The organism is Streptomyces sp. NPDC007157, from assembly GCF_040634235.1.
Lineage (GTDB): Bacteria > Actinomycetota > Actinomycetes > Streptomycetales > Streptomycetaceae > Streptomyces.
The window spans coordinates 1-57671 of record NZ_JBEYFE010000041.1; the positions used below are offsets into that span (position 1 = coordinate 1).

Consider the following 57671-nt stretch of genomic DNA (forward strand, 5'->3'; position numbering starts at 1 on the left):
CGTAATGTCCGCGACACGGTCCGGTTCGCCGATGCGGTTGTCCGCCTGCACGAGCAGGGTGTGACGAGGTTCGTGGAGGTCGGTCCGGACGCCGCGCTGACCGCCGTAGGACCTGACTGTCTGCCGCAGGACGCGACGGCGGTGTTCGTGCCGTTGCTCCGTCACGATCAGCCGGAATCGGTGACGCTGCCCACCGGGCTGGCCCGCTTCCATGCGCATGGCGGTGGCGTCGACTGGGCGTCGTATCTGCCGGCCGCGGCCCGGGTCGACCTGCCCACCTACGCCTTCCAACGCCGACGCTACTGGCTGGACTCGGCCCCCGGCGGCAACCTCGCCGCTTCGGGGCTGCTCCCGGCCGGCAACCCGCTGCTCGGTGCGGCCACCGCGCTGGCCGGGTCGGACGCATATCTGCTCACCGGCCGGCTCTCGGTGGTGTCCCAGCCCTGGCTGGCCGACCATCGCGTCAACGGCGCGATCGTGCTGCCCGGCGCGGCGTTCGTGGAGCTGGCGGTGCAGGCCGCCGACCGGGTCGGTTGCGACCGGGTCGAGGAACTCGTGCTGCGGGCGCCGCTGGTGCTGACCGACACGGGTGCGGTCCGGCTGCAACTGACCGTCCGCGAGGCCCAGGACTCTGGCAGTCGCGCCGTGGAGATCTACTCTCTGGCCGAGGACGCGTCCGAGGACGAGCCGTGGACGCTGCACGCCACCGGCACCCTCGCCCTCGGACCACTCGAACCCGTCGCCGCCGAAGAGGTCTGGCCGCCGCGGGACGCCACCCCGGTGGCCGTAGCCGCCGCCTACGCCGATCTCGCCGCTCGCGGCCTCGGCTACGGACCGGCGTTCCAGGGGCTGCGCGCGGCCTGGCGGCGGGGCGACGAGGTCCTCGCCGAGGTCGCCCTGTCCGACGAACTCCGCGACCGGTCCCGGGGTTTCGGGCTGCATCCCGCTCTGCTGGACGCTGCTCTGCACGCGCTCGCGCTCACCGACGACACGGGCACCGCGCGGCTGCCGTTCTCCTGGTCCGGCGTCCGGCTGCACGCCGCCGGAGCGGCCGCCGTGCGGGCGCGGCTCGCCCCCACCGGTGCTGGTGCCTTCGCGCTGGACCTGTTCGACGGCGCCGGATCTCCGGTCGCCTCCGTCGAGTCGCTGACTCTGCGGGCCGCCGCCGGAGAGGGGGCGAGCCGGGTGCCCCGGGACTCGCTGTTCCGGCTGGACTGGGACACCGTCCCGGCCCCCGCCGAACCGGCCGGCGGTCGGTGGTCGGCGCTGGGCGCGCTGCCCGAGTCCCTCGCCGCCGACCTGCGGGCCACCGGGGTCGACCTCGCGGGTGACGGGACCGCCGACATCACCGTGCTGGCCGTCCCGACGGGGGAACCCGTCGAGGCGGTCACCGCCACCGTGCTGCGGCAGGTGCAGGACTGGCTGGCCGACAGCGCGGCGCCCGCCCGGCTGCTCGTGGTCACCACCGGCGCGGTCGCCACCGAACCCGCCGACGCCCCGGCCGATCCGGGAGGCGCGGCGGTGTGGGGGCTGCTGCGTGCCGCGCAGGCCGAACAGCCCGAGCGGATCGTGCTGGCCGACCTCGACGACACCGCCGGGTCCCGTCGCGCCCTGCCCGCCGTACCGGCCACCGGCCAGCCCCAACTTGCGCTGCGCGACGGCCTGTTACACGCTCCCCGGCTGGTCAGGCCCGAGCTGGTGCCGCCCGTGGAACCGCACTGGCGGCTGGCCGTAACCCGCCCGGGCACCCTGGACGCCCTCGCGCTGGTGCCCGCCCCGGCCGCGGCGGCCCCCCTACGGCCGGGCCAGGTGCGTATCGCCGTGCGGGCCGCCGGGCTGAACTTCCGAGATGTGCTGATCGCTCTGGGCATGTACCCCGGTGAGGTGGCCCTCGGCGGCGAGGGCGCCGGCGTGGTCACCGAGGTCGCCGACGACGTCACCGACCTGGCCCCGGGTACTCGGGTCACCGGCCTCTTCGGTGACGCGTTCGCCCCGGTCGCGGTGGCCGAGCGGGCGGCCGTGGCACCGATTCCGGACGGCTGGACGTTCGAGCGGGCCGCCGCCATGCCGATCGCCCACCTCACCGCCCGGCTCGGTCTGGTCGAACTCGCCGGACTGCGGGCCGGGGAGGGGGTGCTGATCCACTCCGCGGCCGGCGGTGTCGGCATGGCCGCCGTACAACTGGCCCGGCATCTCGGCGCCGAGGTCTACGGCACCGCGAGCGAGGGCAAGTGGCAGGTGCTGCGCGACCTCGGTCTGGACGACGCGCACATCGCCTCCTCGCGGGACACCGGCTTCGCCGCGCGGTTCGGCACGGTGGACGTCGTACTGAACTCGCTGTCCGGTGAGTTCGTCGACGCCTCGGCGGGACTGCTGCGTCCCGGCGGCCGGTTCCTGGAGATGGGCAAGACCGACCTGCGCGACCCGGCCGACTTCCCGGACATCGACTATCTGCCGTACGACCTGATGCGGTTGCCGCCGCGGGAGATGCAGCGGCTGCTGGTCGCGGTGCTCGAACTGTTCGCCGCGGGGGCGCTGACCGTACCGCCGCCGTCCGTGTGGCCGGTCTCCCGGGCCGTCGACGCGTTCCGGCACCTCAGCCAGGCCCGGCACACCGGCAAACTGGTCCTCACCCTGCCCCGCCGGCCCGACCCGCGGGGCACCGTCCTGATCACCGGCGGCACCGGCACTCTCGGCGGGCTGGTCGCCCGGCATCTGGTGCGCGAGCACGGTGTACGGCACCTGCTGCTGACCGGTCGCCGTGGCAGCGCCCCCGAACTGGAGGCCGAGCTCACCGAACTCGGCGCCGACGTACGCGTGGTGGCCTGCGATGGTGCCGAACGGGACGCGCTGGCAGCGTTGTTGGCGGACATACCTGGCGAACATCCGCTGACCGCCGTGGTGCACGCGGCCGGAGTCTCCGACGACGGGCTGTTCACCGCGCTCACCCCGGAGCGGCTGGCCGCGACGCTGCGGCCCAAGGTGACCGCCGCACGGCACCTGGACGACCTCACCCGCGGCCTGGACCTGGCCGCGTTCGTGCTGTTCTCCTCGGCCACCGGCACCCTCGGCGGCCCCGGCCAGGCCAACTACGCCGCCGCCAACGCCTGCCTGGACGCACTGGCCGGCCGACGGCGCGCCGCCGGGCTGCCCGCCCAGTCGCTGGCCTGGGGGCTCTGGGCCCCGCCGAGCGGCATCACCGGCGAACTCTCGGCCGCGGACCTGGCCCGGATGGCCCGCGCCGGAGTGCAGGCGCTCACCGCCGAGGAGGGGCTGGCGCTGTTCGACACGGCGCTGGCCGTCGACGAACCGGTGCTGCTGCCGGCCAAGGTCCGGTTGCACACCGCCGACGCGGCGCTGCTGCCACCCCTGCTGCGCGGCCTGATACGCGGCCCGCGACGTCGTACCGCCGCGCCGGCCGGGCCCGGTACGGCCACCCGGCCCGACCGGCTCACCGCCGAGGAACTGCTGAGCCTGGTGCGCGCCGAGACCGCCGCGGTCCTCGGCCATGCCGACGCCGACTCCATCGACCCGCAGGCGGAGTTCCGTGCACTCGGCGTGGACTCGCTGTCCGCGGTGGAACTGCGCAACCGGCTCACCGCGGCCACCGGCACCGCCCTGCCCGCGACCCTGGTGTTCGACTACCCGACGCCTGCCGCGGTCGCCGGACACCTGCGCCCGGACGCACCCGAGGACAAGGCCGCGCCGCCTCCGGCCGGCGTCGGCGCCGACACCGACGAGCCCATCGCGATCGTCGGCATGGCCTGCCGCTTCCCGTCGCGGATCCGCTCCCCGGAACAGCTGTGGCGGTTCCTGCTCGACGGCGGTGACGGCATCACCGAGTTCCCGGCCGACCGTGGCTGGGACCTGGACTCGCTGTTCGACGCCGACCCCGACCGGCCGGGCACCTCCTATACCCGCCACGGCGGATTCCTGCGCACCGCCGCCGACTTCGACGCCGACTTCTTCGGCATCAACCCGCGCGAGGCGCTCGCCACCGACCCGCAGCAGCGGCTGCTCCTGGAGACCTCCTGGGAGACCTTCGAACACGCCGGGATCGACCCGGCCGCCGTGCGCGGCAGCCGGACCGGGGTGTACGTGGGCGTGATGCGCCAGGACTACGGCCCGATGCTGCACCACGCCGCCGAGGGCGTGGAGGGCTACCGGCTCACCGGCAGCGCGGCCAGCGTCGCCTCCGGCCGGCTCGCCTACGCGTTCGGCCTGGAGGGCCCCACCCTGACCGTGGACACCGCCTGCTCGTCCTCGCTGGTGGCCCTGCACCTGGCCGCTCAGGCGCTGCGCCGCGGCGAATGCGACCTGGCGCTGGCCGGCGGCGCCACCGTGATGGCGACCCCCGGGCTGTTCGTGGAGTTCTCCCGGCAGCGCGGCCTGGCCGCCGACGGCCGCTGCAAGTCGTTCTCGGCCGACGCAGACGGCACCTCGTGGTCGGAGGGCGCCGGGATGCTGCTCGTCGAGCGGCTCTCCGACGCCCGTGCGGCCGGGCACCCGGTGCTGGCCGTGGTGCGCGGCTCCGCGGTCAACTCCGACGGCGCGTCCAACGGGCTGACCGCCCCCAACGGCCCGTCGCAGCAGCGGGTGATCCGTACCGCGCTGGCCACGGCCGGACTGTCCACCGGGGACGTCGACGCGGTGGAGGCGCACGGCACCGGCACCACCCTGGGCGACCCCATCGAGGCGCAGGCCCTGCTGGCCACCTACGGCCAGGGCCGGGACGGCGAGCCGCTGTGGCTCGGGTCGGTCAAGTCCAACATCGGCCACACCCAGGCCGCCTCCGGTGTCGCCGGGATCATCAAGATGGTCCTGGCTCTGCGGGAAGGGCTGCTGCCCCGCACCCTGCACGTCGGTGTACCCAGCCCGCACGTGGACTGGGCCTCCGGCGCGGTGTCCCTGCTCACCGAGGCACGGCCCTGGCCGGAGACCGGCCGGGCCCGCCGCGCCGCGGTGTCCTCGTTCGGCGTCAGCGGCACCAACGCGCACATCGTCATCGAACAGGCGCCGGCCGAGGCACCGCCGCGGCCGCCGGAGCGCACCCCCCTGCCGCTGCCGGTCGTGCTCTCCGCCCGCACCGGGACGGCCCTGCGCGCACAGGCGGCCCGGCTGCTGACCCACCTCGGCGACCATCCGGATGTCGAACCTGCCGCGTTGGCGCACTCGCTGCTGACCACCCGCGCCCCGCACCCGCACCGGGCGGCGGTGCTGACCGGTCCCCACGCCGGGCATCAACACCCGGGGCCGGCTGATCCCCGCATCGGACTGACCGCCCTCGCCGACGGCACCCCCGACGCCGACGTGGTCACCGGCTTCGCCGCGGACGCCGGGAAACTGGCCTTCCTGTTCCCCGGTCAGGGCTCCCAGCGCCTCGGGGCCGGCCGCGAACTGGCCGCCGGGTTCCCCGCCTACGCCGAGGCGTTCGACGCGGTGTGCGCCGAACTCGACCGGTACCTGCCCCGGCCGCTGCGCGAGGTGCTGTTCGCCGCCGAGGGCAGCCCCGAGGCCGCCCTGCTGGACCGCACCGACTTCACGCAGGCCGCGCTGTTCGCCGTGGAGGTCGCGCTGGTCCGGCTCACGGAGAGCTGGGGGCTGCGCCCCGACCTGGTGGCAGGCCACTCCGTCGGCGAGATCGTCGCCGCGCACATCGCCGGGGCGCTCACCCTCCCCGACGCGGCCAGGTTGGTCACCGCTCGCGGCAGGCTGATGGCGGCGGCCACGACGGGCGGCGCGATGGTCGCCGTCCAGGCCACCGAGGCCGAACTCGCCCCGCTGCTGGCCGAGTACGCCGGGCTGGTACGGCTGGCCGCCGTCAACGGCCCGAGTGCGGTGGTGGTGTCCGGCGACGCCGACGCGGTCGCCGAGATCGGCGGGCACTGGCGTGAACGCGGCCGCCGTACCCGGCAGTTGCGCGTCACCTTGGCCCCGCACTCGCCGCACGTGGACGGCATCCTGGCCGAGTACCGGGAGATCGTCACCGGTATCCCGTTCAGCGCGCCACGGCTGCCGGTCGTGTCCACGGTGACCGGGGCACCGCTGTCCGAGCGGGAGATCACCGACCCGGAGCACTGGGTGGCCAACGTCCGGGACAGCGTGCGGTTCCTGCCCGCGGTACGCGCCCTGGCCGAGGCGGGGGCCACCGCGTTCGTCGAGATCGGCCCGGCCGCCGCGCTGACCGCCATGGCCCGCGACTGCCTGACCGAGACCCGACCCGGCGGCGCGTCCGTCGACGAACCCGCCGCCGGGTCTGCCGACGAGCGCGCCGCAGGGTCCGTCGACGAGCCCGCCGCAGGGTCCGTCGACGAGCCCGCCGCCGGAACGGTCGTGCTGCCCACCCTGCGCGACGGCCGGGACGAGATCCCGGCCCTGCTGGACGCGCTGACCCGGCTGCATGTGCACGGCATCTCCGCCGACTGGGCCGCGGTCACCGAGGACCGCGCGCCGGCGCCGGTTCCGCTGCCCACCTACCCGTTCCAGCACCGCCGGTTCTGGATGACCGGCGAGACGGCCGCGGGTGCCGGCGCGGCCGGTCTCGGCACGATCGGGCACCCGCTGCTCGGAGCGGCCGTCACGCTCGCGGACGGCGCCGGGGTGCTGTTCACCGGGCGGCTCTCCACCACCGCCCAGCCCTGGCTGGCCGACCATGTGGTGGCCGGCCGGATCGTGCTGCCCGGCACCGCGTACGTCGACCTGGTCGCCCGCGCCGGAGACGAGGTCGGCTGCGGCCGGATCACCGAACTCACCCTGGACGCACCACTGGTCCTGCCCGAGCGGGGCAGCGCCGTACTCCAGCTGGTGCTCGGCACGCCCGACGAGCGGGGCCGCCGGACGGCGAACCTGTACTCCCGGGCCGAGGCGGGCACCGCCGACGAGCCGTGGACCCGACACGCCACCGGCACCGTCGAACCGGCAAACGACAGCGCGCCACCGTTGGGCGAGTGGCCCCCGGCCGGGTCCGAGTGGGGCGAGCCCGGCGGGCTGTACGAGCTGCTGGCCGACCGTGGCCTGGCCTACGGACCGGTGTTCCAGGGCCTGCGCCGGGTCTGGCGGCACGGCGAGGAACTGTACGCCGAGGTCGCCCTGCCCGATCCGGCCGAGACCGCCGGCTTCGGGGTGCATCCGGCGCTGCTGGACGCCGCGTTGCACGCGCTGGCCACCGACCCGGAGGCGTCCACGGCCGCCCTGCCGTTCGCCTGGACCGGGGTGACCGTCCGGCAGCCCGGCACCGACACGCTGCGGGTGCGGCTGTCCCCGGCCGACGGCGGCTACGCCATCGCCGCGTACGACGGCTACGGGGCCCCGGTGCTGACCGTGGACAGCCTCGCGCTGCGCCCGATCCCCGCCGGCCTGAGCGCCGCGGACGCCGGGACCGAGGCACTGCACACGGTGGCGTGGACGCCGTTGCGCATCGCAGGGGAGGGTTACTCCCCGACCGAATCGAGCACCGGAACCGAGGGCTACTCGCCCACCGGACCGTCTGCCGAAGTGTCCACCGGACCGTCCGCTGCCACGTCCACCGAACTGTCCGCCGCCCCGTCCACCGAGCCCGCCGCCGGCACCGAGGACCCCGGGCCCGTCCGACTTGGCGCGGACCTCGACCTCGCCGCGGACCTCGACCTCGCCGCGGTGACCGACCCGGGCGAGTGGCTGCTCGCCGCGTCGCCCCGCACCGCGAACGACCCGGCCTGCATCGCCACCGCCACCCACCGCGTCCTGGCCCTGCTGCGCACGTTCCTGACCGAGGAACGGTTCGCCGCCACCACGCTCGCCCTGCGCACCACCGGAGCCGTCGACGGCACCGACCTGGGCGCCGCCGCCGTCTGGGGCCTGGCCCGGTCCGCCCAGTCGGAGAACCCGGGCCGGATCGTGCTCCTCGACAGCGACGGCAGCCTGCCCGACCCCGTCGCCCTGGCCACCGGTGAGCCCCAACTGGCCGTGCGGGACGGCGTGGTGCGCGTACCCCGGCTGGTCCGCGCCGACGCCGGCGAGCCCGTCGTATGGCACCCGGAGGGCACGGTGCTGATCACCGGCGGCACCGGCGCCCTCGGCTCGGTGCTGGCCCGGCACCTGGCCGCCGAGCACGGCGTACGGCACCTGTTGCTCACCGGCCGCCGTGGCCCCGACGCCCCGGGCGCCGCCCGACTGGCCGCCGATCTCGCCGAACTCGGCGCCACCGCCCAGGTGGTGGCCTGCGACGTCGCCGACCGGGCCGCGCTGGCCGCGCTGCTGGCCGGTATCCCCGACGCGCACCCGCTGACCGCCGTCGTGCACGCCGCCGGCGTACTGGACGACGGCATGCTCGCCGCGCAGACCCCGGAGCGCATCGACCGGGTGCTGCGGCCCAAGGCGGTCGCCGCACTGCACCTGGACGAGCTGACCCGCGGCCTGGACCTGGCCGCGTTCGTGCTGTTCTCCTCGGCCGCCGGGATCCTGGGCAGCCCCGGGCAGAGCAACTACGCCGCCGCCAACGCCGTTTTGGACGGCCTCGCCGCCCGCCGCCGCGCGGCCGGCCTGCCCGCGGTGTCGCTGGCCTGGGGCCTGTGGGCCGGCGGCATGGGCGACACGGCGGACGGTACCGCCCGGCAGCGCATCGAACGCCTCGGCGTGGTGCCGCTCGAACCGGCCGAGGGTATGCGGCTGTTCGACGCCGCCGTACCCGGCGAGAACGCCCTGGCCGTTCCCGTCCGGCTGAACCTGGCCGCGCTCCGCGAGCAGGCCCGCACCGTCGCGCCGGCCCCGGTGCTGCGCGGCCTGGTCCGGGTCCCGGCCCGCCGCACCACCGGAACCGGCGCGCTCCGGGCGGCGTTCGCCGGGCTCGACGAGGCCGCCCGCGGCCGGCTGGTGCACGACACCGTCCGCACCGCGGTCGCCGCCACCCTCGGCCACGGCAACGCGGCCGAACTGGGCGACCGGCGCGCCTTCACCGACCTCGGCTTCGACTCGCTGACCTCGGTGGAACTGCGCAACCGGCTCGCGGCCGGCACCGGCCTCGCGCTGCCAGCCACCCTTGCCTTCGACCACCCGAGCATCGCGGCCACCGCCGCCTACCTGCTGCGCAGGCTCACCGCGGCCGCCGCCCCGGCACCCGCCGCACCCCGCCGCACCGGACCTGCAGACGAACCGATCGCCATCATCGGCATGGCCTGCCGCTACCCCGGCGGAGTGCGCTCCCCGGAGGACCTGTGGCGACTGGTGAGCGCGGACGGCGACGGCATCTCGCCGTTCCCCGCCGACCGCGGCTGGAACACCGAACAGCTCTACGACCCCGACCCCGACCGCGCCGGGCGCACGTATCTCACCAAGGGCGGATTCCTGCACGACGCGGCCGAGTTCGACGCCGGCCTGTTCGGGATCTCACCGCGCGAGGCGCTCGCCATGGACCCCCAGCAGCGGCTGCTCCTGGAGACCTCCTGGGAGGCACTGGAACGCACCGGCATCGACCCGATGTCCCTCCGGGACACCGACACCGGTGTGTTCGTCGGCGTCATGTACCACGACTACGCCACCCGGCTTCCCAGCACCCCGCAGGACGTCGAGGGCTACCTCGGCGCGGGCACCGCGGGCAGTGTCGCCTCCGGCCGGGTCGCCTACACCTTCGGCCTGCAGGGCCCCGCGGTCACCGTCGACACCGCCTGCTCCTCCTCGCTGGTCACCCTGCACCTGGCGGCGCAGGCGCTGCGCGCGGGGGAGTGCTCGCTGGCGCTGGCCGGGGGCGCGACCGTGATGTCCACCCCCGGCACCTTCATCGAGTTCTCCCGGCAGCGCGGACTGGCCGCCGACGGCCGGGTGAAGGCGTTCTCCGCCGACGCGGACGGCACCGTCTGGTCCGAGGGCGTCGGCCTGCTGGTGGTGGAGCGGCTGTCCGACGCGCGCCGCAACGGCCATCGCGTCCTCGGTGTGCTGCGCGGCTCGGCGGTCAACCAGGACGGCGCGTCCAACGGGCTCACCGCCCCCAACGGCCCGTCCCAGGAGCGGGTCATCCGTACCGCGCTCGCCGCGGCCCGGCTGTCCCCCGCGGACGTGGACCTGGTCGAGGCGCACGGCACCGGTACCGCCCTGGGGGATCCGATCGAGGCCCAGGCGCTGCTGGAGACCTACGGCGCCGACCGCCGACAGCCCCTGTGGCTCGGGTCGGTGAAGTCGAACATCGGGCACACCCAGGCCGCCGCCGGGGTCGCCGGTGTGATCAAGGTCGTACAGGCGATGCGCCACGGAGTGCTGCCGCGCACCCTGCACGTCGGCGAACCGACCTCGCACGTGGACTGGTCGGCCGGTGCGGTACGGCTGCTCACCGAGGCGCGGCCGTGGCCGGAACGGGAGGGGCCGCGGCGGGCGGCGGTGTCCTCGTTCGGGATCAGCGGCACCAACGCCCACGTGATCATCGAACAGGGCCCGGAGGTTCCGGTCCCGCGGCCGGCGCCCCGGCGGGTGGTGCCGGTGCCGTTGTCCGGCGACACCGAGGCCGCGCTGCGTGCCCAGGCCGGCCGGTTGCGCACCTGGCTGACCTCCGAACCGGACGCCGGAGTCGGCGAGTTGGCTGCCGCCCTGACCACCGGGCGCTCCGCGCTGACCCGTCGCGCCGTGGTGGTCGCGGCCGACCGCGAGGACCTCCTCACCGGACTGACCGCACTGGCCGCCGGGGACACCGCACCGCACATCGCCACCGGAACGGCCGGGGCCACCGGCCGGACGGTGTTCGTGTTTCCGGGGCAGGGGGCGCAGTGGGCGGGGATGGCGGTGGAACTGCTGGATTCCTCGCCGGTGTTCGCGGAGCGGGTGGCTGAGTGTGCTTCGGCGCTAGGTGAGTTCGTGGACTGGTCGCTGTTGGGTGTGCTGCGGGGTGAGGCGGGTCAGCCGTCCCTGGAGCGGGTGGATGTGGTGCAGCCGGTGTCGTTCGCGGTGATGGTGTCGCTCGCCGCGTTGTGGCGGTCGTTCGGGGTGGAGCCGGACGCGGTGGTGGGGCATTCGCAGGGGGAGATCGCCGCCGCGTGCGTGGCGGGGGCCCTGTCCCTGCGCGACGCCGCGCTGGTGGTCTGCGTGCGGAGCGGGCTGATCGCCGAGGAACTGGCCGGACACGGCGCGATGGCGTCCGTGACGCTGCCCGCCGACGAGGTGACCGCCCTGCTGCCGCCCGGTGTGACGGTCGCCGCGGTCAACGGTTCCGCCTCCACGGTCGTCTCCGGCGACCCGGCGGCCCTGGACCGGCTGCTGGCCGACTGCGAGGAGCGGGGCACCCGCGCCCGTCGTATCGCGGTGGACTACGCCTCCCACTCCCCGCAGGTCGAACGGATCGAGACACGACTGGTCGAGGCGCTCGCGGAGGTGCGCCCGCGGGCGGCCGACGTGCCGATGTTCTCCACGGTCACCGCCGACTGGGCCGACCCGACCACGCTGGACGCGGCGTACTGGTACCGCAACCTCCGGCAGACCGTTCATTTCGAAGCAGCCGTGCGCGCCTTGGCCGAGCAGGGGCACCGTGGATTCGTCGAGGTCGGCCCGCACCCCGTGCTGACGCCCGGCATCGACCAGACGCTGGACGAGGTGACCGTCGTGGGCTCGCTGCGCCGCGACGAGGGCGGCCTCGACCGGTTCCTGCTCTCCGTGGCCGAGGCACAGGTCGCCGGGCTCCCGGTGCGGCTGGCCGCCGCCTTCGACGGCACCTGGGCCGCCCCGCCGGACCTGCCCACCTACGCCTTCCAACGACAGCGCTACTGGCTGGCCGCCCCGGAGCACACCGGCACCGACGCGGCGGACGGCACATTCTGGGCGGCCGTCGACCCGGCCGACCCCAAGGCACTGGCCGACCTGCTCGGCGTGCCGGCCGAACCGCTCGCCGAGGTCCTGCCCGCACTGGCCGCCTGGCGCGCCGCACAGGAGACGACCGCCACCACCGACAGCCGGCGCTACACCGTGGGCTGGCGGCCCGTCGAGGCCACCGACGCGGTGCTGAGCGGCACCTGGCTGGTGGTGGGCCCGGACGACGTGCCGAACCTGGCCGAGGAGTGCGCCGCCGCGCTCACCCGCGCCGGGGCCGAGGCCCGCGTGGTCGGCCCGGACAGCGTGGCGGCCGAGGCCGGTACCGCGTCCGGGGTGGTCTCGCTGCTGGGCCTGGCCGAGGGCACGCACCCGGACCACCCCGCTCTGCCCGCCGGACTCGCCGCCACCCTCTACCTGGTGCGCGCCCTGGCCGACACCGGCACCGCGCTGTGGCTGGTCACCTCCGGCGCGGTCGCCGCCACCCCGGCCGACCGGCTGCTCCACCCCGAGCAGGCCATGCTCTGGGGCCTGGGCCGCACCCTCGCGCTGGAGCAGCCGAAGCTGTTCGGCGGCATCGTCGACCTGCCCGAGGATCCGGGCCGGGGACTCGACCGGCTGGCCGCGCTGCTGACCGGCACCGAGGACCAGGCCGCCCTGCGCGACACCGGGCTGCTGGTGCCGCGCCTCGCGCACGCCCCGCTGGGCGGGCGCACCCCGGCCCGGCCGTGGCAGCCCACCGGGACCGTGCTGGTCACCGACGGCCTCGGCCCGATGGGGCTGCCGGTGGCCCGCTGGCTGGCCGCCAACGGCGCACAGGCGCTGGTCCTCACCACCGACGACCCGGCCGCCACCGCACCGGACGACCTCGGCGTCCCGGTCACCGTCAGCACCTGCGACCCGGCCGACGAGACCGCGCTCGCCGAACTGCTCGCCGCCGTCCCCGCGGACACACCGCTGACCGCCGTGGTGCACACCGCGGGCACCCTGCGCTCCGGCCCGTTGGCCGGCACGGACCTCGCCGAGGTCGCCGCCACCCTCGACGCCAAGGTCCGCGGCGCGGCCAACCTGCACCGGCTCACCGGTGAGTTGGACGCCTTCGTGCTCTTCTCCTCCGTCGCGGCCACCTGGGGCGGCAGCGAACAGGGCGCCTTCGCCGCGGCCAACGCCTACCTCGACGCCCTCGCGCAGCACCGGCAGGCCCGCGGGCTGCCCGCCACCGCCGTCGCCTGGGGCCCGTGGGAAGGCGCCGGGTTCGGGGCGGCGGACGCCGGCACCGAGGCCCGGCGCCGGGAGGAACTGCGCCGCCGGGGCGTGCTGGCGCTGCCCCCGCAGGAGGCGCTCGCGGCGCTGGCCGACGCGGTGCGGCACGCCGACACCACCGTGACCGTCGCCGACGTGGACTGGGCCGGTTTCGCACCCGCGTTCACCGCCGCCCGGCCCAGCCCGCTGCTGGGCGACCTGCCCGAGGTACGGGACGCGCTCACCACCGTGACCGGTGAACCGGACGCCGCCGAGTCCCGGCTCGCCGACCGGCTGGCCACGCTGCCCGAGGCGGACCAGCAGCGCGAACTCGTCGAGCTGGTACGACGGGAGGTGGCCGTCGTCCTCGGGCACGGCGACCCGGACGCGCTCCCCACCGGGCGGCCGTTCACCGACCTCGGCTTCGACTCGCTGGCCGCGGTCAACCTGCGCAACCGGCTCGGCGCGGCCACCGGCGTACGACTGTCGGCAAGCGCCGTGTTCGACCATCCGACCCCCGCCGGACTCGCCGACCACCTGCGCCGGCAGCTGGTGGTGCCGGCCGCGACCGCCGTCGGCTCGCTGGACGAGGAACTCGACCGGCTGGCCGGAGTGCTGGCCGAGGTGTCCGGCGAGGACGACCGGCGGCGGGCGCTGACCCGGCTGCAAGGCCTGGTCGGCCGGCTGACCCCGCGCGCCGACGGTGGCCGCGAGTCGGTCACCGAACAGCTCGGGGCCGCCAGCGACGAAGAGATCTTCCGGTTCATCGACTCGGAGTTGAGCTGATCATGAGTGATGTCGACCGTCTCCGCGACTACCTGCGCAAGGTCACCGTCGACCTGCACGAGACCCGGCAGCGGTTGCGGGACTACGAGCAGCGCGACACCGAGCCGGTGGCCGTCGTCGGCATGGCCTGCCGCTTCCCCGGCGGCATCGCCTCGCCGGAGGACCTGTGGGAGGTGGTGGCCGCCGGACGGGACGTGATGGCGGCCTTCCCCACCGACCGGGGCTGGCCCCTGGACCGCCTCTTCGACCCCGACCCGGACCGGCCCGGCACCACCTACGTCAAGGAGGGCGGGTTCCTGTACGACGTGGCCGACTTCGATGCCACGTTCTTCGGGATCTCGCCGCGCGAGGCCCTCGCCATGGACCCGCAGCAGCGGCTGCTCCTGGAGACCTCCTGGGAGGCGCTGGAGCGGGCCGGCATCGACCCGCTGTCGCTGCGCGGCAGCCGGACCGGCGTGTTCGTCGGCAGCGGCGCCCAGGACTACGGGATGCTCGCCGCGCAGGCCGCCGAGGACCTGGAGGGGTACCTGCTGACCGGCAACGCGATCAGCGTGCTCTCCGGACGGCTGTCGTACACCCTCGGCCTGGAGGGCCCCGCGCTGTCCGTGGACACCGCCTGCTCGGCCTCCCTGGTCGCCCTGCACCTGGCCCGCCAGTCGCTGGCCCGCGGTGAGTGCTCGCTGGCGCTGGCCGGCGGCGCGTCGGTGCTGTCCACCCCGGCCGGTTTCGTGGAACTGTCCCGGCAGCGCGGCCTGGCCCCGGACGGCCGCGCCAAGGCGTTCGCCCAGGCCGCCGACGGCACCGCCTGGGCCGAGGGCGCCGGGATCCTGGTGCTGGAACGGCTCGCCGACGCGCGCCGCAACGGGCACCGCGTGCTCGCCGTGGTGCGCGGCTCGGCCGTCAACCAGGACGGCGCCTCCAACGGACTGACCGCACCCAACGGGCCCTCCCAGGAACGGGTCATCCGCGCCGCGCTCGCCGACGCGGGCCTGGCCGCCGCCGACATCGACGCCGTCGAGGCCCACGGCACCGGGACCGCGCTGGGCGACCCGATCGAGGCCAACGCGCTGCTCGCCACCTACGGCCGCAACCGCCCCGCCGACCGGCCGCTGTGGCTGGGCTCGCTCAAGTCCAACCTGGGCCACGCCGGAGCGGCCGCCGGGGTCGGCGGCATCATCAAGACGGTGATGGCGCTGCGCGGCAACCGCCTGCCGCGCACGCTGCACGTGGACGCGCCCACCTCCGAGGCGGACTTCGCCTCCGGCGCGGTCGCGCTGCTCACCGAGGAGCAGCCCTGGCCGGAGACCGGCCGACCGCGCCGCGCCGGCGTCTCCGCGTTCGGCATCAGCGGCACCAACGCACACGTACTGCTGGAACAGGCCGACGAGTTCGAGGCGCCGGAGCCGGACCGCGAGAACCCCACCGACGACCGCGGCACAGCGACTGCCACACCACTTCCGCGCCCGGCCGCCACCCCGGTTCCGCTCCCCGTCTCCGCCCGCACCCGCGAGGCCCTGCACGCCCAGGCCGAACGCCTGCTGCCCCTGGTACGCGGCGGTACCCCGCTGCCCGACCTCGCGGCGGCCCTGCTGCACTCCCGTGCCGCCCTCGAACACCGTGCCGTGGTCGTCGCCGCCGACCCGGACACCGCCGCCGAAGGCCTGGCCGCTCTCGCCGCGGGCCGGTCGCACGACACCCTGGTCAGCGCCACCGCCGCACCGGGCGACCGGGTGGTGTTCGTGTTCCCCGGCCAGGGCTCCCAGTGGGTCGGCATGGCCGCCGAACTCCTCGACTCCGCACCGGTGTTCGCCGCGCACCTCGCCGAGTGCGACGTCGCGGCCCGCGCCTTCGTGGACTGGTCCCTCACCGACGTGCTGCGCGGGGCGCCCGGCGCGCCCGACATGGAGCGCATCGAGATCCTGCAACCGGTGCTGTTCGCGGTGATGGTGTCGCTGGCCGAACTGTGGCGCTCCTACGGCCTCACCCCGGCCGCGGTGGTCGGCAGCAGCCAGGGCGAGATCGCCGCCGCCTACACGGCCGGGGCGCTGTCCCTGCACGACGCGCTGAAGATCGTGGTGCTGCGCAGCCAGTTGTTCGCCGACGAACTGCGCGGCAACGGCGCGGTGGTATCCGTGGCCGCGCCCGAGGAGCAGGTCAGCGCCCGGCTGGCCGCCCAGGGCGACGCGCTGCACATCGGCGGGGTCAACGGCCCGAACGCGGTCACCGTGGTCGGCGAGCCGGCCGGCCTCGATCGGTTCGTCGCCGAGGCCACCGCCGACGGGCTGCGCGCCCGGCTGGTCGCCTCCACCGTCGCCTCGCACTGCGACCAGGTGGACCCGCTGCACGACCGCATCGTGGACATGTTCGCGGACGTACGGCCCACCGCCACCGAGGTGCCGTTCTGCTCCACCGTCACCGGCGCCTTCACCGACACCGGCACCCTGGGGGCGGAGTACTGGTTCGACAACGCCCGCCGGCCGGTGGCCTTCGACCCGGCCGTGCGCACCCTGCTGGCCGCCGGGTTCCGGTTCTTCGTCGAGGTCAGCCCACACCCGGTACTGGTCACCGCCGTCCAGGAGATCGCCGAGGACGCCGGCGCAGATGTCGCCGCGGTCGGTTCGCTGCGCCGCGACCAGGGCGGCCTGGACCGCTTCCTGCGCTCGGTGGCCGACGCGCACACCCGCGGCGCCCCGGTCGACCTCGGTGCCGCCCTGGCCGGCCGGGACACCGCCTGGGTGGACCTGCCCACCTACCCCTTCCAGCGGCAGCGCTACTGGCCGGAGCCCGACCCCGCCGCCGGCGCGGCGACCTCCGATGCGATGGAGCCCGGTTTCTGGGAAGCGGTCGAGAACGCCGACCTGGCCGGCCTCAGCGACGCCCTGGAACTGGACACCGCACCGCTGGCCGCCGTACTGCCCGCGCTGTCGGCATGGCGGCGGCAGCGCCGGGAGCGGTCCGTCGTGGACTCCTGGCGCCACACCCTGGACTGGCGGCCGGTGCCCGACCCCTCGAGCGCCCGGCTCTCCGGGGACTGGCTGATCGCCGTACCCCCGGGGCACACCGGTCCGCAGGCCGACGCGCTGGCCCGGCACGGCGCCCGGGTGATCCGGGTCGAGGTCGCCGCCGGTCCGCCGGACCCGGAAGCGCTGCGCACCGCGCTGGCCGACGCGCAACCCGCCGGAGTACTCGCCCTGTTGGCCTGGCCGGCCGCCGTGTCCCTGGTCCGCGCCCTCGTCGAAGCGGGCGTGGCGGCCCCGCTGTGGTTCACCACCACGGAAGCGGTGGCCCTGGACGCCGAGCCGGACGGCGACCCGGACCGGGCCGGGCTTTGGGGCCTCGCCCCGACCATCTCCCTGGAACACCCCGCTCTCGCCGGCGGCATCGTCGATCTGCCCGCCCAGGCCGACGAACGGGCGCTGACCCGCTGGTGCGCGGCGCTGTCCGGGCGGACCGGCGAGGAACAACTGGCCGTCCGCCCGGCCGGGTTGTTCGCCCGCCGCCTGGTGCGCAGTCCGCTGACCGCCCCGACCGGCGCCGTCTGGCGGCCCACCGGCACCACCCTGGTCACCGGCGCGGACACCGCCGTCGGCGCTGCCACGGCCCGCTGGCTGGCCGCCGCGGGTGCCCCCGCGCTGCTGCTGACCGCCGACCCCGACACCACCGTGGCCGCGGATGTCGTCACCGAACTGCGCGACCTGGGCGCCGAAGTGCACGTCGTGGCCTGTGATCTGACGGATCGTGAGGCCGTCGCCGAACTGCTCGCCGGGCAGCCGGTCAGCGCCGTGCTGCACACCGCCGTACCGCTGACCGAGGCGCCGCTGACCGCCCTCGATGGCACCGACGCGCCGCACCCCGGGGTCACCGCCGCCCGGCACCTGCACGACCTGACCCGCGACATCCCGCTCACCGCGTTCGTGCTGTTCTCCTCCGTGTCCGGCACCTTCGGCGGCGTCGGCCAGGCCGGCTACGCCGCGGCCGCCGCCGCACTGGACGCGCTGGCCGAACACCGTGCCGCCGCCGGACTGCCCGCCCTCTCGGTGGCCTGGGCGCCCTGGGACGACCCGGCCGACACCACCGGGGTGGCGGCCACCCGCCGGGAACGGCTGGCCGGCCGGGGCATCGCGGTCCTCGACGAGCACCGGGCCCTGGCCGCACTCGGCGGCGCGCTCACCGCCGGGGACACCCGGCTGCTGCTCGCCGACGTGGACTGGCCGCGGTTCCGGGCCGCGTACACCTTCACCGGACCGCGCCCGCTCATCGCCGACTTCACCCCCGACCGCGGCCGCCGCGAGCCCACCGGCCCGGACACCCCGGACGCCGGCCGGCTGGCCGCCCTGCCCGCCGCCGAGCGGTACGGCGCGCTGCTGGCCGCGATCGCCGGACAGGCCGCCGCCGTCCTGGGCTTCGCCGACGGCTCCGCCATCGACCCGGCCCGCCGCTTCCTCGAACACGGCTTTGACTCGCTGACCACCCTGGAGCTGCGCAACCGGCTGTCGGCGGCCACCGGCTTACGGCTCACCGCGGCCACCCTGTTCGAACACGACACCCCCGAGGCGCTCGCCCGGCACCTGCGGGGCGAACTCGGCCCGGACCCGGCCGCCACCCCCGAGGCCGGGGCGTTCACGGGCCTGTGGCGGGCGGCGACCGAAGCCGGGAAGACCGGCGAGTTCGTCGAACTGCTCGGCGCCGCAGCCAAGTTGCGCTCCACCTTCGGCTCCGCCGACGAGGCCGGCCCGCTGCCCGGACCGGTGGAGCTGACCGCCCACGACGAGGGCCCGCTCCTGGTCTGCCTGCCCACCGTGCTGGCCACCTCGGGCCCGCACCAGTACGCCCGGTTCGCCGCCGGACTGCGCGGCCGACGCGCGGTGTCGGCACTCGCCCTGCCCGGCTACCTCGACGGCGAACCGCTGCCCGCCGACCGGCGCGCCGCGATCCAGGCCGTCACCCGGCAGGTGGCGGCGGCGGCGGGGGAGCGGCCGGTGCTGCTGGTCGGCTACTCCTCGGGCGGTCTGCTCGCCGACGGCGTCGCCGCCGAGCTGGCCGCGCGGGGCCGGCCGGCCGCCGGGCTGGTCCTCGTCGACACCTTCGTCTTCGGCCCCGAACTCCCCACCGAAGGAGCGGCCCTGTTCGAGCTGATGTTCGCGAGGCTGGCCGAGAGCGGCGCGGTCACCGACGCCCGGCTCACCGCCATGGGCGGTTACCTGCGGCTGCTCACCGACTGGGAGCCCGCCGACTCCGGCACGCCGGTCCTGGTGGCCCGCGCCACCGAGCCGCTCACCGGGTTCGACCGCCCGCCCGCCTCCTGGGCGTACCCGCACGACGTGGTGGAGCTGGCCGGCGACCACTTCACCCTCCTCGAAGAGCACGCCGACCGTACTGCCCAGGCGGTGCACGAGTGGCTGGAGAAGCAGTGACACAACGACGTACCACCGTTCTGGTCGTCGGCGCGGGCCCGTGCGGCCTGGCCATGGCCGCACAGCTCAGCCGCCTCGGCGTGGCGGTCACCGTGGTCGACGCGGCCGACCACCCGCACACCGGCTCCCGGGCGATCCTGCTGTGGCCGCCGGTACGGGAAGTCCTCGGCGAACTGGGCCTCGCCGAACGGGCCGCCCGCGACAGCGTCCAGCCCGCCGCGCTCCACTACCACCTGGGCTCGGGCGGCAGCGTGCGCGTGCCGCTCAGCGAGACCAACGCCCCGCTGGTGCTGCCCCAGGAGCGCACCGGCCGGCTGCTCGCGGAGGCCCTGTCCGACCAGGGCGTCGACGTCGAGTGGGGCACCCGGGTCACCAAGGTCGCCCCGGACGCGCACACGGTCACCGTCACCGCGAGCCGCGCCGACGGCTCCACCACCGAGATCGAGGCCGACTGGGTGGTGGGCGCGGACGGGCTGCACAGCCAGGTCCGCGCGCAGCTGGGCATCGACTTCTCCGGGGCCCGGTTCCCGGCCACCTTCCTGCTCGCCGAGGGACGCATCGCCGGCGAGCACGGCACCGGCGGGATCAGCGCCGAGGAGATCCACTACTTCCTCGCCGACACCGGGGTCGCGCTGATCGCCCCGCTGCCCGGCGGCGAGTTCCGTATCTCCGGCGCGGTCCCGGACGGCACCGAGGCCACCGCCGAGCAGGCCCAGGCACTGCTGGACGATCGCGGCCCCGGCGGGCTCCGCTTCACCGAGGTACGCACCGTGACCCTGTTCGCCAGCGACGAGCGGGTGGCCGGCGCGCTGCGCTCCGGCCGCTGCTTCCTCGTCGGCGACGCCGCCCATGTGCACAGCCCGATCGGCGGCCAGGGCCTCAACCTCGGCATCCCCGACACCCGCAACCTGGCCTGGAAGCTCGCCGGCGTGGTGCACGGCCGGCTGCACGAGTCGGTCCTGGACACCTACGACCCCGAGCGCCGGGCCGCGATCGAGCAGACCCTCCAGGCCACCGGCCGGATGGCGCGGCAGGCCGTGGTCGGCCCGCTGGCCCGTCAGATCCGCAACCTCACCTGGCGGTTGCTCGACGCCACCGGCGTACTGGCCCGCGGCTACGCCCCGATGCTGGCCGGCTGGCGCAGCCACTACCCGGACGTCCTCTTCGGCGGCACGGAACGCGCCCGGCCGCGCCCCGGCACCCGGGACCCCCGGTGGATCCCCAAGCCGGCCGACGAACTGGCCGGCCGGTTCCAGCTGATCACCTACGGCGGCAAGGACACCCGACTGGCCACCGAGGCCGCGGAGTTGGCCGACCGGCTGCCCGAACTGGTCGCGCACTTCCCGCTGGACGGCCCCACCGAGAAGTACGTGCTGCTGCGCCCGGACGGCTATGTGGCCGCCGCCGGCCCCGCCGACCGGTTCCCCGACGCCGCCGCGAAGCTCGCCGCACTGGCCCCCACCCCGCCGTCCCCGGCCGAGCCTGCCCGGTGACGGCCGAGCAACCACGAGTCGAGTCCCCACGAGTCGAGTCCCCACGAGTCGAGCAACCACGAGTCGAGCAACCACGAGTCGAGCACCCCACGATGAGAGGACATGACATGCCCAACCCCGACGGCGCGCCGGCCACCGGCTGTCCCGTGCACGCCGACGCCACGGCGGCGGCCCCCCGCCCCTGGGCGCCCGGGCTGCCCGAACCCGGCCCGGTGGAGCAGCTGTTGCTGCCCGACGGCAACCCGGTCTGGATGATCACCCGTTACGACGACGCGCTCGCCGCACTCAACAACCGCAAGCTGAGCAAGCACTTCGACAACGCGCTGCCCGAGCTGTGGCCCTCCGTGGGCTACGACGGCCGCAAGTCCATCCTCAACCAGCACATGAACCTCGCCGACCCGCCCGAGCACACCCGGCTGCGCAGACTGGTCTCCAAGGCGTTCACGCCGCGCCGGGTCGCCGACCTCGGCGAGCGGATCCAGCAGATCACCGACGAACTGCTCGACGCGGTCGCCGAGGCCGGCACCGCGGACCTGAAGGCCTCGTTCATCTCGCCGCTGATCTCCACGGTGCTCTACGAGATGCTCGGCGTGCCGCTCGCCGACGTCGAGGAGTTCGAACGCAACACCTACATCTTCGTCGGCCTCGGCAACTCCTCCAGCCCCGAGGAGGTCGTCGCCTCGGTCGGCTGGTTCGAGGAGTACCTGACCAAGCTGACCGCGCAGCGCCGTGCCGACCCCGGCCCCGACCTCATCTCCGGTCTGGTGCAGGCCAACGAGGACGGCGACGCCCTCGCCGACCTGGAGATCCGCTCCACGGTCATGCTGCTGCTCCTGGCCGGCGCCGAGACCACCATCAACCTGCTCTCCAACGGCGTCCTCGCACTGCTGCGCAACCCGGAGCAGCTGGCCGAGCTCAAGGACGACCCCGAGGGGCTCGCCCCTGCCATCGAGGAACTGCTGCGGCTGACCAGCCCGGTGTTCACCGTGGTGTACCGCTTCGCCACGGAGGACATGGAGCTGGGCGGCGCACAGGTCAAGGCGGGCGAGCACGTGATGATCTCGCTGGCCGCGGCCAACCACGATCCGGGCCAGTTCAGCGACCCGGAGTCGCTGGACATCCACCGCGACGCCTCCAAGCACCTGGCGCTCGGCCACGGCACCCACTTCTGCATCGGCGCCCCCCTGGCCAGGCTCAAGGCCCGGATCGCGCTGCGCACCCTGTTCGACCGGTTCGACGACCTCCGACTCGCCGTTCCCGACGAGAAGCTGACCTGGACGCCCAGCCTGGTGGCCAACAGCCTGGACCACCTGCCGGTGACGTTCACCGCGGCCACCCCGGCCGCCACGGGCTGACCTCTCCCGCGTATCCCTTGCCCCTCTCCGTACCGAGACTCTTTTCCGCGCGGTGACGGCCGTCCCCGCGCGGGGTTGGGACGAAAGCGATGACCGAGGCACCGATGCTCGACCCGGGCTTCATTGCCCAGCTGCTGCCCTTCGACCCCTTCGACCCGGCCTTCCTGGCCGACCCCTACCCGATCTACGCGCAGATCCGGGAGAAGGGCCCGGTGACCCGCACCCCGCTGGGGCTGTGGGCGGTGACCGGACATGAGGCCTGCTCGGCGGTACTGCGCGACCAGCGCTTCGGCTGGGGCGACGGCGCCACCGTCGCCGACCACTTCCGCACCGAGGCCGACGGCACGGTGGTGCGGCCGTTCATCTTCTCCGACCCGCCCGAGCACACCCGGATCCGCGCCCTGGTCGGGAAGGCGTTCGCGGCCCGCCAGGTGGACCGGATGCGCAGCACCGCCGAACAGGTCGTGCGCGAGCTGATCGAGACCGCGCGCGCCGAGGCCGGCGACGGCCCGATCGACCTGATGAGCGCGGTGGCGCACCCGCTGCCCGGCCGGATGCAGAACGCGCTCCTGGACGTCCCGGCCGAGCACGCGGCCCGTTTCGACGAGTTGTCCGGCGACATCGCCCGCGGCCTGGACCCGAGCTTCCTGCTCGGGCCCGAGGAGATCGCCAAACGCGACAACGCCCGCGCCGAGCTGTACCGGTACATCGGCGAACTGGCCGAGGAGCGCCGGGCGAAGCCGGGCACCGACCTGATCAGCGAACTGGTCGCCGTCGAGGAGGGCGGCGACACGCTGACCCCGGAGGAGCTGGAGGTCACCTGCACCCTGCTGCTCTCCGCGGGGTACGCCACCACCGTGAACCTGATCGGCAACGGCATGTTGGCGCTGCTGGGCCGCCCCGACCAGCGGGACTGGCTGCGCGCCCGTCCCGGCCAGGTGCCCGCCGCGGTCGAGGAGATGCTGCGCTTCGACACGCCGGTGCAGATGATCTCCCGGGTCGCCCTGGCCGAGGCCGAGATCGCCGGGCACACCGTACAGCCGGGCGAGCAGGTCATGCTGATGATCGGCGCCGCCAGCCACGATCCGGACGTGTACGACGACCCCGACGAGCTGAGGCTGGACCGGCCCGCCGGCCGCAACCTGGGCTTCGGCCTCGGTATCCACTTCTGCGTCGGCGCCCCGCTGGCCCGGCTCACCGCGCAGGCCGCGGTGTCCGCCCTGGCCGCCCTCGACCTGGAGCCGGTCACCGACAGCCCGGCCCGGGTGCCCAACATCATCATGCGCGGCCTGGCCGAACTGCCCGTCCGGGTCACCGGCTGACCCGCAGGACACCGGGCGGATGCCCACCGGAGGCCTCCGGTGGGCACGCACGGCGTCCCGCCCCCGACCACCCGCCGACGGCCTCACCGCACACGGAGACTACGGGGATGACCGACACCCTGACCGCACCGGAACTCTGGATCCGCCGCTACCGGCCGGCGACCCGGCACACCGACCTGTCGCTGATCTGCTTCCCGCACGCGGGTGGCTCCGCCAGCTACTTCCGGCCGCTCGCCGACGCGCTGGCCCCCGCCGCCGACGTCCTGTCCGTACAGTACCCGGGCCGCCAGGACCGGCGCGCCGAACCGCCCCGCACGTCGATCCACCGACTGGCCGACGAGATCCTCACCGTGCTGGAGTCCCTGGCGCCGCGCCGGCTGGTGCTGTTCGGGCACAGCATGGGCGCCTGCGTGGCGTTCGAGGTGGCCCGCCGGATCGAGCGGCGCTCCTCGCTCGACCTGCTGGGGCTCGTCGCGTCCGGCCGCACCGCCCCGCCCAAGGTGCACGACCGCGGGGTCCGTTCGATGGACGACGCCGGTGTCGTCGCCGAGATCCGCCGTCTCAACGGCACCGACGAGCGACTGCTCCTCGACGCGGACGTCATCCAGATGATCATGCCGGCCGTCCGCGGTGACTACACGGCGGTGGAGACCTACCGGTACCTGCCGGGGCCACGGCTGCGCTGCCCGATCAGTGTGCTCGTCGGCGACGACGACCCGCAGGTCACCCTCGCCGAGGCCGAGGAGTGGCGCGATCACACCGAGGGCGCCTTCATCCTGCGCGACTTCCCCGGAGGCCACTTCTACCTGGCCGAGCAGCAGGCCGGGGTGGTCCGGGCGCTGACCGAGGACCTGGCGGCCTTCGGCACGGGTCCGGGACGCGGCGCCTGACCGAACCGTCCCCGAGCACGCCCCCCGACCGAAGGAAGCCTGTGGTGATGACCGACCTGGCCGCCGCGATCGAGTCCCCCGACGCGCTGTCACGTGACTTCGCGTCCCTGCCGGTACCGGAGTCCTACCGGGCCGCCGTGCTGCGCAAGGACGAGCAGCACATGTTCGACGGTGTCCCGGTCGGCGACCGCGAACCCGCCAAGGCCCTGCACATCGCCGACGTACCGACACCGGAGCCCGGCCCCGGCGAGGCCCTGATCGCCGTGATGGCGAGTTCCGTCAACTACAACACGGTGTGGAGCGCGCTGTTCTCGCCCGTGCCGACCTTCGCCTTCCTCGAACGCTACGCCCGCACCGGCGGCCCGGCCGCCCGGCACGATCTGCCCTACCACGTGATCGGCTCCGACCTGTCCGGTGTGGTCCTGCGCACCGGGCCCGGGGTGCGCCGCTGGCGGCCCGGTGACCGGGTGGTCGCGCACTGCCTGTCCGTCGAACTGGAGGACGCGGCCGGCCACGACGACACCATGCTCGACCCGGAGCAGCGGATCTGGGGCTTCGAGACCAACTACGGCGGGCTGGCCGAGCTGGCGCTGGTGAAGGCCAACCAGCTGATGCCCAAGGCCGGGCACCTGACCTGGGAGGAGGCCGCGGCCCCCGGCCTGGTCAACTCCACCGCCTACCGTCAGCTCGTCTCGCGCAACGGCGCCGCCATGAAGGTCGGCGACACCGTGCTGATCTGGGGCGCGGGCGGCGGCCTCGGCTCGTACGCCACCCAGTACGCGCTGGCGGGCGGCGCGACACCGATCTGCGTGGTCTCCAGCGAGCAGAAGGCGGAGATCTGCCGGGCGATGGGCGTCGACGCGATCATCGACCGCGGCGCGGAGAACTACCGGTTCTGGCGCGACGAGGAGACCCAGGACCAGCGGGAGTGGAAGCGGTTCGGCAAGCGCATCCGTGAACTGACCGGCGGCGACGACGTGGACATCGTCTTCGAGCACCCGGGCCGGGAGACCTTCGGCGCGTCCGTCTACGTGGCCCGCAGGGGCGGCACGATCGTCACCTGCGCCTCCACCTCCGGCTACCGGCACGAGTTCGACAACCGCTACCTCTGGATGCACCTCAAGCGGATCATCGGTTCCCACTTCGCCAACTACCGGGAGGCCTGGGAGGCCAACCGGCTCGTCGTCAAGGGCCGCATCCACCCCACCCTCTCGCGCACCTACCCGCTGACCGACACCGGCCGGGCCGTCACCGATGTCCACCGCAACCACCACCACGGGAAGGTCGGTGTGTTGTGCCTGGCCCCGCGGGAGGGCCTCGGCGTCACCGACCCCGAACTGCGGAAACGACACGAGCCGGCCATCAACCGCTTCCGCACGGCGTGAGCGCGGACCGGCCGGGAGGCGCGCGTCCCGGATCCCGCCGAAAGGACGCTCACCGATGTTTGGTCTGAACCATTGACATGTCCACGGACCAGGGCCTTCAATGCGGCACGTCTACGTATGTCTTCCGGCGTTCACGTATGAGGAAGGTCCTGGCATGATCACCCCCCACCCGAACATGGCCTGGCCCCGCACCCTGTTGAGACTCCTCGCCCTGGTCGCCGTGGTGCTCGGCGTCCAGGCCGCACCCGCAGGCACCGCCCGGGCCGCCGCGCCCGTCAATGTGATCGCCTTCTACGACGGCACATACGACGCGGCGCACATCAGCTTCGACCACGAGGCCAGCACCTGGTTCCCGCAGGCCGGCGCCCAGAACGGCTTCACCTACACCCAGACCACGGACTGGAGCCGGCTCAACACCGCGACGCTCGCCAACTACCAGGTGGTCATGTTCCTCGACGACTACCCGCACACCGCCTCGCAGCAGTCCGCCTTCCAGAACTACGTGGCGGGCGGCGGCGGATTCATCGGCTTCCACGTCTCGGCGTACAACGACAACACCAGCGACTGGCCCTGGTACCACAACACGTTCCTCGGTACCGGCACCTTCAAGACCAACAGCTGGGGCCCGACCGCGGAGACCCTCCAGATCGACGACCCCACCCACCCCGCGACCGCGAACCTCCCGGCCACCATCACGTCCTCGGTCAGCGAGTGGTACAGCTGGCAGAACGACCTGCGGCAGAACCCCGCCATCGACATCCTCGCCTCGATGGCCCCGTCCACCTTCCCGGTCGGCACCGACCCCAACCAGACCTGGTACAGCGGCTATTACCCGATCGTCTGGTCCAACCGCAACTACAAGATGGTCTACAACAACTTCGGCCACAACGCGATGGACTACGCGACCAACACCACCCTGTCCTCGACGTTCGGGAGCGCCCAGCAGAACCAGCTCCTGCTCCAGGAGATCAAGTGGGCGTCCGGCCAGTCCGGTCCGGTCACCCCGCCCACGAACACCACCGGTCCGATCCACGGCTACGGCGGCAAGTGCGTGGACGTGGCAGGCGCCGCCACCGCCAACGGCACCGCCGTACAGCTCTACGACTGCAACGGCACCAGCGCGCAGAACTGGACGGTCTCCACGGCCGGGACTGTGAGCTCGCTCGGCAAGTGCATGGACGTGACCGGGGCTTCCACCGCCAACGGCGCCAAGGTGCAGCTCTACGACTGCAACGGCACCGGCTCCCAGGTGTGGCAGCCCGGCGCGAACGGCTCCCTGGTCAACCCGCAGTCGGGCAAGTGCCTCGACGCGACCGGCCCCAGCTCGGCCAACGGCACCCGACTTCAGATCTGGTCGTGCTCGGGTTCCGCCAACCAGAGCTGGACGCTGCCGTCCTGAACCGCCTGCCCGTGCGAGGCCGGCAGGCCGGCCTCGCACGGGATCAGGGCGTCAGAACAGCGTGCGCACGGGCGTCCCGGCGCTCCAGGCCGCGATGTCCTCGACCGCGTCCCGGTAGAACACCTCGTACAGATCCCGGCTGACATAGCCGATGTGGGGAGTGACCACGGCGTTCGGCAGGGTGCGCAGCGGGTGGCCGGCGGGCAGGGGTTCTTGGTCGAAGACGTCCAGCGCCGCCGACGCGATCCGCTTCCCGGTCAACGCGTCGATCAGTGCCGCCTCGTCCACCAGGGGCCCGCGCGAGGTGTTCACCAGGATCGCCGTCGGTTTCATGAGGCCCAGTTCGCGCTCACCGACCAGGCCCCGGCTGCGCTCGCTGAGTACCAGATGAATGCTCAGCACATCGGAGCGGGCGAACAGTTCGTCCATCGAGACGTACTCCGCTCCCTTCGCCTGCGCGTCGGCGGGCGTCAGGTTCCGGCTCCAGGCGATGGTCCGCATACCGAAGGCGCGCCCGATCTCCGCGACCTCGGTCCCGAGCCGGCCGAGGCCGAGGATCCCGAGGGTGGCGCCCCTGAGGCTCGTCCCCAGACCCTCCTGCCAGCCGCCCCGGCGTACGGAGTCCACCTGCTGCGGGACCATACGGGCCGCGGAGAGGATGAGCGCCCAGGTGAGTTCGACCGTCGGGTATCCGAAATAGCCTGTACCGCAGACGGTGATCCCCGCCCGGCGTGCCGCGTCCAGATCGATCGCCGCGTTGACCGGCCCGGTGGTCACGAGCAGCTTCAGGTGCGGCAGTCTGCCGAGCGTCGAGGCCGGAAAGCGGGTCCGTTCCCGCATGGCGACCACCACCTCGTACTCGGCGAGCGCCGCCACGACCGCCTCCTCGTCCTCGAAGGCATCCCCGAAGACGTGCACGTCGGCCCCCAGCGAATCCCAGTCGGCCAGGCTCAGGGCCACGCCTTGGTAGTCGTCCAGGATCGCGATCCGCATACGGATTCCTCTCGTTCTCGGCTGCCGGGCGGCGTGTCCTGAACGAGGGTACGGGGGTGAACCGCCGGGACGCATGCGGCACGTGGGCTCCGTGACCGAAATGGTCGGCACCCGCGTGCGGATTTTTGCGCACACCGTGAAAAGACCTGTCAAGCGCGATGTTCCTCACATGAGAAGGCGGCTCCGGGGCGGCCGTATACGGCAGATTTGCGGTGGTAACCTTGAATGAGTGAGCAATCGACTCCGCGTCAAAGGCACCTGCCGGCACCGCCTTCGCGATGTCTCCGTGGAATTGCCCAGGAGGTCGCTCGTCGTATTCACGGGAGTTTCCGGTCCGGCGGGTAAGTCGAGCCTGGCGTTCGACACCGTATTCACGGAAAGGCGGCGGAAATCTGTGGAATCGCTGTCCGCATACGCACGGCAATTCCTCGGACAGCTCGACAAGCCCGACACCGACACCATCGAGGGACTGTCCCCGGCGATCGCCGTCGGACCACCGCGCCGCACTCTCCAGGTGCTCGACGAACCCACCACCGGTCCGCACTCCGCCGACGGGGAACGCCTGCCGGCCGCCCTGCATCGACTCGCCGACGGCGGGAACACGTTCGTTGTCACCGAGCACCACCTCGACCTCGTCAAGACGGCCGACTCTCCGGGCGACATCGGCTCGGACGGGGGCCGCCGGGGCGGACAGGTGATCGCCGCGGGCACCCCGGAACAGATCGCGGTCCACCCGGGATCGCGCACCGGCAGGTATCTCGGTGCGCTGCTGGAGGAGACGATATGAGCCTCGCCCCGAGCGAAGCCGTCGAAGCCATGACGGCGCGGGCGCTGTCCCCGTTCGACGACGAGACCGACGGCCCCCCACCACGGCTCCCGGCGGAGGGCGGCAGCACCGACCCCGTGAAGGACTACCTGCGCGTCATCGCCCGGGTCCGGCTGCTCACCGCGGAGCAGGAGGTGGACCTCGCCAAGCGCGTCGAGGCCGGCCTGTACGCGCAACGGCTCCTGGCGGAGGGCGGGAACCGGCATCCACGGGAGGAGCTGCTCCTGCTCGCCGAGGACGGCCACCGGGCCAAGGCCCACCTCACCGAGGCCAACCTCCGCCTGGTCGTGTCGGTCGCCAAGCGCTTCACCGGCCGGGGCCTGGACTTCCTCGACCTCGTCCAGGAAGGCAACGCCGGTCTCATCCGCGCGGTGGAGAAGTTCGACTACGCCAAGGGCTTCAAGTTCTCCACGTACGCGACCTGGTGGATCAAACAGGCGGTCACCCGCGCCCTGGCCGACCAGAGCCGCACCATACGGATCCCGGTCCACACCGTGGAGATCATCAACCGGGTGGCCCGGGCGCGCCGGGAACTCATCCAGGAGACAGGCGTCCTGCCGACCCCGCAGGACGTCGCCGCGAAAGCCGAGATCTCGGTCGAACGACTCGTCGAACTCGACGCCTACACCAGGGAACCCGTCTCCCTGCACGCCACGCTGAGCGAGGAGGGCGACGGCGAGTTCGGCGACCTCATCGAGGACACCGACGCGCCCGCGCCCTGGGAGGCGGTCACCCACCACCTCCTCCAGGAGACCATCCGCGACCTGCTCACCGACATGACCGCCCGCGAGTCCGGGATCATCGCGCTCCGTTACGGACTCACCGACGGCCGCCCCCGCACCCTGGAGGAGATCGGCGTCGTCTACGGCGTGACCCGCGAACGCATCCGGCAGATCGAGGCCAGGACGATGACCAAGCTCCGTCACCCCTCCCGCTCCCAGGTACTGCGCGACTACCTCGACGACACCTGACCCGGCGGCCGGCCCGTCCGCCGCTTCTCGGGCGACAGCGAGCCGGGCCATCCGAACGGCCAGGGCCTCGACGGCAAGTGGTTCGCGGTCGGGCCCACCGGGAAGGCCACCCAGTGGCGGGCAGCCGCGTACGTCGACCGTTAGAGGCCGCGCCACACGTTGTCGAAGGCCGCGTCCTCGATCTCCCGCCGCTGGCGGACGGCGGCCAGCTCCGTGACGGCACCGTCCACGGCGGCGACCACCGTCACGGTCGCGTCGGAGACGGTGCTCGCGAGGTCCTTGGGCGTCTCGTCCTGGATGCCGACGGCGGCCGCGAAGGCGGCGAGCACCGGTTCACCCGACGTCCAGCGGTCACGCGCCCGGGCATGCTCGGGCGAGTCGGCGGGCGCCGTCCGCCCGGTCGGCAGCGGCAGCCAGCGCCGCCGCTGCCGGGTGACCGTCCCGTCCTCCTCCAGTTCGGCGAGATAGGCGGCGGACAGGCCACGCCCCCGGCGCCACAGCCAGTCCTCGACCGACTCGTACGGTGCCTCGCGTTTCAGCGCCGCCGCCGCCTCGTCGAGGAGCCGGTCGCCCGTCCCGCCCTGGGAAGCGGGCACGACGATCTCGTCGTCGAGGGTGACCGCCCCGGCGCCGAGGAGATCGACCAGTTCGGCTCCCGCGAGCGCCAGCGAGAGGTCGCCCTGCTCGACGGACCGGCCTGCGGCGTCGTACACGGTGACGATGAACAGGTCCCGGGGTGTGGTCATGTCGGACTCCCCAACAGAGATGGCGACAGAGGCATCTGAGGCAATGGTGGCGCGGAAGAACACGATGCCCGGTGCGGGCGCCACGCAGTCTCTCGCGCTCGGCCCGCACAGGTCACTCGTTCTGCCCAGGCAAGGCGTGCGATACGCCGCTTCCCGCGCCGTACCACCACGATGTGCCGCACGGCGCCGACGCGCAGCGCGGGACGAGCACGCGACCGGGGGAGCCACGGTCCGCACGGGCGGGGACGGTGGTCCGCATCGTCGGAATGCGGCGGTCCGTACGGGCGGGGCGGTGGTCCGCGCGGCCGGGGTGCGATGGGTCGGCACCGTCGGCGTGTGGCGGTCCGCACCGCCAGGGGCGGCGATCCACAGCGCCGGTGGCGTGCCGGCATGCGCGGTAGGCTGCTTGGCGATCAGAGGGGTGACAGTGGCCGGAGGTGGGTGGACATGACAGCGGAGGCCGAGCCGTCGTCCGCCGTCGGCGCGGGCGGCCGGGACAGCCGGCTGGGCCCGCTGATCATCACCCTCTTCGGGCTGTACGCGCGCGGTGAGCACAACTGGCTCTCCGTGGCCTCGGTGATACGCCTCATGGCCGACCTCGGTGTCGAGGGTCAGGCCGTCCGGTCGGCGGTCTCCCGGCTGAAGCGGCGCGGGGTGCTGCGGAGCGAGCGCCACGAGGGGGCCGCCGGATACGCGGTCGCCGACACCGCGCTGGAGGTGCTGGCGGAGGGCGACATACGCATCTTCGAGCGGAACCGGGCCGCGGCCGACGACGGGTGGCTCGTCGTCGTCTTCTCGGTGCCCGAGTCCGAGCGCGACAAGCGGCACGCCCTGCGCACGGCCCTGACCCGGCTGGGCTTCGGCACCGCCGCCCCCGGCGTGTGGGTGGCCCCCGGCATCCTCGCCGACGAGACCCGCCGCACCCTGCAACGCCTCGAACTGACCCCGTACGTCGACATCTTCACCGGCGACCACTTCGCCTTCGGCGATCTGTCGGCGAAGGTCCGTGAGTGGTGGGACCTCGACGAGCTCACCGCGCTCTACGCGGACTTCCTCGCACGGTACGCGCCGGTGCGCGAGCGCGCCGCCGCGGGCGGGACAGCGCCGCAGGAGGCGTTCGGGATCTATCTGCCGATGCTCACCGAATGGCGCCGGCTCCCGTACCGCGACCCCGGCCTGCCGCTCTCCCTGCTGCCGCGGGGCTGGCGCGGCGAGACCGCCGGCGCGCTCTTCGAAGAACTCGACAGGACGCTCCGGGCGCCCGCCCGCGAACACGCCCTGGCGGTCATCCACACTGCCTAGGCCTACGGCCTGATCAGCCGTTCCTCCGGGATCACGGCCACCCCGAGGATCTCGATCATCGCCTCCGGCTGCCAGAGCGCGGTGCAGCCGATGCCCGCCATCGCCGGATACACGGGCCCCGCGAGCTCCCGCCACACCTTGCCGATCTCCTTGCCGTGGGCCTGGTAGTCGGGGATGTCGGTGAGATAGATCGTCACGCTCACCAGGTCCGCCGGCTCGCCGCCCGCCGCCCGCAGCGTGGTGAGCACATTGCCGAACGCCTGGCGGAACTGCTCGACGATGCCACCCGGGACGATCTTCATGTCGGCGTCGAGCGCGGTCTGGCCGCCCAGGTGGAGCGTGTTCCCCGCGAGCGTTCCGTGCGAGTAGCCGCTCGGGGCGGGCAGTTCGGGCGGGTTCACGGCGACGGGAGTCATGAGGCCTCCGGTTCGGTGGTGTCCGGCTCCGGCCGCACGGCCGGTCGTATTGACAATAAATGACGACCGTGAAAGATACGAGATATCGCGCCGTCCTCTTCCGCACCCGACAAGCCGAAGCACCCGACAAGCCGACGCCTCCGACGCGCCGACGCCTCCGACGCGCCGACGACCCCGACGCCTCCGACGCGCCGACGACCCCGACAGGCCGACGATCCCGGCAAGCCCACGGAAACGGAGCTGTTCCATGGAGCCCGACCTCAGCAAGTACCGACTCGAAGGCGACAGCGAGATGTACCGGCTGCCCAGCGGTATCGTCGCGCCCGTCGTCACCCGGGCCGGTCAGGAGGACGTGAACACCGCCGACTCGGGCGGCGCCGTCCGGGTGTCGGGTGTCAGCGCCCAGCACACCCCGGCCCGCCGCCTCTGGTACGGCAAGGTCAGCAACGAGCCCGGCTACCGCTCGGTCACCCACCACCACGGCGAGGCCGAGACCGGCGGATACGTCCTCTCGGGCCGGGCCCGGATCTACTTCGGCGAGAAGTTCGAGGACTACGTCGACATGACGGAGGGCGACTGGGTCTTCGTCCCGCCCTTCATGCCGCACGTCGAGTGCAACCTGTCCCGGAGCAAGCCGCTGGTGTGGATGACCACCCGGACCCCGGAGAACATCGTGGTGAACCTGCCCGACGTGGCCGACACCGACCTGCGCGACTGGCTGAACCGATGACCGCCGCCCCGACCTCCGCGATCGTCACCGCGGCCCTCACCCTCAAGGCCGCCACGCCCGAGCACTTCGACCTCGCCTTCACCGCGACCACCCAGCCCTGCCCCTGGCCGAAGGCCTACGGCGGCGACCTCGTCGCCCAGGCCGCCGCGGCCGCGATGCGCTCGGTGACCGACGGCAAGTCGCTGCACTCGATGCACAGTTACTTCCTGCGCCCGGCCGACATCGGCGCCGAGGTCCGCTACGAGGTGGAGGTGGTGCGAGACGGCCGCGGCTACAGCACCCGCCAGGTACGCGGCTACCAGAACGGCAAGGTGCTCTACGTCTGCCTCGCCAACTTCGCGGCGGGGGAGCCGGGCGGCTCCTTCCAGGCCGAGTTCGCCGGAGAGATCCCCGGCCCCGAGACCCTGCCCAGCTCGGCCGAGTACCTCGCCGAGCGCACCGGCGGCACCATGACCGCCGAGTCCAAGGCCTACTGGCGCGGCGGCCGCGGCTTCGACATGCGCCACGTCCCCGGCCCCGTCTACCTCACCGTCGAGGGCGAGCGGCTGCCCCACCAGGCGGTCTGGCTACGGCCGTTCGACGCGCTGCGCCCCGTGGAGGGCCTCACCGACGCCCAGCGCGACCTCGCCGCCCTCGCCTACGTCTGCGACTACACGATCCTCGAACCCGTCCTGCGGGTCCTCGGCCTGGCCTGGGCCGACCCCGGCCTGGTCACCGCCAGCCTCGACCACGCCATGTGGTTCCACCGTCCCGCACCGGTGGGCGACTGGCTGCTCTACGCCCAGGAAGCGGTGGCCGCCGACGCGGGCCGCGGCCTCGGCACCGGACGCTTCTTCACCCGCGACCACCGTCACCTGGCCACAGTCGTCCAGGAGGGCATGATCCGCCCCGCCTGACCGCCCGCCGCATTCCACCGGCGGGCTCCCGGAAGGAACCCCACGTTGGCTGTTCCGCTCTCACCGACCTCGCACCTGGACACCTTCGCCCGGGACCATCTCCCGCCCGCCGAACTGTGGCCCACGATCGAGTTCAGCACGCCCGAACTGAGCTATCCGGCCCGCCTGAACGCGGCCACCGAGCTCATCGACAGGGCCGTCGAACGCCACGGTCCCGACCGCCCGGCCCTGCGCACCCCCGCCGGGGAGCTGTGGACGTACGGCGAACTACGCACCCGCGCCAACCAGGTCGCCCAGGTCCTCACCGAGGACCTCGGCCTGGTACCCGGCCGGCGCGTCCTGCTGCGCGCGCCCAACACCCCCTGGACGGTGGCCTGCTGGCTCGGCGTCCTGAAGGCCGGCGGGGTCGTGGTCACCACGATGGCCGCCCTGCGCGCCCGCGAGATCACCCCGATCGCCGACCGCACCGAGCCCGCCGTCGCCCTGGTGGACCACCGCTTCACCGACGAGCTCCACACCGTCCTGCCCGCCCTGACACTGGTCGAGTACGGCGGACCCGGCCCCGACGACCTGGTGGCCCGGTGCGCCGCCAAGTCCGGCGAGTTCAGGGACGTGGAGACGGCCGCCGACGACGTGGCGCTGCTCGGCCCCACCTCAGGAAGCACCGGCGTCCCCAAGATCACGATGCATTTCCACCGGGACATCCTGTCCATCGACAACACCTTCGGCCGCCACCTGCTGGGGCTGCGCGAGGACGACCTGGTCGCCTGCACCGCGCCGTTCGCCTTCACCTTCGGCCTCGGCATGCTGGTCGTCTTCCCGCTGCGGGCTGGCGCCTGCGCCCTGCTGACCGAGACGGCGACCCCGGCCCAGCTCGCCGACCTCGTCGAGAAACACGGCGTCACCGTCCTCGCGACCGCGCCCACCGCCTACAAGGCGATCGTCCGCGAAGGCAGGGAAGGGCAGCTGGGCAGCGTCCGGGTCGGGGTGTCGGCGGGCGAGCACATACCGCTCACCACCTGGCAGGAACTGCGGGACCGGATCGGGCTGAAGGTGATCGACGGCATCGGCGCGACCGAGTTGCTGCACATCTTCATCTCCGCCGCCGGCGACGACATCCGGCCCGGCGCCACCGGGCGTCCCGTGCCCGGTTACCGCGCCACGATCCTCGGTCTCGACGGCGAGGAGCTCGGCCCGGGTGAGCCGGGACGGCTCGGCGTCATCGGCCCGGTCGGCTGCCGCTATCTCGACGACAGGCGCCAGCAGGACTACGTCGTCAACGGCTGGAACGTCACCGGCGACATCTTCCACCGCGACGAGGACGGCTACTTCCACTACCACGCCCGCAGCGACAACATGATCGTCTCCTCCGGGTACAACATCGGCGGCCCCGAGGTGGAGGCCGCCATCGACACCCACCCGGACGTCGTCGAGTCGGCGGTCGTGGCGCGCCCCGATCCCGAACGCGGCTCGGTCGTCTGCGCCTTCGTGGTCCTGCGCGAGGGTGTCACCGGGGACCCGGCGAAGGCCAAGGAGATCCAGAACCACGTCAAACAGGTCCTGTCGCCCTACAAGTACCCGCGTGACGTCCGCTTCCACGACGCCCTGCCGCGCAACACCAGCGGAAAACTCCAGCGGTTCGCGCTCCGCAAGATCATCGAAGCCGAACAGACCGCTGAGCGGTGAGAGGAACTCCCTTGAAGATCGCGATCATCGGCGGTGGCCCGGGAGGGCTCTACCTCGCGGCGCTGCTGAAGCAGCTGGACCCCGCCCACGAGATCACCGTGTGGGAGCGCAACGCCCCCGACGACACCTTCGGCTTCGGCGTGGTGTTCTCCGACGAGACACTCGGCGGCATCGAGAACGCCGACACCGTCTTCTCCGAGGCCATGGCCCGCCGCTTCGCCCGCTGGACGGACATCGACATCCACTACCGGGGCGAGAGCCACACCGTCGGCGGCCAGGGCTTCGCCGCCATGAGCCGCAAGGAACTGCTGCACCTCCTCCAGGAGCGCTGCCGGGAGCTGGGCGTCATCCTGCACTTCTCGACCCCGGCACCCGAGGTGGCCGAGCTGCGCGCCTCGCACGACCTCGTCGTCGGCGCGGACGGCGTCAACTCGGCCGTCCGGGCGGCCCACGCGGACGCCTTCCGCCCCTCCCTGGACCGGCGGCGCAGCAAGTACATGTGGCTGGGCACGGACCGGGTCTTCGAGGCCTTCCAGTTCTTCGTCAAGGACACCGAGTGGGGGGTCGTGCAGGTGCACGGCTACCCCTACTCCGACACCGGCTCGACCTTCATCGTGGAGATGCACGAGGACGTCTGGCGCCGGGCCGGCTTCGACGTCACGGCGGACACCGTGTTCGCGCCGGGTGTCTCCGACGAGCAGGCCGTGGCCCGGATCCGGGGGCTGTTCGCCGAGGAACTCGGCGGCCACCAGGTGTTCGCCAACAACTCCAAGTGGCTGAACTTCACCACCGTCCGCAACGAGAACTGGCACCACGGCAACCTCGTCCTCATCGGCGACGCCGCCCACACCGCCCACTTCTCCATCGGCTCCGGCACCAAGCTGGCCATGGAGGACGCCCTCGCCCTGGCCGCCTGTCTGCACGAACACCCCGACACGGAAGGTGCGTTGACCGCCTACGAGAGCGAGCGCCGCCCGGTGGTGGAGTCCACCCAGCGGGCCGCGCAGGCATCCCTGGAGTGGTTCGAGAACATCGGCATGTACGCCGGTCAGGAACCCACCCAGTTCTGCTTCAACCTCCTGACCCGTTCGCGCCGTATCACCTACGACAACCTGCGCACCCGGGACCGGGAGTTCGCCGACCGCGTCGACGCCGCGTTCGCCTCGGCGCAGGGGCTGAACACCGAGGCGCCCGCGATGTTCCAGCCGTTCCGCATCGGGCGTCTGGAACTGAAGAACCGGGTGGTCGTCTCCCCGATGGACATGTACTCCGCCGTCGACGGCGTGCCCGGTGACTTCCATCTGGTCCATCTGGGTTCGAAGGCGATGGGCGGGGCGGGTCTGGTGATGACGGAGATGGTGTGCGTCTCGCCCGAGGGCCGTATCACCCCCGGCTGCACCGGCCTGTGGAACGACGAACAGCTCCGCTCCTGGCAGCGGATCGTCTCGTTCGTCCACGACCGCAGCACCGCCCGCATCGGCCTCCAGCTCGGCCACTCCGGCCGCAAGGGCTCGACCCGTCTCATGTGGGAGGGCATGGACGAACCGCTTCCCGACGGCAACTGGGAGGTCGTGGGCCCGTCCGGGCTGCCGTACGGCCCTGGATCGCCCGTCCCCCGTGAGCTCACCCGCACCGAACTCGACTTCATCACCGCCGAGTTCGTCGAGGCGGCCCGCCGCGGCGCCGAGGCCGGCTTCGACCTCCTCGAACTCCACTGCGCCCATGGCTACCTGCTCTCCTCCTTCCTGTCGCCCCTGGCGAACCAGCGCACCGACGAGTACGGCGGCTCGCTGGAGAACCGGCTGCGCTACCCCCTGGAGGTCTTCGACGCGGTCCGCGCCGTCTGGCCCGCCGAGCGGCCGATGACCGTACGGATCTCCGCCACCGACTGGGCCCCCGACGGCAACACCGAGCACGACGCCGTGGAGATCGCCCGCGCCTTCGTCGCGCACGGCGCGGCCGCCATCGACGTCTCCACCGGCCAGGTCACCAAGGACGAGCGCCCCGCCTACGGCCGCTCCTACCAGACCCCCTTCGCCGACCGGATCCGCCACGAGGTGGCCGCCGGGAGCGGCGCGGCCGTGATCGCGGTCGGCGCCATCGCCTCCTACGACGACGTGAACTCGATCCTGCTGGCGGGCCGCGCCGACCTGTGCGCCGTAGGGCGCACCCATCTGTACGACCCGCACTGGACCCTGCACGCGGCCGCCGACCAGGACTACCGGGGCCCGGCCGCCGACTGGCCCGTCCAGTTCGGGGCCGGCCGCCGCAAGCCGCCCAGCGCACGCACCGACGCCGTTCGCCCCCGCCTGTCCCTGCTGCGGGCGGACTCAGTGGGGGAGAGCGTTCACCTGCGGTGGAAGCCGCTGGGGGAGGAACTGCCGGTGGTGGGGTGACGTCAGGTGGTGCCGGCGGATCAGCCCGTTGCCGTTGCCGTTGCCGTTGCCGTTGGGCGTGCGGATGACGGATCGGAGATGTTCTCCCGGCGGGCTGTACGCGAGCTGTGCGGGCGGCTCCTCCCCGACACCCCTCTCCGACACCCCATCTCCGACACCCCTCCGGACCCCTCTGAACCCCTTCGGGCCCCCTCGGTGATCATGGCGGATCGCTCGGTTTTCTCCCTCCGAATGGCCCCGGAGGCGTGACGCCACCCATAGGAGCCAGATCACATCCTATCGGAGGTAGTAGACGGAAAACGCCCTGAACACCGTGCAAGCCTCATCAAAAGGTGCATTTCGCCGGTTTATACGAAGTTACGTAGTACGTCACATCATTGCGTCCTACTCCGGGGACCGCTAACCATTGCTGTCGTCGCCGGGAGACGGGCGATGGACCGAGCGGATCCCCGCCGGGTCCACCCACTCCCGCCGGTTGTACGGGGCTCCGCCCCACGCCGCCGCACACAGCGGCCGGCGCCGACGCCGTCCCCACCGGAGATTCGTTCACATGACCATGACCACTCGCACCCGCATTGCTCGCCTCCGCACCATCGGCCTCACCGGCCTCGCCACCACCGGTGCCGCGGCGGCAGCCCTCACCCTCATGCCGACGACCGCGCAGGCCGCCGAAGCGACGCAGGCGCACACCTCCACCGCGGTCACGGCCTCCAGCAACAACAGCCAGAAGTCCGGCTACTCGAACAGCCTCGACGGCTGGATCAAGCAGTCCCTCCAGATCATGAAGTCCAAGGGCATTCCGGGCAGCTACGACGGCCTCAAGCGCAACATCATGCGCGAGTCCGGCGGCAACCCCTCCGCCCAGAACAACTGGGACGTCAACGCGCAGAAGGGCACCCCTTCCAAGGGCCTGCTCCAGGTGATCGACCCCACCTTCAACGCGTACCACGTCAACGGCACCGCGCGCAGCGTCACCGACCCGGTGGCCAACATCACCGCGGCCGCCAACTACGCCGCCCACCGCTACGGCTCGATCGACAACGTCAACTCCGCGTACTGAGCGCGGATGACTCACCGGGCCGATGCCGGCCCGGCGTGCCGCAGCAGGAACGCGTCGGCAAGGGCGTCGGTGAACTCCTCCCGCCGCCACGGCTCGTTCCCGCAGGGCACGCTCGCCCCGGCGCCGTGGCGCCAGGCGACGCGACCTGAACTCCCAGTCCCGCAGGCCGGCGGCGAAGCCCCCCGGGGACTGGGGTGGGGTGAGATCCTCGTCCGCGTCCTGGAGGAAGGCCGGCTGTGACGCCTCCCGGCTAGAAGGGCTCGCGGTGCTCGTGCGCCGCCTGCTCCAGGGCCGCGGCCTCCGCCTCGGCGATGCGGGTCTCCGCCTCGACGTCGATCGAGCGAGTCAGCCACCAGTACAGCAGCGCCGAGACCGGCAGCCCGACGAACAGCGAGATGTCGGCGCCGTCTAGGGCCTTGGCGGCGGGGCCGACGAAGAGCGTGCCGACGGAGAAGAACGGGATCATGACCGCGAACCCGACGAGGTAGGAGATGATCCCCTGCCATCCCCAACGGCCGTAGATGCCGTTCGGCTTGAAGATCTCGGCGATCGCGTAGTGGCCGCGGCGCACCACGTAGTAGTCCATCAGGTTGACCGAGGTCCACGGGATGAACAGGTAGAGCACCAGCAGCAGGAAGTTGTTGAAGTTCGTCAGGAAGTTCGAGGTCGCCGCCAGCGCGCCGATCAGGGAGAGCGCCGCGGTCACACCGATGGTGATCAGACGCACGCCCAGCGTCGGCCGCACCCGCTTGAACGAGTCGATGGCGCTGATCAGCGTCAGTGAACCGCCGTACATGTTCAGCGCGGTGACGGAGATCAGGCCCAGGGCGGCGAACAGCAGAACGATCGCGCCGAAGCCGTCGAAGACCTTGTCGCCGGCGGCGTTGATCGAGGGGATCGTGTCGAAGCTGTCGCCCGCCCAGGCGGCCAGCAGCGTCCCGAGCACCATCAGCCAGATACCGCCGAGCGCCGAACCGAAGTACGTCCAGTAGAACGTCTTGCGGACCGTCACGTCCGGCGGCAGGTAGCGCGAGTAGTCCGAGACGTAGATGGCCCAGCTGATCTGGTATCCGGCGACCACGCCGAACTGGGCCAGGAACGGCGTCCACTTGAAGGCGCCGAGGTCGAACGAGCCGGCCGGGTAGTGCAGGGTGACCAGGACACCGACGGTGAAGATCCCGAAGATGACGAGGAAGGCGTAGGTCAGGAACCGCTCGGCCTTGTGGATGATGTCGTAGCCCACCAGCGCGATGACGAACGCGACCACGGTGACCACGATCACCCACAGCTTCACGCCGCCGTGGATGGTGGAGTCCAGCGCCTCACCGGCCAGGCTGGTGTTGAACACGTTGAACCCCGCGTACTGCACATACGCGAACAGCCACACCAGCAGCGCCCCGACATATCCGAACTGGGGCCGCGACTGGATCATCTGCGGCAGTCCCAGCTGCGGCCCCTGAGCCGAGTGGAAGGCCATGAAGAAGGTGCCGATCACGGTGCCCGCGACGATCGCCAGCAGCGACCAGATCAGATTGCCGCCCTCCGTGATGCTGATCAGCCCCACGGCCAGGGTGGCGATCTGCGCGTTCGACATGAACCACAGCGGACCCAGATGCCACAGCTTGCCGTGCCGCTCGTCCAGCGGCACGTAGTCGATGGACCGGACCTCCAGACCACTCACCCGCGGTTCCGCCGATGTGCTCATGGCACCTCCCAGGGGTCGGTCCGTCACTCTGGTCACATTCTTCCCCCGGAAAGGCCCGGATGAGGCCTACGGAATCCGTGTTCCGTCTCCCGGAACACCTGCCTCCCTGCGGCCCTGTTGCTCTGCTCACAATTTGCCCGGAACCGCCCTTTTCGTGGCGGTGGTCACGTCGCCGACCGGGCATTTTGTCTATGTTCGCAGTTCTGTGTCCCTCCGACCTGAACTGCCGAGGCCCCGCATGCTCAACCGCCCCCTCGCCGTCGTGGCCACGGTGGTGACCCTTCTGGCCGGCGCCGCACCGGCGGCCCTGGCGGCAGGTGCCGCCCCCAGCTCCAGCTCCACGTTCCGTACGGCCGTACAGGCACCGGCCGAGGCGCGCGTGACCGCCGCCGTCCTCGACCTGGACGGCAGCGGCCGGGAACCCGTGGTCTACGGCGACGACACGCCGTACGACACGGCGAGCATCGTCAAGGTCGACATTCTCGCCTCGCTGCTGCTCCATGCGCGTGACCACCGGCGCGCCCTCACCGCGCGGGAGAGCGCGCTGGCGGACGTGATGATCCGGGACAGCGACAACGACGCGGCCAACGCCCTGTGGCACTCCATCGGCGGCGCCCCCGGCCTGGCGTCGGCGAACAAGCGGCTGGGACTGACCTCGACCACGCCCGGTACCGCGGGCCGCTGGGGGCTCACCCGGACCACGGCAGGCGACCAGATACGACTGCTGCGCGCGGTCTTCGGCTCCGGCCCGACCCCGCTCGACACGGCCTCCCGAGGACGTATCGGCACCCTGATGACCGAGATCGCCGCCGACCAGTCCTGGGGCGTCTCGGCCGCCGCCGACTCCGGGTGGGCGCTGAAGAACGGCTGGCTCATGCGCACCACCACCGACCTGTGGGACATCAACAGCGTCGGACGTGTCACGGCCGGCGGTCACCACTACCTCGTCGCGGTCCTCTCCAACGGCAACGCGTCCATGCCGGACGGCGTGAAACTGGTCGAACGAGCCGCCCGTACGGCCGTCACCACGACGGCGGCACCTTGACCCCCTTGGCCCAGCACACCCCGCCCGCCGCCCGAATCGCCCCTAACGTGCACTAGAGGTGCCCTTACGCGCACCCGAGGTGACGGAGGCCGGCAACGGGAGGCGCGGTGGCGGGTGCGGGCGGGCCGGCGGCCGGGCGGGGCCCGGCGCGCCGAGCGCGGGGCGCGGGGCAGGGCACCCGGTCCGCCCGCCCGGTGTGGATCCCCAAGCGCGCCCGGGATCCGCGTGCCTCCGCCTCCGTCAGCGCGGTCGTCGTCCCCGCCCTGCGGATCGCCGCCGCCTACGCCTGGCGGCTCATCGTGCTCGGCATCGTCGTCTACGGCGTCTTCATCGTCCTGGGCCGCTTCCAGCTGATCGCCGTCGCCCTGTTCCTGGGCCTGGTCGTCACCTCGGTGCTGCGCCCGTTCACCGACCTGCTGAGCCGACTGCTCCCCAGGCCCCTGTCCGTGGCCGTGAGCCTGGTCGGCAGCATCTGTGTGTTCTTGGGGCTGCTGGCCCTGGTGGGCAACGCGGTCGCCCAGGAGTCGGCGACGCTGGCCGACGAGTTCCGCGGCGGCATCCACCGCATCGAGGTCTGGCTCCAGCGTCCGCCCTTCCGGCTCGGCCCCGGCGCCCTGTCGCATCTCCAGCAGCAGATCGTGAACTACATCCAGGCCAACCGCTCCAACCTGGCCAGCAGGGCGCTCAGCGGCCTGGGCACCCTCGTCGAAGTGGTCGCCGGGGGCGCGCTCGCGCTCTTCTCCTCCGTCTTCTTCATCAATTCCGGCGAACGGCTGTGGGCCTGGACCAGTCGCGAGCTCCTGCCCGTAGGCGCCCGGAGCGCATGGGACCGGGCGGGGCGCGCCGCCTGGCGGACGTTCGCCGGGTACACCCGGGGCATCATCATCGTGGCCGCCGTCAACGCCGTACTCGTCGGCATCGCCCTGCTGGTGCTGCGGGTGCCGCTCGCGCTGCCGCTGACCCTGCTTGAGTTCTTCGCCGCGTTCGTCCCGCTGGTCGGCTCACCGATCGCCCTGGGCGTGGCCACCGTGGTGGCGCTGGCCGGGCGCGGGCCGCTCACCGCCGTCGGCGTCCTCGTGCTCATCGTCGTCATCGGCCAACTGGAGGGACATGTACTGCACCCCCTGGTGATGAGCTGGGCGGTGCGCCTGCACCCCCTCGTCGTCGCCGTCTCCGTCATCGCGGGCAGCATCGTCGCGGGGGTGATCGGCGCCGTCGTGGCCGTGCCGTTCGTCTCCGTGGTCTGGGCGGTGGTGCGGGCCCTGCGGCCCGCACCACCGCCCTGACCCCGCTTCCGGGGCTCAGCCGTCCTTGGCGGGGCGGCGGGTGCGCCTGGGGGCCCGGCGGGACCTTCCGGACGGGGCGGGCGGGGCGGGCGCCCCGGACGGCGCGGCGGGGGAGGGCGCCGGGATGCCGTCGCCCCACGCCTCGTGGGCGCCGAACGGGTCGGCGGACCCCTCCGCGAGCAGCGCCTCGATGTCGAGGTCGGGCCTGGCGCGCGTCCTGACCGCGGCCAGGGCCAGCGTGTCGGCGTCGGACTGCGCGCCGTCCCGCCACAGGACCGTGCCCGGCAGCATCACCAGCGAGGTCGTACCGGACTCCCCGGCGGACGGCCGCAGCTGGACGCGGACGCCGTGCCGGTCGGCCAGCCTGCCGACCACGAACAGGCCCATGTGCTGGTAGACGCCGGCGTCGGCGGTCGGCGGGTTCGCCAGCTTGTGGTTGATCAGTGCGAAGTCCTCGGACATCAGACCGATGCCCTGGTCATGGATCTCGATCATGATCTGGGTGTCGGGCAGCCGGGTCGCCGTGACCCGGACCGTCGAGCGCGGCGAGGAGAACGCGGTGGCGTTCTCCAGCAATTCGGCCAGCAGATGCACCAGGTCGGTGACGGCACGGCCGTGGATCTCGGTCTCCGGGACGCCCGACAGCTCGATCCGCTCGTACTGCTCCACCTCGGAGGCCGCCGCCCGGATGACGTCCACCAGGGGGAGCGGGTGGTCCCACTGCTGGGTGGGCCGCTCACCGCCGAGCACCAGGAGGTTCTCGCCGTTGCGCCGCACCCGCGTGGCCAGGTGGTCCAGCTTGAACAGGTTCGCCAGCTGCTCGGGGTCGGCCTCGTGCCCCTCCAGTTCGGTGATCAGGGCCAGCTGGCGCTCGACCAGCGACTGGTTGCGGCTCGAGAGGTTGGTGAAGACCGTGTTGATGTTGCCCCGCAGCAGGGCCTGTTCGGCGGCGAGCCGGACCGCCTCCCGGTGCACATGGTCGAAGGCCCGGGCCACCTCGCCGATCTCGTCCGTGGTGGTGATCGGGATCGGCGTGACCCTGGTGTCCACCTGGCCGGGCACGGCCTGGGACAGCTGGGCGATCACCGCCGGCAGCCGCTGCTCGGCGATCTCCATCGCCGAGGCGCTCAGCCGGCGCATGCCCCGGCTCATCGAACGGGCCACCCAGGCCGCGAGCAGCAGCGCCGCGAGGACGGCGCCGAGCGCGAGCGAGCCGTTGGTGATCGCGTTCCGCTTCGCCTCGGCGGCGACGCTCCGGGCATCGGCGAGCGCCGTGTCGGTGAGGTGGACCTCGATGCCCCGGCAGGCGTCGAAGGCCAGAGTGGACGCGGCGAAGAACGACTCGGGTGTGATGCCCTCGGCGGCCAGCTCCTCGGTCGGCTTCCCGCCGGCGATCTCGCTGATCATCTTCGCGAGCTTCGGCGGCGCCACGAACGTCCGCCCGGCCGCCTTGGCCTCCTCGGCCGCCTTCGCGGTCTGGTCAGCGCCCTTCTTCTCGGCGTCCGCGAAGGCGGCCCGCAGCCTGGTCATGTCCTGCGCGGTGCCGGCGCCCGCGTACTCCTGGAGCGCCACCTGCTCCAGGTAGGCGTACGAGCTGAACGAGCCCAGCTGGGTCGGCAGTTCGCCCTCCCCGAGGGCGGTGCGGTCCTCGACCAGCAGATGCGTGCCGATGGAACGGATCAGGGACTCGGCCGCCTGGGTCAGCGAGATGGCGTAGAGGGTGCGGCCGAAGCTGGCCTGGTTGTTGCTCCCGAAACCCAGTTCGTTGGAGAGCTCCATCAGCGGGTGCTGGACGGCGTGATAGCTCTCCTCGGTCTGCACCCCCGTCAGCCGGGCGGTGAACGCGTCGGCCCGCACCGCGGCCAACTGCTTCTCGCCCGCCCGGACCAGCTCGATCCGCCTGTTGAGGCCCGCGGTCCTGGGCGCGCGGGCCACCGCCCGGTCGAACGCCTCGGCGTCCGCGTCGGTCACCTTGCGCGCCGCCGCCACCGCCGGGGCGTTCCGCTCGCCCTCCAGCAGCGGGATGACAGACACGTCCCGTTCGTTGATCGCGTCACTGGCGTAGGCGTTCGCCGTCCGCACCAACTCCGCCACGCGCACCGCGTCGTCGGCGTCCCGCAGGGTGTCGACCGAGTTCTTCACCCGGACACCGCCGAGACCGAGAGCGACCAGGACAGGGATGAGCAGAATGGCCTGGAGGCGTCTGGCGACGCGCCAGTTGCCGGTCAGAGGTCTGGACTTGGGCAAGGTCGTTCCACTTCACAACGGGGAGGGTGCGCAGGGCCGTTCACAGCCCGACGTTCTGTGGCCAAGTTCTAACACCCAGCGATCGGCTGTGACGGGTGTTTCTGTGAAGCGGTTTCCAGCGAAGTGGCACAAAGCTCAATCAAAACCATCCGTGGTCAACGCACGGACCACCGGGCGCCTCCACCACACGCCGGTTGCCCTCCGGTGGAACGAACAGTGAGCGCTTGCCCCCGGCGAAAGCGCGGCGGGGATGATGCCGCGGACGGCGGTCCGTGCGTGCCGCTCCGGCTTCACGGGTTCCTCCTGGCGGACCGCCCGGGCAGCGGTACAGCTGCGGTCCGGGCCCTGATCGCCCCCGCGCACGCCACGCCCGGCACCGCCGCGACGCCTGAGACGGACTCCCGGATGCGACCCCCGATCCTCGATGTTCGAAAATCGGAGCTTCACGTTCGGCAAGGAGCACGATGACCACCCTCGACACGGCCTCGGCTGCGGTGCGCACCGCACTGCTGGAGGACTTCTCCCTGGAGATGACCGGCAAGGACGTCCCCGGGCTGGAGGAGGCCCGCGACACCATCCCGCAGGGCACCCGCATCAACGTCACCTTCCTCGGCAACGAGGACCTGCGGATGCGGCTGGACGCGGCGCGCGCGGTCAGGCGACTCGGCTTCGTGCCCGTGCCGCACTTCTCCGCCCGGCGGCTCGGCTCCCGCGCCGACTTCGAGCAGTTCCTCACCGGCCTGCGCACCGACGGCACATGCGACAACGTCTTCGCCGTCGGCGGCGACCCGGCCCGCCCCGAGGGCCCCTACACCGACTCGCTGTCGCTGATCGAGTCCGGCCTGCTCCAGGAGTACGGCGTACGGCACGTCGGCATCAGCGGCTACCCGGAGGGCCACCCCGCCATACCCGGTGACGTCCTGTGGTCCGCGCTGCGCGACAAGAGTGCCGCGCTCGCCGCGCGGGGCCTGGACGGCGGCGTCATCACCCAGTTCGGCTTCGACGTCGATCCCGTCCTCGCCTGGGTCGAGCGGGTCCGGGACGAGGGCATCGCGCTCCCGGTCCGCATCGGCGTCCCCGGCCCGGCCGGCGTGCGCCGCCTGATGGCCTACGCGGCCCGGTTCGGCGTCGGCACCAGCACCGCCATCGCCAAGAAGTACGGCTTCTCGCTCACCAACCTGATGGGCACCGCGGGCCCGGACAGATTCCTGCACGCCCTGGCCGAGGGCTACGACCCGGACCGGCACGGCGAGGTGAAGATCCACTTCTATACGTTCGGCGGGCTGCGGGCCACCTCCGAGTGGATCACCCGGTTCCGGAAGGACCACCACGTATGAGCCTCGGCCGAGGAGCGGGGCGGTCCCCAAAGGACAGACAGCCGAACCGGCCGCCGGGTCCGCCCCGGACGTAAGGCCTCCTGAAGCCGATCCGCCTCGTACGGCCGGCCGGCGAACCGTTCGTGCGTCCGCCGGCCGGGCGCGGTCAGCGCTTGGTGTAGATGAAGCCGACCTTGTCGAGCTCGTCACCGGAGCGGCCGTGGAAGCCGGCGATCTGCCAGCCCGACGGCGCGGTGCGGGTCACGCAGTCCGAGGTCGTCGTACCGCCGGCGAGGGCGTTGCCCAGGTTGGTGGTGAACCTGGCGTAGAAGATGCGGGTGGTGTTGTTGTACTTGCCCTCGCACACGTACGCCGTGGTCACGTACTCGCCGCTGCCCAGCGTCAGCGAGGACGCCGTGCCGCCGGTGCCGCCGTGGGTCAGGCTGGTGCCGTTGGCCAGGGTGATGCCGACCTGGTCGACGCGGGAGCCGGAACGCAACGATATGCCGGTGGCGCGGGCGGCGGCCGGGACGCTCGGAAGGTCCTGGTAGTAGTCGCCGTGCGGACCGCCGAACTGGTCGCTGAGCTGGAAGTCCGGGTTCTGCGACCAGGAGAAGCCGACCGTGATCGGGTCGTGGTCGGAGAGCATCAGGCCGTCGTCGTTGAGGAACTTGGCGTGCTCGTTGTTGTACGAGGTCGCGTTCAGCGTGACCAGCTTGCTGCTGCGGTAGAGGACCTTGTCGACGACCTCGCAGGTGTTGGGCACGGTGGCCCCGGTCTGGTCGCAGAGCAGGGTGTCGCTGCCCTTGGCGGGCGCGCTGCCGCCACGGATCAGCTGGACCCAGGCGTCGGTCAGCCCGTTGTCGGAGGCGAACTCCGCGATGGTGTCGGCGGTGCGGGTGTAACGGGTGTTGGTGTCACCCATGACCACGACGGCGTTCCCGGCCGAGTGGGTGCTGATGAACGACGTCAGCTGGCTGAGGTTGTCGGCCCGGGAGGCCTCGTCGCCGTCGTTCGTACCCGCGTTGGTGTGCAGGTTGTAGAAGTCGACGTAGACGCCCTCGGCGAGCCGCTCGCGCATGAAGGTGAAGCCCTTGGGGGTCAGGCAGTCACCCGAGTCGAGCTGGCAGGAGTTCCAGCCGACGCGTTCGAAGTCGTCGCCGTCCCAGGCGTAGTCGGAGACGGTGTTGAGCCCGCTGCCGATACCCGCGCCGCCGCTGGTCGCGGTGCGGTACGGGTGGGTGTCCGTGGAGTACAGGTACGCGTGGTAGTTGAAGTCCTCCTGGACGTTGACGATGTCGTACGGCGCGATCCGCCGGCCGATCTCGGTGGTGCTGGTGTCGCGCGGTGTGGATGCGCTCGACAGCGACTCCGGAAGCCCGGCGACGTTGTACGTGAGCACGCTGAACGAGCCCGAGCCGGCCGCCGCGGCCGGAGTGGCCGTCGCCGTGAGCCCGCCGAGGGCGGCGACCGCGGCCGCCAGGCAGGCAACGAGTCTGCGCATGGGGGTGTCTCCTACGGGGAGGGGTGCGCTGGGAGGATGTGTGCATGCCAAAAGGCAAGCCAAAACGTAGTGGCAAACGCTTTCTCCGGACCACTGTCGCGGCCGACCAATCGAGGAATTCCCCGTGACGACCAGAAGATCGTCTCCTGGCGGCGGTTCGATCGGCCGCTGACTGTTACTCACTTTCGGGTGAGCGGGCCCAGTTCGCTGGGCCGCCCGTGGGGTCACGGAGATGCCCTGGGCCCAGCGTTTGCACGGCTCCTGGGCTCCAGGGCGGAGCAAATCGGTTCATTCACTTGATAAATGGACGTTACAGTCGAGAGTCATAGCAAAGTGATAGATCGGTAATGGGCATGGTGTGTGACCCACACCTCCCGCCGCCCCGCTGCAATGTGTGACTGCGCGGCCGCCCGGCCGTCGCACCGCACCACACACCCCCTCGCGGACCGCGGCTTCGCGCCGCCCGCGCAGGGGTGTGCCAACCCCGTAAAGGGGGACCTCGTGTCCGTTTCCGTCTTCGCGACCGCGCGTCGTGTCGGTTCCGTCACCGCCGTCGCGGCCGCTCTGGTGGGCGCCGTGACCCTGCCCGCCGCGGCCGCCACCTCGCACCCCGCGAACCCGTCCCGCGACGCCATCGTCATCAGCGCCGTACAGCACGACCTGCAGGGCCGCGCGGTCTTCTCCGGCCGGGCCCTGAACCGCGAGTGGGTGGACGTCACCAACACCGCCCGCCGGGACGTGAACCTGAGCGGCTGGACACTGTCGGACGCCGACGGCCACAGCTACACCTTCCGTCACTACCGGCTGGCCGGCCGTACCACGGTCCGGGTCCACACCGGGCAGGGCCGGGACACCGCGAAGGACCTGTACCAGGACCGCCGCAAGTCCGTGTTGAACCACGACGCCGACACCGTCACCCTGCGCAACGACCACGGGCGCTTTGTCGACTCCGCCTCCTGGGGTCTGCACCACCGCCGTGACGGCGGCGACCGGCACGCGGGCGGCGGCCGGCACGTCGGCGGCGACCGGCACGTCGGCGGCGACCGGCACGACGGCGGTCACCGGCACTGACAGCTCGACGGCCGCTGCCGGGTCCCGAACCGGGGCCCGGCAGCGGCCGTTTCGCGGTGTCTTCAGCCGACGACGGGACCGTGCACGGTGGAGGTGAAGACGGTCTCGCCGCCCTGCCGGCCGACGACCCGCACGGTCACCGTGCCGTCGCCCCCGGGGGTCACCTCGGTCACGTCCACCCAACAGGGACTGTCGAGTTCGACGTAGCGGTCGAAGGTCGTGGACGTGCTCGCCGGGATCAGCGCACGCGGCGCCAGGCGGGCGCAGGCGGCCTGGCGGGCCCCCTCCAGCAGGACCATGCCGGGCAGATGGTCACCGCCGTGGTCGAACAGGATCGGATGGGCCAGGTCCGGGGTGAGCAGCCACCGGCCGGGCGCGTCCGTGGGGGTCAGCACCACGTCGGCGGGGGAGGTGCGGCCCACCGCGGACGGCGGCATCGGGTCGGCCGCGACCGCCGGGTCCGCGGAAGTCGCCTGCTTTCCGGGCCGGCTGGCCCGCAGACGCGCGTAGACGGACGGCGTGACGACCGAGTACAGCCCTTCTCCGTGCGCCACGGGCCGGCCGTCCCGGCGCAGCGCGAACCCTATGCCCATCCGGCGCGCGGACGCCCTGCCGTGCGGGGCGGTGTCCGGGCACGTCACCTCGAGCTCGAAGTCGGTCGGCTGGGAGGCGATGCGCAGTTGCTCCAGATCGGTGTGACAGCTGAGCGACCACAGCACGAAGTGATGCCCGAGCGGTACCCCGTGTTCGGCGTGCGTCACGAACATGCCGGCCTGCCGAAACGTCTCCGCGGCCTGCAGCGGGTCGTGGCTCGAACCGTCCGCGCTGTTGAAGAAGGTGTGGGCGCGCGGCCACTGTCCGGTGAGGGAGAACCGCAGCCCGTCGTCCTGCGCGGTACAGCCGGTGAGGAACACCTCGGCCAGGGACGCCCGGTGGACGTACTCCTTCGGCACCGTGGTGGTCAGCCGGGGCAGTACGGGCAGACCCACTCCGATCTCACTGGTGGACAGGCTCATCGACAACCCCCCGTCGGAAAGCTCTTCGTTGGCTTGAAGCTCTGTTCGACGCCTATAAGATACGGACCTACCGGTTTTCTCGGGTCGGCCACAAGGTAAAGGATTCGCCAAGCGTGGTTGGACTCGATCCATGCATGACTCCGCTCGGTGGTGGTTTGGCCAAGTATTTTCGCCCTCAATCAAGTCGAAGGCACGGCGAAAAACGGACTAACTGGCAGATGTCGGCGGCCGGTTATCGGTGGGTGACGGCTCTGGCTCACCTACGTCAAAACCTGTGCAGCGGTCTCTTTCGGCCATCTCCGCGAGGGAGTTCGCCGCCCGCCGGCCCACCCTCGCCGCACCCGGCTCCGACCACCACTGCATGATGTTCGAACGGCCTGCGAGAGGGAGATCCGATGGAACCACTGCGCACCCTGCGCCTCGCCGCCGTCAACATCGACGGCGTCCTGCTCAACGACAGCTTCAGTCCCGTCCTGCACCGCCTCGTCCTCAAGTACGGCGGCGCGTACACCCGGGAGCTGGAGCAGCGGCTCTTCTCGCAGTCCCGCCTCGCCGCCGCCCGGGTGCTGCTGGAGGAGACCGGTGCCGAGGTGAGCGAACAGGACGCCATCGCCGACTACTTCGCCGAACGCGAGCGCTATCTGCGCGTCCATCCCGTCCACCCCCTCGACGGCGCCGAGGAGCTCCTGCGCCGGCTGCGCGCCGCGGGCCTGGACGTCGTCTGCTACGGCGGTCTCGACGAGGACCACTTCCGCCGCCATCTCGGCGCATGGGAGCACCTGTTCACGACTCCGCACTACATCTGCACCAACGACTTCCGCCCCGGCATCCGCGAGATAGCCGAGGACCACTTCGGCTTGGAGCGCCACCAGGTCCTCTTCATCGACGACGTGGCCCGCTTCGCCGGTCACGCCAAGGAGCTGGACGTGCCGTTCGTCGGCCACCCCAGCACCTTCGAGCACGGCTTCCAGCGCGAGCTGATGCGCGAACTCGGCGTCCGGCACCTGGTCGGCAGCCTCGCCGAGATCGACGAACAGCGCCTGCGCACCCTCGACCGGGAGGCCGGGCTCGACACCTTCTGGCATGATGCCCACACCCTCTCCACCGCCCCCGAGGTGACCAAGTGACCGCAGCGGAAGGCGCCGCGCTGGCGGGCCGGGTCGCCCTCATCACCGGCGCCAGCAGCGGTATCGGCGCGGCCGCCGCCCGGGTGTTCGCCCGGCAGGGCGCCACCGTCGTCCTGACCGCCCGCCGCGAGGACAAGCTCCGCGACCTCGCCGACGAACTGCGCGCCGAGGGTGCCGAGGCGAGCCACCGCACCCTGGACGTGCGCGACGGAGAAGAGGTGCGCCGGACCGTCGAGTTCGCCGTGGGCCGCTACGGCCGTCTCGACGCCGCCTTCAACAACGCCGGGGTCGCGCTGCCGAAGACCCCGATGCACCTCATCGACGACGCCGACTACGAGCGGGTCACCGAGACCAACGTGCGCGGCGTGTGGAACTGCCTGCGCCACGAGATCACGGCCATGCTGGAGACCGGCGGTGGCTCGATCGTCAACACCAGCAGCGTGGGCGGCCTGGTCGCCTCCTCGACGGCCGCGCCCTACATCGCCTCCAAGCACGCGGTGATCGGACTGACCAAGGCCGCCGCCGTCGAGTACGCCCCGCACCACATCCGTGTGAACGCCATCGCCCCGGGCCTGACCCGCTCCGAGATGATCGACGACTGGTTCGCCAAGTCGCCCGAGAACGAGGCGCGTGCCTACCGCTCGGCCCCGCAGGCCCGCGCCGCCGACCCCGAGGAGGTCGCGGAGGCCGCCGCCTGGCTGTGCAGTGACAGGGCGAGCTTCGTCACGGGTGCCACACTTACCGTGGACGGTGGGCGCACCGCCTGGTGAACTGCCCGACAGGGCCCGCGCCGACGCCCCGGCGCCGACGCGGGACCGGCCGGGAATCGGCCCTGTGCGGCCGAAATACCGACCCCCGATTGGGGTAAGGTACGTCACGTCCGGTTTTGTTTTGACCGAGGAGGGGTCCCCATGGCGCGTCAGGAGCGTGCGATTCGGACCCGCCGTGCTGTTGTCGAGGCCGCCGCCGCGGTCTTCGCCGAGCGCGGATACACGGCGGCGACGATCGCCGAGATCCTCGAGCGGGCCGGAGTGACCAAGGGGGCCCTGTACTTCCACTTCGACTCCAAGGAAGCCCTCGCGCGAGGCGTGATCAACGCCCAGATCAGCGACGACTACTGGGTACCGCGCGAGCTGAAGCTCCAGGAGTGGGTGGACATCGGCATGACGCTGGCCCACCGCATCCCCAAGGAGGTCATCCTGCTCGCCGGTATACGGCTGTCGGCGGACCTGCAGGGGCGTTCACTGTTCGGCAGTGCCTGGCCCGCGTGGACCGAGGTGGTGACCGAGAAGCTGGTGGAGGCCAAGGAACGCGGCGAGGTGCTGCCGCACGTCACGCCCCAGGAGACCGCGGAGTGCTTCCTCGGGGCCTGGATCGGAACCCAGTTCATGTCCGAAGTGGTCTCCGACTGGACGGATCTCAACGACCGTATCTCCGTCCTCTACAACCACGTACTGCCGGCGATAGCCACACCCGCGGCCCTGATCCGGCTGGACACCGCCCCCGACCGGGGCGCCCGGGTCGTCGAGGAAGTCGAGCGTCGGCGGCAGGAATCGCTGGTGGCGACCGAGGCCTGACCCGCCTCGGACCAAACCACCCGCCTGGTTCGTTGTCCAGGGGGTCACGGTCTCCCGATGATGCGGGGGGCCATCAGGGTCCTCTGCCCACACTCCGAACTCTGGCAAACCTACCGATCGTGCTGTTTGCTAGGGTTCTCGAATCGGAATGTTGCAGGCCCAGGGGGAATCGGACCGTCCAATTCCGGATTCGCCCGATCAACAGGGGGATCGCGATGGTCAAGCAGCTCCGGGCGGCCCGAACCCGCCAGGCCCTCGTTCATGCCGCGGCCGAGATCTTCGCGGACGACGGCTACGCGCTGTCCTCGCTGCCCGCGATCAGCCGGCGGGCCGGAGTGAGCGCCGGAGCGCTGCACTTCCACTTTCCCAGCAAGGACGCCCTCGCCGTCGAGGTGGAGGACGCGGCCCGGCGAACCATCGAGCACATGGTCGCGGACCGGCGCCCGTCGGCCGCCTCCGCACTCCACCTGCTGATCACGGTCACCCGGGAACTGCTGGTCACGGTCGCCACCGATGTCGTGGTCCGCGCGGGCTTCAAGCTGAGCGTCGATCCCTCCCGCAAGAACGGCCCCGGATTCGGGCGCTGGTGGCGCGCGTGGGTGTGCGAACAGCTGGTGCGGGCCCAGCATCAGGGCGAGCTGGCCGAGGGGGTGTCACCGGACCGGGTCGCCGCCGTGATAGTCGCCGCGACGGTCGGATTCGAGGTGCTCGGCGCGGCCGACCGTGACCTGATCTCGCCCCAGCACGTCGAGCAGTTCTGGTCACTGGTCCTTCCTCAACTGGCCGCACACAGCGGTGAGTTCGCGGGCGCCGCGCTCTCCGAATCCTGACTGCGGGTCAAGAGCCGACAAAGGTGGCGGAGTTCGGTTTGACAAACCGCCCATGCCGTTTTTGACTCGGGTGCCCGGGACTCGCCTCGGAGCACCCGAGTGGCGGACGGGCAGGGGGACGGCGTGGACATCGACATACTCGGCACGCTCGACGTGCGCGAGATGGGCGTCTCCATCACCCCGACCGCAGCCAAGCCGCGTCAGGTGCTCGCCCTGCTCGCCCTGCACGCCGACCGGGCGGTGACCGTCGCGACGCTCACCGAGGAACTCTGGGGGCGACGGCCACCGCGCAGCGCACGCCCCACCCTGCAGACGTACATCATGCACCTGCGTGAACTCGTCGCAGGGGCGTCGGCGGCGGCGGGCGGCGACGCGGGCGGGCGCGGCCCGAAACAGGTGCTGCGCACCGTACCCGGCGGCTATCTGCTCGACAGCGGTGAAGGCACCAGTGATGTCCGGGAGTTCGAGCGGCTCACCCGGACCGGGTACCGGGCGATGGACGCGGGCGACCATCGCGAGGCCGCCCGGCTGCTGCGCAGCGCGCTCGACCTGTGGACCGGTCCGGCCCTCGCCGACGTCGCTGCCGGAGACTGCCTGCGTGCCGAGACCAGGGGGCTGGAGGAGAGCCGGCTGTGCGCGCTGGACCGGCGTATCGAGGCCGATCTGCGGCTCGGCCGGCATCGCGAGCTGATCGCCGAACTCACCGTGCTGGTCAGCCGTCACCCCACCCACGAGAGCCTGTGCGGCCAGCTGATGCTCGCGCTGCACCGTTCGGGCCGCCGTGGCGAGGCCCTCGCCGCCTACCAGCGCCTGCGCACCACCCTCGTGCACGACTTCGGTCTGGAACCCTCGGCCGTGCTGGGCAAGATACGCCAGTCCGTCCTGGCGGCCACCGAGGACGACACGCAGGCGCCCGACCCCGCGGGCCCGCTCACCCAGGTCGGCTGACACCCCGTCCGACGCCAAGCGACCGGCCGCCGAGCAGCAGCGTGCAGGCGCCGGTGGTCAGCAGCCCGCCCGCCAGGAAGACGGACCGTACCCCGGCCGGCGGCAGGATCAGGCCGCCGAGCGCGGCGCCCGCCGCGATACCGGCGTTGTAGAAGCCGGAGTTGGCCGCGAGGGCCATGTCCGTGCGGCCCGGGGCGCAGTGCAGCATCGCGTTCTGGGCCGCCATGAACACCGGCCCGAGCGCACCGCCCGTCAGGACCAGGAACACCACCGCCGCCACCGGCCGGTCGCCCGCCGAGCAGAGGCCGAGCATGCCCACCGCCTGGACGGCCACGGCGGTGGTCAGCGCGGCGTGCGGGAAGCGGTCGAGGAGCGCCCCGGTCACGGTCACACCCGCCAGACACGCCACCCCGAAGACCACCAGCAGCGAACGGACCGAGCCCGGCGAGAACCCGCTCACCTCGCCCAGGAACGTCACGATGTAGATGTAGCCCGCGAACGCCCCGGTGGCGGACAGCGCCCCGGCCGCCAGCACCGTCACGAACCGGCGGTTGTCGGGGCGGGTTCCGTAGGCCGCGGGCGCGTCCTCCGGGCGTGACGTCGGCAGCAGCACCGCGATCGTCACCAGCGAGACGAGCCCCGGCACCGTCAGCGCCGCCACCGGCGTCCGCCAGTCGCCGTGCCGGCCCAGCCAGGTCCCGGCGGGCACTCCGAGGACGAGGGCGAGCGAACCGGCGACGGACAGTGCCCCGACGACCCGCCCCCGGACCCGAGGCGCGAACAGACCCACCGCGACCGGTCCCAGTACCGCCCAGAACAGCGCCTGGGCGAGCGCGGCCAGCAGCCGTGCCACGAGGAGTTGCCAGTACGCGGTGGCCAGTGCCGCGGCCCCGCCGGACACGACGAGCGCGGCCAGCAGCCCGGTGAGCACATGACGTCGGGGCACAGCCCGCGTGACATGGGCGAGCGGCAGCGACGCCACGGCCACCGTCAGGCCGTAACCGGTGACCAGCAGGCCGACCGCCGACAGCGACACCCCAAGACCCGCGGAGATCACCTCCAGCAGACCGACCGGCAGGTTCTCGGCGGTGTTGAAGGTGAAGGCGGCGAGCATCAGGGCGCCGAGCAGCGCCGGCCCGTGCCACCGGGCCGGTCGCCGCACGCGCACGCGGTCGTCGCCCGCCCCCGCCCGTCGTACCTGCTCCACGGCACCGTCCATGGAACCAGCTCACCGGGCTCAGCGGACCCGCCGCAACCGAATTCCGCTGTTCAGGAGGTTCCGATGTGCCGGGCGATCCGGCCGGCCGCGAACTCCGTGCCCGCCACGAACCGCATCATCGGCCCGAACATCGGCGCCGCGAGCGAGCCCGTGAAGTACAGCCCCGGCACCGACGACTCGAACGTCCCCCGCAGCGCGGGCGCCCTCGAACCCGGTACGCACGCCACGGCGCGACGCACCGTGGGGGACAGGAAGGGCAGGGCGTCCAGGTCCAGCCGGTAGCCGGTGGCCGCCAGCACATGGTCGACGGTGAGGGACTCGCGCTCGCCCCCGGGACCGGCGACATCCAGGCGCACCGCCGCACCGGAGAGCTCCGCACCGGTGACCCGGCGCGAGGTGTGCACCGGTACCACACCCACCACCCGCTCCCGCAGCCACCAGCCGCCCGAGGGGCCGAGTGCCCGCCGGAACAGCAGCAGCCGGGCCGCCGCCGGAAACCACCGCACACCGCCCGGCGCGGCGCAGACCCCGGCCAGGATCCAGCCCGTTCCCAGCGGCGAGGCCGGCTTGGTCAGCCGCTGCGTCCAGGGCCGGGCCAGGTCCGGGGTCATGCCCCACAGCACCTTCCGCTCACGTACCAGAACCTGGGCCTCGGCGCCCGCCTCGTGCAGCAGCGCGGCACTCTCCAGCGCGGACTGGCCACCGCCGATGACCGCCACCCGCCGGCCCGCGTACGCGGACAGGTCGGTGTGGTGGCTGGTGTGCGACACCGGCGCCCGGGGGCCGGGCCCCTCGGGTGCGAGGTGCCGCAACTCGTCCGGGACGTGGGCGAGTCCGTTCAGGCCGGTGGCCACCACGACGGCCGACGCGGCCGTCTCCTGCCCGTCGTCCGCCCGGACCACGAAGCCGGCTCCGGACGGGTCCCGCTCGACGGCCGTCACCCGGGCCGGCTCCACCCCGCCGACGTACCGCTTCTGGAACCACTGCCCGTACCGTACGAAGACGTCGCACGGGATCGGGGTCAGCTCGGTCAGCTCCGGCTCGCCGTGCTCGCGCCGGAAGTCCGCCAGCCGGCCGCCCGGCTCCGGCGCCGACAGATCGGTCGCCGCCGGTGTCGATTTCAGGAACATCCCGGTGGCCATGGCATGCCGCCAACTGCCCATCACATCGCCGAAGACGCGGACCGGCACTCCCGCCGCCCGTAAGTGGGCGGCCACCGACAGTCCGTACGGCCCGGCCCCGATCACGACGACCGGTGGCCGTCCGCGCCCGGCGAACGCCTGCTCCTGGGCAGGGTGCTGCCCCGGAAGCGACTGCGTCATGGATCCCTCCGCTGGTCTGTTCGCCGCCCTCCCCTGGGCGACGCGACACTGCGGGATGGCACGCCCGGCGTGACTCGGCCGTGCTCGTCCCCCCTCCGCGGGTGAGTCTGTCCCACGCGGCCGACCCGGGAAACGATATCTACGCACGTTGGCCAAAACTTGGTCGAATCATACGACAAGCGGACCGGGCCAAGTCATTGACGTGCGGCGGAGGGCTGCCGGTGATCACAGACCCGACAGGTTCGATCGGTGGCCGCGGACGCCGGGCTTTGCCCGCCTACCGAGGGGCGTGGCAGCGGCGCCCGGACCGCTGCCGTACGGCTTCGTCACGCCCCGTGTCCGGCAGGTGTCCCGAGGAGTGGTCAGGGCGACCGCCTTCCGGACCGC

32 protein-coding genes and 2 pseudogenes are annotated in these 57671 nt (G+C 72.6%); 25 read left to right on the forward strand and 9 right to left on the reverse strand.

Annotated elements, in window-relative coordinates; all coding sequences use genetic code 11:
* Nucleotides 1-60: 60 nt before the first annotated feature.
* The 8 genes from ABZ642_RS42890 to ABZ642_RS42925 all read left to right on the forward strand — a co-directional run bounded on the left by ABZ642_RS42890 (nt 61) and on the right by ABZ642_RS42925 (nt 27049).
* Complete coding sequence (locus tag ABZ642_RS42890; RefSeq protein WP_360496000.1) at nt 61-13791, forward strand: type I polyketide synthase; 13731 nt, start codon at nt 61-63, stop codon at nt 13789-13791.
* Between the two features lie 2 nt (nt 13792-13793).
* Nucleotides 13794-19205, forward strand: a complete 5412-nt coding sequence (locus ABZ642_RS42895) for a type I polyketide synthase (RefSeq protein ID WP_360496003.1) — start codon at nt 13794-13796, stop codon at nt 19203-19205.
* Nucleotides 19202-20698: an FAD-dependent monooxygenase gene (locus tag ABZ642_RS42900; protein ID WP_360496005.1), complete on the forward strand. Its 1497-nt coding sequence runs from the start codon at nt 19202-19204 to the stop codon at nt 20696-20698. Before ABZ642_RS42895 ends, ABZ642_RS42900 begins: the two co-directional genes overlap by 4 nt.
* 107 nt (nt 20699-20805) lie before the next feature.
* A complete protein-coding gene (locus ABZ642_RS42905; protein WP_360496008.1) occupies nt 20806-22053 on the forward strand; it encodes a cytochrome P450 in 1248 nt (415 codons plus the stop codon).
* 89 nt (nt 22054-22142) lie between these two features.
* Nucleotides 22143-23375: a cytochrome P450 gene (locus tag ABZ642_RS42910; RefSeq protein ID WP_360496011.1), complete on the forward strand. Its 1233-nt coding sequence runs from the start codon at nt 22143-22145 to the stop codon at nt 23373-23375.
* A gap of 107 nt (nt 23376-23482) precedes the next feature.
* Nucleotides 23483-24265, forward strand: coding sequence for an alpha/beta fold hydrolase (locus ABZ642_RS42915; RefSeq protein WP_360496014.1), 783 nt, complete (start codon nt 23483-23485; stop codon nt 24263-24265).
* A 47-nt stretch (nt 24266-24312) separates the two neighbouring features.
* Nucleotides 24313-25650, forward strand: a complete 1338-nt coding sequence (ccrA, locus tag ABZ642_RS42920; protein WP_360496017.1) for a crotonyl-CoA carboxylase/reductase — start codon at nt 24313-24315, stop codon at nt 25648-25650.
* 154 nt (nt 25651-25804) lie between these two features.
* Nucleotides 25805-27049, forward strand: a complete 1245-nt coding sequence (locus ABZ642_RS42925; protein WP_360496019.1) for a ThuA domain-containing protein — start codon at nt 25805-25807, stop codon at nt 27047-27049.
* Between the two features lie 51 nt (nt 27050-27100).
* Here the strand turns inward: ABZ642_RS42925 and ABZ642_RS42930 are convergent, their stop codons facing one another.
* On the reverse strand, nt 27101-28042 hold the full coding sequence (locus ABZ642_RS42930) for a D-2-hydroxyacid dehydrogenase family protein (RefSeq protein WP_360496022.1): 942 nt from the start codon (nt 28040-28042) through the stop codon (nt 27101-27103).
* A 229-nt stretch (nt 28043-28271) separates the two neighbouring features.
* On the opposite strand from ABZ642_RS42930, the pseudogene ABZ642_RS42935 reads away from it, so the two are divergent.
* Both ABZ642_RS42935 and ABZ642_RS42940 read left to right on the forward strand, forming a co-directional pair.
* Nucleotides 28272-28532, forward strand: a pseudogene (locus tag ABZ642_RS42935) (hypothetical protein); the annotation flags it as partial.
* 353 nt (nt 28533-28885) lie between these two features.
* Nucleotides 28886-29839 (forward strand): annotated as a pseudogene (locus tag ABZ642_RS42940) (RNA polymerase sigma factor); the annotation flags it as partial.
* Nucleotides 29840-29979: 140 nt separating this feature from the next.
* On the opposite strand, the gene ABZ642_RS42945 reads toward ABZ642_RS42940, so the two are convergent.
* Nucleotides 29980-30585: a GPP34 family phosphoprotein gene (locus ABZ642_RS42945; RefSeq protein WP_360496025.1), complete on the reverse strand. Its 606-nt coding sequence runs from the start codon at nt 30583-30585 to the stop codon at nt 29980-29982.
* 447 nt (nt 30586-31032) lie between these two features.
* On the opposite strand from ABZ642_RS42945, the gene ABZ642_RS42950 reads away from it, so the two are divergent.
* Complete coding sequence (locus tag ABZ642_RS42950; RefSeq protein WP_360496028.1) at nt 31033-31887, forward strand: PaaX family transcriptional regulator C-terminal domain-containing protein; 855 nt, start codon at nt 31033-31035, stop codon at nt 31885-31887.
* Between the two features lie 2 nt (nt 31888-31889).
* On the opposite strand, the gene ABZ642_RS42955 is transcribed toward ABZ642_RS42950, so the two are convergent.
* Nucleotides 31890-32303, reverse strand: a complete 414-nt coding sequence (locus ABZ642_RS42955) for a RidA family protein (protein WP_360496031.1) — start codon at nt 32301-32303, stop codon at nt 31890-31892.
* A gap of 247 nt (nt 32304-32550) precedes the next feature.
* Between ABZ642_RS42955 and ABZ642_RS42960 the strand changes: the two genes are divergently transcribed.
* From ABZ642_RS42960 to ABZ642_RS42980, 5 genes are all read left to right on the forward strand, one after another.
* Entirely contained in the window at nt 32551-33033 is a 483-nt protein-coding gene (locus ABZ642_RS42960) for a cupin domain-containing protein (RefSeq protein WP_360496034.1), read from the forward strand.
* Nucleotides 33030-33929, forward strand: a complete 900-nt coding sequence (locus tag ABZ642_RS42965; RefSeq protein ID WP_360496037.1) for an acyl-CoA thioesterase domain-containing protein — start codon at nt 33030-33032, stop codon at nt 33927-33929. The genes ABZ642_RS42960 and ABZ642_RS42965 overlap by 4 nt, the downstream gene beginning before the upstream one ends.
* A gap of 45 nt (nt 33930-33974) precedes the next feature.
* Nucleotides 33975-35615, forward strand: a complete 1641-nt coding sequence (locus tag ABZ642_RS42970; RefSeq protein WP_360496040.1) for an AMP-binding protein — start codon at nt 33975-33977, stop codon at nt 35613-35615.
* Between the two features lie 11 nt (nt 35616-35626).
* Complete coding sequence (locus tag ABZ642_RS42975; RefSeq protein ID WP_360496043.1) at nt 35627-38011, forward strand: bifunctional salicylyl-CoA 5-hydroxylase/oxidoreductase; 2385 nt, start codon at nt 35627-35629, stop codon at nt 38009-38011.
* 550 nt (nt 38012-38561) lie between these two features.
* A complete protein-coding gene (locus tag ABZ642_RS42980; protein ID WP_360496046.1) occupies nt 38562-39071 on the forward strand; it encodes a transglycosylase SLT domain-containing protein in 510 nt (169 codons plus the stop codon).
* A 250-nt stretch (nt 39072-39321) separates the two neighbouring features.
* Here the strand turns inward: ABZ642_RS42980 and ABZ642_RS42985 are convergent, their stop codons facing one another.
* Complete coding sequence (locus tag ABZ642_RS42985; protein ID WP_360496049.1) at nt 39322-40776, reverse strand: cytosine permease; 1455 nt, start codon at nt 40774-40776, stop codon at nt 39322-39324.
* Nucleotides 40777-41014: 238 nt separating this feature from the next.
* On the opposite strand from ABZ642_RS42985, the gene ABZ642_RS42990 reads away from it, so the two are divergent.
* Together ABZ642_RS42990 and ABZ642_RS42995 are read left to right on the forward strand one after the other, a co-directional pair.
* Entirely contained in the window at nt 41015-41821 is an 807-nt protein-coding gene (locus ABZ642_RS42990) for a serine hydrolase (protein WP_360496052.1), read from the forward strand.
* A 107-nt stretch (nt 41822-41928) separates the two neighbouring features.
* A complete protein-coding gene (locus tag ABZ642_RS42995) occupies nt 41929-43107 on the forward strand; it encodes an AI-2E family transporter (protein WP_360496055.1) in 1179 nt (392 codons plus the stop codon).
* Between the two features lie 15 nt (nt 43108-43122).
* Here ABZ642_RS42995 and ABZ642_RS43000 read toward each other — a convergent pair whose 3' ends face one another.
* Complete coding sequence (locus tag ABZ642_RS43000; protein WP_360496058.1) at nt 43123-45354, reverse strand: nitrate- and nitrite sensing domain-containing protein; 2232 nt, start codon at nt 45352-45354, stop codon at nt 43123-43125.
* A 464-nt stretch (nt 45355-45818) separates the two neighbouring features.
* Between ABZ642_RS43000 and ABZ642_RS43005 the strand changes: the two genes are divergently transcribed.
* The gene (locus ABZ642_RS43005) at nt 45819-46691 is read left to right on the forward strand and encodes a methylenetetrahydrofolate reductase (protein ID WP_360496061.1); all 873 of its coding nucleotides are present in this window, start codon (nt 45819-45821) and stop codon (nt 46689-46691) included.
* A gap of 145 nt (nt 46692-46836) precedes the next feature.
* Here the strand turns inward: ABZ642_RS43005 and ABZ642_RS43010 are convergent, their stop codons facing one another.
* Complete coding sequence (locus tag ABZ642_RS43010) at nt 46837-48174, reverse strand: jacalin-like lectin (RefSeq protein ID WP_360496063.1); 1338 nt, start codon at nt 48172-48174, stop codon at nt 46837-46839.
* A 501-nt stretch (nt 48175-48675) separates the two neighbouring features.
* Between ABZ642_RS43010 and ABZ642_RS43015 the strand changes: the two genes are divergently transcribed.
* Nucleotides 48676-49245: a lamin tail domain-containing protein gene (locus ABZ642_RS43015; protein WP_360496066.1), complete on the forward strand. Its 570-nt coding sequence runs from the start codon at nt 48676-48678 to the stop codon at nt 49243-49245.
* Between the two features lie 62 nt (nt 49246-49307).
* On the opposite strand, the gene ABZ642_RS43020 is transcribed toward ABZ642_RS43015, so the two are convergent.
* Nucleotides 49308-50261, reverse strand: coding sequence for a ScbA/BarX family gamma-butyrolactone biosynthesis protein (locus ABZ642_RS43020; protein ID WP_360496069.1), 954 nt, complete (start codon nt 50259-50261; stop codon nt 49308-49310).
* Between the two features lie 395 nt (nt 50262-50656).
* Here ABZ642_RS43020 and ABZ642_RS43025 point away from each other — a divergent pair, with 395 nt between their 5' ends.
* The 5 genes from ABZ642_RS43025 (at nt 50657) to ABZ642_RS43045 (ending at nt 54743) form a co-directional block, all read left to right on the forward strand.
* Nucleotides 50657-51388 carry an HAD family phosphatase gene (locus ABZ642_RS43025; RefSeq protein ID WP_360496071.1) on the forward strand — a complete coding sequence of 244 codons (732 nt, stop codon included), beginning with the start codon at nt 50657-50659 and terminating at the stop codon, nt 51386-51388.
* Entirely contained in the window at nt 51385-52158 is a 774-nt protein-coding gene (locus ABZ642_RS43030) for a glucose 1-dehydrogenase (RefSeq protein WP_360496074.1), read from the forward strand. The genes ABZ642_RS43025 and ABZ642_RS43030 overlap by 4 nt, the downstream gene beginning before the upstream one ends.
* 141 nt (nt 52159-52299) lie before the next feature.
* Nucleotides 52300-52965: a ScbR family autoregulator-binding transcription factor gene (locus ABZ642_RS43035; protein WP_360496077.1), complete on the forward strand. Its 666-nt coding sequence runs from the start codon at nt 52300-52302 to the stop codon at nt 52963-52965.
* A 215-nt stretch (nt 52966-53180) separates the two neighbouring features.
* The gene (locus ABZ642_RS43040; RefSeq protein WP_360496080.1) at nt 53181-53795 is read left to right on the forward strand and encodes a ScbR family autoregulator-binding transcription factor; all 615 of its coding nucleotides are present in this window, start codon (nt 53181-53183) and stop codon (nt 53793-53795) included.
* A 123-nt stretch (nt 53796-53918) separates the two neighbouring features.
* On the forward strand, nt 53919-54743 hold the full coding sequence (locus ABZ642_RS43045; RefSeq protein WP_360496083.1) for an AfsR/SARP family transcriptional regulator: 825 nt from the start codon (nt 53919-53921) through the stop codon (nt 54741-54743).
* Here ABZ642_RS43045 and ABZ642_RS43050 read toward each other — a convergent pair.
* Nucleotides 54727-55857, reverse strand: coding sequence for an MFS transporter (locus tag ABZ642_RS43050; RefSeq protein WP_360496114.1), 1131 nt, complete (start codon nt 55855-55857; stop codon nt 54727-54729). The two genes, ABZ642_RS43045 and ABZ642_RS43050, sit on opposite strands and share 17 nt — an antisense overlap.
* A gap of 155 nt (nt 55858-56012) precedes the next feature.
* Nucleotides 56013-57284: an FAD-dependent oxidoreductase gene (locus ABZ642_RS43055; protein ID WP_360496086.1), complete on the reverse strand. Its 1272-nt coding sequence runs from the start codon at nt 57282-57284 to the stop codon at nt 56013-56015.
* Nucleotides 57285-57671 lie beyond the last annotated feature (387 nt).

What these genes read in the sequence shown, in the direction of transcription:
- ABZ642_RS42895 (WP_360496003.1), top strand. Translation starts at nt 13,794, where the DNA reads ATGAGTGATGTCGACCGTCTCCGCGACTACCTGCGCAAGGTCACCGTC.
- ABZ642_RS42905 (WP_360496008.1), top strand. Translation starts at nt 20,806, where the DNA reads ATGCCCAACCCCGACGGCGCGCCGGCCACCGGCTGTCCCGTGCACGCC.
- ABZ642_RS42910 (WP_360496011.1), top strand. Translation starts at nt 22,143, where the DNA reads ATGACCGAGGCACCGATGCTCGACCCGGGCTTCATTGCCCAGCTGCTG.
- ABZ642_RS42915 (WP_360496014.1), top strand. Translation starts at nt 23,483, where the DNA reads ATGACCGACACCCTGACCGCACCGGAACTCTGGATCCGCCGCTACCGG.
- ccrA (WP_360496017.1), top strand. Translation starts at nt 24,313, where the DNA reads ATGACCGACCTGGCCGCCGCGATCGAGTCCCCCGACGCGCTGTCACGT.
- ABZ642_RS42925 (WP_360496019.1), top strand. Translation starts at nt 25,805, where the DNA reads ATGATCACCCCCCACCCGAACATGGCCTGGCCCCGCACCCTGTTGAGA.
- ABZ642_RS42930 (WP_360496022.1), bottom strand. Translation starts at nt 28,042, where the DNA reads ATGCGGATCGCGATCCTGGACGACTACCAAGGCGTGGCCCTGAGCCTG.
- ABZ642_RS42945 (WP_360496025.1), bottom strand. Translation starts at nt 30,585, where the DNA reads ATGACCACACCCCGGGACCTGTTCATCGTCACCGTGTACGACGCCGCA.
- ABZ642_RS42950 (WP_360496028.1), top strand. Translation starts at nt 31,033, where the DNA reads ATGACAGCGGAGGCCGAGCCGTCGTCCGCCGTCGGCGCGGGCGGCCGG.
- ABZ642_RS42955 (WP_360496031.1), bottom strand. Translation starts at nt 32,303, where the DNA reads ATGACTCCCGTCGCCGTGAACCCGCCCGAACTGCCCGCCCCGAGCGGC.
- ABZ642_RS42960 (WP_360496034.1), top strand. Translation starts at nt 32,551, where the DNA reads ATGGAGCCCGACCTCAGCAAGTACCGACTCGAAGGCGACAGCGAGATG.
- ABZ642_RS42965 (WP_360496037.1), top strand. Translation starts at nt 33,030, where the DNA reads ATGACCGCCGCCCCGACCTCCGCGATCGTCACCGCGGCCCTCACCCTC.
- ABZ642_RS42980 (WP_360496046.1), top strand. Translation starts at nt 38,562, where the DNA reads ATGACCATGACCACTCGCACCCGCATTGCTCGCCTCCGCACCATCGGC.
- ABZ642_RS42985 (WP_360496049.1), bottom strand. Translation starts at nt 40,776, where the DNA reads ATGAGCACATCGGCGGAACCGCGGGTGAGTGGTCTGGAGGTCCGGTCC.
- ABZ642_RS42990 (WP_360496052.1), top strand. Translation starts at nt 41,015, where the DNA reads ATGCTCAACCGCCCCCTCGCCGTCGTGGCCACGGTGGTGACCCTTCTG.
- ABZ642_RS43005 (WP_360496061.1), top strand. Translation starts at nt 45,819, where the DNA reads ATGACCACCCTCGACACGGCCTCGGCTGCGGTGCGCACCGCACTGCTG.
- ABZ642_RS43010 (WP_360496063.1), bottom strand. Translation starts at nt 48,174, where the DNA reads ATGCGCAGACTCGTTGCCTGCCTGGCGGCCGCGGTCGCCGCCCTCGGC.
- ABZ642_RS43020 (WP_360496069.1), bottom strand. Translation starts at nt 50,261, where the DNA reads ATGAGCCTGTCCACCAGTGAGATCGGAGTGGGTCTGCCCGTACTGCCC.
- ABZ642_RS43025 (WP_360496071.1), top strand. Translation starts at nt 50,657, where the DNA reads ATGGAACCACTGCGCACCCTGCGCCTCGCCGCCGTCAACATCGACGGC.
- ABZ642_RS43035 (WP_360496077.1), top strand. Translation starts at nt 52,300, where the DNA reads ATGGCGCGTCAGGAGCGTGCGATTCGGACCCGCCGTGCTGTTGTCGAG.
- ABZ642_RS43040 (WP_360496080.1), top strand. Translation starts at nt 53,181, where the DNA reads ATGGTCAAGCAGCTCCGGGCGGCCCGAACCCGCCAGGCCCTCGTTCAT.
- ABZ642_RS43050 (WP_360496114.1), bottom strand. Translation starts at nt 55,857, where the DNA reads ATGCTCGCCGCCTTCACCTTCAACACCGCCGAGAACCTGCCGGTCGGT.
- ABZ642_RS43055 (WP_360496086.1), bottom strand. Translation starts at nt 57,284, where the DNA reads ATGACGCAGTCGCTTCCGGGGCAGCACCCTGCCCAGGAGCAGGCGTTC.